This is a genomic window from Flavobacterium sp. CFS9 (assembly GCF_041154745.1).
Taxonomy (GTDB): Bacteria; Bacteroidota; Bacteroidia; order Flavobacteriales; family Flavobacteriaceae; genus Flavobacterium.
Genome location: NZ_AP031573.1, coordinates 4957747 through 5015417, shown reverse-complemented (window position 1 = coordinate 5015417; position 57671 = coordinate 4957747). Strand labels below are relative to the sequence as shown.

Here is a 57671-nt window from a genome sequence, read left to right as displayed (position 1 = left end):
TTACTTCCTAAAAAATCCAAAGAAGTTTTTATTCTCAGCAGAATTAAACATTATACCAATAAAGAAATAGCCGAAGAACTTAATGTTTCGCACGAAACTGTAAAGTACCACATTGCGTATGCATTAAGGTTTATGCGAAACTATCTGGGCGAATTTAATTAATAGCAGATCGCTAATTTAAGGTTACGCATTTTTTCTTAACAAAAGCGTAACCTTCCGGACCTACCCGAAATTATTGTTTCTAAGACATACTATAAAAGAGATAAACACACTATAATGCCTGAAAAATCACATCAAGATGTAAAACTTTTTTTAGAAGGTAAGCCTTCTTTAAATGGGGAAGAATTATGGAATAACTGGTACGACCATCCCGAAGAAATATTCGACACGATAGCATTGATTACATCAGACCGTTCGAAGTTAAAAAAGGAGATTCAGAATATAAAAAAAAGAAATAAGGTTATTTCTCTTCCGTATAGAAATTGGACGGTAGCAGCTTCTTTGTTATTTGTGCTCAGCTTGTCTTGTTTCGTTTATTTATCCTCGCTGAAAACTATTACCAGACAATATGCAACAAAGGCAGGGGAGCACGCTAAAATAGTTTTAAGTGATGGAACTCAAATATGGCTTAATGCCGGAAGTCACGTAAAATATCCTGACACTTTTAAAGGAGATACCAGAGAAATCTATTTAAGGGGAGAAGCCTTTTTTGACGTAGCCAAAGATAAAAAGCATCCCTTCATCATTCATACCGATAAAATGGACACCAAAGTACTGGGAACAAGTTTTAACGTGCAGGCCTATCCGGATCAGACTACTCAGGAGGTTTCGGTGCTGACGGGAAGAGTGAATGTCAAATCAACCGTGACTGAAGAAAATGTATATGTAACTCCCGGACAAAAAGTGGTTTTTAAATCGCACAGTAACAAACTCCAGGCGTTTAAGGATATCCCAATGAATTCAATTTCGCTATGGCGGAAACACATTATTGTTTTTGAAGATGCCCCTTTACCGGAAGTCATCGCAACGATCAATCGAAATTACAACGTAACTGTCCAGATCGGAAACAAGAATTTAAACCATTTAAAAATCAGTGCTTATTTTAAAGAACTTCCTGTAGGACAGGTTGTTACTTTGGTGTGCAATATTATTAATGCAGATTATAAAATAGAATCGGGGACTTATGTCATCCGTTAAATTTAAAAAAATACAGCCGAGAGAAAAATAGTTCGCATAGCGCAATGCGGGTTAGTGGAGTTAAGAGAATTTTTAAAGGCTCTAATTCCCGTTTCAATTTGCTGGAATACAATTCAGTTAAAAGTCAAATTAAAAAATCTACGTAGAAAACCGTTCCACAATCAAAAACAATTAAAAAAAACACAATCATGAATAAAAAGCAAATGCGGTATGTCGTAAAGGCGCAGAGCATTAAAAAATCGGTACTAACGAAGGGACTGCTTTTCGTGGCTCTATTTTTTATCGGATTAACCGTAAAAGCGGCCCCTTTTGATATCGGTAAAAGAGTAACCTTAAAAGTAGAAAACGAAAGCATAAAGAGTGTTTTTCAAAAAATTGAAAAACAAATCGACGTGCATTTTATGTACGAAACCAATCAGGTCAATACCAACCAAAAGATTAGCTTAAAACTTAATAATGTACCCTTAGAACAGGCTTTGGATAAAATATGCAGCAATCTGTTATTGAGATACGAAATTGTCAGCAACAATATTGTGATCAAGAAAAACATAAAAGTTTCGGACATTGGTCAGGGTAAAATAAGCATTTCAGGAACTGTTTTTGGCGGTGATGACGGAATGCCGTTACCGGGTGTCGGAATCAAGGACAAAGATTCGGATGCAGCAGCTACAACAGATTTTGACGGAACTTTTAAAATTGAAATCAATTCGTCTGCAGCAGTACTTGTTTTTTCTTATGTAGGTTATGTTACGCAGGAAATAAAAGTAACACAAGCAGATAAAAACATAAAAGTAAAATTAGCGGCCGATATGAAACAACTGCAGGAAGTGGTTGTAATGGGATACGGAAGTGTTAAAAAGAATGAAGTTTTAGGATCTGTAGGAACCGTTTCGATGAAAGAAACCTCAAGCAGAACTTACAATAGTGCCGCAGAATTATTACAAGGAACAGTGGCGGGTGTTACCGTAATTAATAATGGTGGTGATCCAACTGCCGAACCTACGATTAATATCAGAGGTATAGGATCTTTGAACGCCGAAACACCACTGATCGTTTTAGACGGGATTATTTACAGCGGTTCTTTAAACACCTTAAATCCAAATGATATTGCTTCGATAAGTGTTTTAAAAGATGCTGCTTCGGCAGCCATTTACGGAGCAAGGGCTTCGGGAGGAGTTATTTTAATTACCTCTAAAAAAGGAGTTTCGGAACGTATTAACATCAACGTAAATTACCAGGGAGGCTTTCAAAACGTAGCTAAAAAGTTAGACGTTTTAAATGCGGCTGAATATGCAGATGCGATGAACACCGCCAGAGACAATGCAGGGATGCCGAGAATTCCGGCTTTTGATCCGGCTTTTGAACCAACAGCCAGAACTACAAAGACCAATTGGATGGATGAAATTTTCCGTACCGGCGAAATTCAGGATTTGTCTATTTCCGTAAATGGTAAAACCGAGAAGTCTAATTTCTTTATCTCAGGAAGTTATCGCAAAAACGAAGGAATATTGTTAAATACCTACGGAACCCGTTATACAGCAAGAGCCAATTCTTCTTTTAAACTGGCGCCAAATTTTACAGTGGGTGAAAACCTGTCATACTCCCTAACAGATGGTCAGGCTGCGAATACAACAAGTGGTTATACAGGAGCCATTTTAGCAGCGATTTTTTATCCGCCAAATGCTACGATCTACAGAGAAGACGGTTCAGGAAAGTTCGGAGGTGTTCCTGAAAAATATATAGGTTCTTATGGAGACGTAATCAATCCGGTGGCTTATTTAAAAAGACTGGACAACCGTAATCCGATCTCGACTGTTTTAATTAATCCTTATGCAGAATGGGAAATCGTATCGGGTTTAAAATTCAAATCGAACTGGGGATATACCAGAATTCAGAACAATGCAACCGATTTTGCGGTAAAAATAACAGAGCCGGGTAAAATATTTGATTTTAACCGATTAACAAAATCTTCTTCTACCACAACTGATTTGTTAAGTGAGCAGACGCTTTCTTACGAAAAATCATTAGGAAAACACAATTTTAAAGCATTGGCCGGATATACGTACCAACAAACTAAAAGAGATTTTTATACTGTGCAGGGAACTGGTTTTGATAATGAAGATCCATCACAGCGTTATTTGTTAAATGCTAAGTTAGTACAGCAGGTAGAAGCAGGGATGTCCGAAGAAATCATTTCTTCTTATGTAGGAAGGCTGAATTACGACTTTAATCAAAAATATTTGATTTCAGGAATTATACGCCGTGACGGTACTTCAAAACTAACTTCAGACAACCGTTGGAAAGTATATCCTTCTGTTTCTGCCGGATGGTTGATTTCTGAAGAGGGATTCATGAAAAGCATAGATCCGTTAGTAAGCAACTTAAAATTACGTGCAAGCTGGGGACAAATTGGAAACTTAGGAAATCTTGGACCTTACCAGTTTAGTGTGCCATTAACGCAGACACAAGCTTTAATCGGAAACAGTCCGGTAATCTCTTACGGTTATTCAGAGAGCGAATTGTCGAATCCTAATCTAAGATGGGAAAGTTCGGAACAAAGCAACGTAGGATTGGATTTCAGCATGTTTAACAATGCTTTGTCAGGATCTGTAGATGCTTATATTAAAACCAATAAAGACATGTTGGTTCGTGATCAGCTTCCTGGAGTTTCAGGAACGCCGTTAGGAAGAATCGTAAATTCGGGTAATGTTGAAAATAGAGGAATTGAAGCCAGTTTAACCTATCAAAAAACGCGTGGCGAATTCAAATTTGATGTAACAGCAAACGCCGCTTTTTTAAGCAATAAAATTGTTTCGATTAAAGACGATTTGACTTCCTTAGAGCCTTTAAACCTTAGCCGTGTTCGTAGTTTGCCTTTGGCTAATATCTATCAGGTTGGAAGCCCTGTTGGAGCATTTTACGGGTACTCGACAGACGGATTATTTCAAAGTAATGCCGAAGCAAAAGCTTATGTAAATGATAAAGGAGTAGTGTATCAGCCGAATGCAGTTGCCGGAGACATTAAATTTAAAGATGTAAACGGAGATGGTGTGATCAATAACAGTGACAGAGTAGTGCTTGGAAGTCCTTTTCCGAAAACGACCTTCAGTTTAAACACCAATTTCAGATACAAAGGATTTGATATGAACATCTTCCTTAGCGGAACAACCGGAAACAAAGTTTTTAATGCGGTAAAATATACAGGTCTGAATGCTTCTTTCCCGGGGTACAATTTATTAGCCGATTCTAAAAATGCATGGTCACCAACGAATACCAATACTAATATTCCGGTTCTTTCCTCAACTGACAACAATAATAATTTTGGAAGAATCTCTGATTTTTATATTGAAGATGCTTCTTTCCTGAGATTAAGAAACGTTTCGATCGGATATACAGTGAAAGAACAATGGCTGCATGGAAAAGCTAAACTTAGATTTTTTATCTCCGGGCAAAACCTATTTACCATTACCAATTATTCAGGAATGGATCCGGAAGTGGGACTTAAGAATTTCGGTTTAGACTTAGGAAAATATCCACTATCCCGTATTTATATGACAGGTGTCAACGCAACTTTTTAAAAAAAAATATAACACAAATAAAATGAAAAATTTAGGTCTTTTATTATGGAGTCTGGTGCTTTTAATAGGCATGTCGGCTTGCGAAAATGAACTTGATTTAGTACCTCAGGGAGCCCCTTCAAGTGGTAATTTCTGGAAAACACCTGCCGACGCCAAAGCGGGAGTAAATGCAATTTATGCACTCTATTCGGATGATAATATGTACGGTCGTGGATTTTTTTGGCTGAACAATGCAAGTGATGACATTGGAACGAAGCCAAGACAAAATGCAGAACGAATCAAGAATTTTATTGTAGACGGGGCAGAATCAGACACTAAAGATATTTGGAGACTTCATTATGAAGTGATGAAACGCTGTAATGATGTGATTCGCAATATTCCGAAAATCAGTTTAGACGATAAAACCAAAAACATGATGTTGGGAGAAGCTTACTTTAATCATGCCGTGATGCATTTGGAACTAGCGTATCACTATGGAGATGATCGTGCCGGGATCCCGATTCAGGACAGAGAAAATCCAACAAATGTATATGTGCCGCGTGCTAAGAACGTAGCCGAAAACTATGCTTATATCGCTGCCGATCTAATTAAGGCTGCCGAGTTATTGCCTTATTTCAGTGAACTTAGTTCAGACAATTACGGACGTGCCCACAAAACAGCGGCATGGGGATATCTGGTGCGTACCTATTTGTATGCAAAAGACTGGGACAATGCGATTAAGTATGCCAATATGATTGTCAACAGCGGAAAACACAAATTGCTGGATAATTTCGAAGATGTTTTTAAAATTAAAAACAACTGGTCGTCAGAGTACATTTGGTCAGTAACTTCAAGCGCCGAAAACACCAGCTTAGGATCTATTTTTCCGGGAGTATGTCTGGAAGATAAAGGCTGGGGAGTTTACAATGGATGGGGGAATTTTTATCCTACCAAAGAATTATTTGATGCTTATGACCCTGCGGATAAAAGACGAAGTGCTACAATTCTTCAAAAAGGAGACAAGTTTATGTACTTTGGCGAATTAGCCACTTTCAATGAAGGAAAATATATTGTCAGTTCAAGTAACAGAACCGGTTATCAATTTAAAAAATACATGGAGCCATTCGGTTATCCAAAAACAACTTCGGGCGGAATTGATATTCGTTATGTAAATGCAAACGGAGACAAACCTTCTACCGCTTTAAACTTGCCTCTTTTACGTTATGCCGATGTGATCCTGATGTTGGCTGAGGCAAAATTAATGAAAGGATTGAGTGCCGACACCGAGATAAACATGATTCGCAATCGTGCTGGTTTACCAAGTATTGGAGGAGCCACACTAGCCGATTTAAAAAGAGAAAGACGTTGTGAGCTGGCAGGAGAATGGACAGACCGTCATTTCGATTTAGTACGCTGGGGCGATGCTCAGGCGACTTATGCACAACCTTTACACCATTATAACGGAACAGTGATTTATCCTGCCCGTAATTTCAATCCTGCTATTCATCACGTGTGGCCAATACCGCCGGATGAGATTGCAGTGAGCAAAGGTGCCCTTTTTCAGAATAAGGGCTGGTAATTAGTAGTTTCATTTTGTTTGTTTATTTTTTTTTTTACACTGCAAGCTTAGTTGTGGAGCTTGCAGTTGTAAATAAAAATGCAGGCAATCTGCAGATTATGACTATGCTAAATACATAACAAGAATATACTTTCTGTCACTGATTTTAAAGATCAATTTTTATACACAATTTAGCAAAGAAACCCTTTGGGTTATTATTTAACACATAGAAACATATTGCTAAGACATAGTGGTCTATGTGCATTTAAAATAAGTGAAACGCCTTTTTAAGTTTGCAAAGTCTATGTTTTTATGTGTTTAAAAATAATTGCACTCAACAGCTTAAATAAATCTGTGAAAATCTTTTTAATCTGTGGCTAATCTTCAAATCGTTGAGGACCATTTTAGAATTGAATCAATTTTATTTGTAATGAAAAAAATACTACTACTTTTTTGCCTTCATTTTTTTCTGTCGGCGCAGGCACAGGAATACAGTTCGGCTAATATTCATTCGCACAATGATTATGCAGGCAAACTGCCTTTTTATGAAGCCTATTCCAATGAAGCCGGAGTTATTGAAGCAGATGTTTTTCTAAGGAATAATGAGCTTTTGGTCGCACATACTTCAGAAGAAATCAAAACGTACAATACCTTGCGAAACCTTTATTTGGATCCTTTGTCGAAGAAGATAAAGAACTTAGAAGGTAAAATTTACCCTGATAGTAAGCCTGTAATTTTGATGATCGACATTAAATCTGATGCTGATACCACGCTTAAAATAATTGTACAGCAGCTAAAAACCTATCCGGATTTGATTTCGAACAAAAATCTAAAAATAGTCATCTCAGGAAACAGACCTGCACCATCAAACTGGAATCAATATCCCGAATTTATCTATTTTGACGGAAGAATAAATGAAAATTATTCTTCAGAACAATTGTCACGTGTCGAAATGATTAGCGAAGATTTGAAGGAGTTCACCGTTTGGAACGGAAAAGGAGTAATGACACAGGCTGATTTAGAAAAAGTGCAGTCGTTCATTAAGAAAGTTCATGCTCAGAATAAAAAAATCAGGTTCTGGTCGACACAGGATAATGTCAACACCTGGATGACTTTAATGAATTTAAAAGTCGATTATATAGGTACTGATAATGTGCCGGCATTGGCGCAGTTTATTCAGAAAATAAAAACTACTTTTTACCAGAACACATCATTTTATCAGGCTTATAAACCTAAGAATACAGCTTTATTTTCTAAAAACAGCCGTCCAAAAAATGTAATTCTGCTTATTGGCGACGGAATGGGGCTTACCCAAATCTATGCTGGTTACACAGCCAATAAAGGACAATTGAACCTTTTTAATATTCCCACTCAGGGATTGTCGGTTACTAAATCGTCAGACAGCTATATCACCGATTCGGCTGCAGGAGCTACGGCAATGGCAACAGGTCATAAGACCAATAACCGATTTATCAGTGTAGATGAAAACGGAAAAGGGCTGGAACTAATCACGCAGCAACTGGCAAAGAAAAAATATAAAACCGCTATTATTTCCGCTGGAAATATTACAGATGCTACTCCCGCGGCTTTTTACGCACATCAATCCGAAAGAACTTTAAGCGAACCAATCGCAGCAGATTTTCTTTCTAATCCGTGTGATATTTTGATTGGAGGAGGAGCAAAAGAATTTAAAAACAGAAAAGACGGTAGAGATTTGTCTAAAATACTGACGGAGAAAGGCTATACTTTTTCAGATCAGTTTAAAAGTCTGGACACTATTAAAAATTCACGATTTGTAGTGGTAGATGATGCTTCGGTCGTTTCGATGAAAGAGGGAAGAGGTGATTTTTTAGCGAAATCTTTAGCGAAGACGACAACCGTTTTTTCAAAAACAAAAAATCCTTTTTTTGTAATGGCTGAAGGTGCACAAATTGATTATGGCGGACATAAAAATGACCTGGAATACGTGGTTCGTGAAATGCTTGATTTTGATAAACTGGTAGGACAAGCCATGGAATTTGTCGATCAGAATCAGGAAACACTTTTAATCGTAACAGCAGATCACGAAACCGGGGGACTTTCCTTAATTGATGGCAGCATCGAAAAAGGGTATGTACAGGGAAGTTTTAGTACAAACGATCACACAGCAGTACCTGTTCCGGTTTTTGCATACGGACCCGGAGCAGCAAATTTTATGGGAGTCTATCAAAACACAGAAATCTATTCTAAAATACTCGAAGCACTTCTAATCAAATAACAGCTAGTGAAGGTTGAATTGCATTAAAAGCAGCGGCAAAAAGTTTTGTCGCTGCTTTTTTATTTTTAACAAGTGTGGGCGCCACGTTTGTTAAAAGTATAATTTTGAGAAAGAATAATATGTTTGTCAGGATTATAAAATCCTGATTTTGCAGGGTTTGTCTGCGGTTATATTTTTATTATAAGAAAAATAAGATTAAAATAAAAGATCGTAAATTAGCATTTCTTTAGGATTAATTTCTTTTTCTGTTAAAAACTTTTACAAGAAAATTGCTGTTCTTTGTACCTTAAGATTGCTTAAGAAAAAGATTAAAAAAGTCTTAAGTGATTCGCTTGACACCACAATATTATTTTAGACATCGAGTTTAGACTAATTATCATATTTGCGTTATGGATAACAGGAAGTTTATTTTAAGTTTAAAAAAAGGGAATGAGGCCGCTTTCAGGGAAGCATACCTTAATTACTACGATAAACTGATAAACATTGCCAAACGCTTTAATTTTACAGTACTTACCCCACAGGATTTTGTTCAGGAGACTTTTTTACGGTTATACAATAAAAGAGAATTACTTCACGAAGATGTTTTATTCGACAAACAATTATTTGTGATCTGCAAAAACATCATCCTTAATCATCTCAACAGAGAAAATAAAATAGTACAGCTTGAGCCTTCACATGTTGTGATGGAAAAAGAGGATAACGATCATGAAATTTTTGAGGAAAGACAGGAAATATTAAATAATTTAATAAATGAGCTTCCTGAACAACAACAAAAAATCTACACTTTACATAAACTGGAAAACCTTAGCTATAAGGAGATTGCAGCTTTGACGGATCTTTCTGAAAAGACCATAGCCAATCATATTTACCTCGCCAGTAAATTTATTCGAAAAAAAGTCGAAAATCATTAGGAACTTTTTTGTTCTCGTTTGTTATCTATAAAAATGAGAACATAAAATGAATATTGAAACTTATAAAACGGACGTTACCACAAAGGAAGAAGCAAAATTTGTTGTAGCGCTCCTTCAATTTGTTATTTCTGATTGTATCATGAATTTTGACGTAGAAGACAAAAATCATGTTCTGACAATCGAAACCAACAGGGAGATTAAGGATATGGTGTATGGTGTTTTTAATAAGCAAGGATTTTATTGTCAGAAACTTTAATGCCCCAAAGATATGAATGATAAAAAAGTAGAAGAAGAATTAAATAAGATCTGGGATGATATTCCCATTTCACATTCTGATGCAGAGAAAGAAGCTTCCTGGGAAGTATTTCAATCTAAAGCTTTCCCTCCAAAAAAACAAAGATTTAAAGCATGGCATTATGCTGCTGCTGCAGCCGTTTTACTTTTTGCATTTGTCGGAGTGGGACTTTTCTTTGATAAAGAACAGCATCAGCAGAAGATTGAATTGGCTTCAAATGTAATTGAAAATACCACTTCAATTGTGAAAACGATTTTTTTACCGGACAGTTCTAAGGTGGAGTTAAGCCCTGGTTCCAGAATCGAGTATGCCGATAATTTTAAAACTAATCGTAAAATTGAAATTAAAGGAGAAGCGCACTTTCATGTAACAAAGGATAAGAAACATCCCTTTCAGGTTTTTTGCAATGAGACGACAACTACTGTTTTGGGAACTTCTTTTTTAGTAAAAGGATATACCCGGAAGGAAGTCTCGGTAGCCCTTTTTGAAGGAAGCGTCGAGATGAGCGTAAAAGATCAGACTCAAAAATGGATACTCGTACCCGGTGAAAAATTTACCTATGCCAATAATACGGTTGAGGTATCTGAATTTGAAAGATTTACCGATTTTGAAAATGAAAAGCTAGCCGTTCTTGCGACCTACATTAAAGCAAACTATGGTTACACGGTGAAATTTCCAAAGGAATATTACGATCAGCACATTACATTGAGAATCAATAAAAAAGAAGATTTTGAAATAATTATCCAGTTAATATCCGAAATGTATAACCTAAATTTTGAAATAAATGAAAAATTGAAAGAAGTTACTTTTCAATAGAAAAGAAAAAGGATGCACTAGCCGCGAAACTAAACATCCTTCTCATGGTCAGGATAACAAGAATTATCCAGTTTAATAATGTTCAAAAATACAAAATTTTATGAAACATATCATTTCAGCATGTTTTTGTTATACATTGAAATTCCCAAAGGAATATTATGACCATCGTATTACCATACGAATTAATAAAAAAGAAGATTTTAAAAGAACGATTCAATTAATATCTAAAATGTATAACCTAAACTTTGAAATAAATGAAGAATTAAAAGTAATTACTTTTCAATAGAAAAGAAAAAGGATGCACTAGCCGCGAAACTAAACATCCTCCTCATGATCAGGATAGCAGGAAACTATCTCATTTAATAATTTCAAAAATACAAAATTTCATGAAGCATATAATTTCAGCGTGCTTTTTTTTATTCAGCTGGGGAGTGTTTTCTCAAAACGTTACCATAACTGTTGATAAATCAGTAACACTAAAAGAATTCTTTAAACAAATTGAAAGCCAGAGTGATTTCAAATTTGCCCATACAGATCAAATCAATACCAGTCAAAAGTATTTCACCGAAACAAAGACGTATAAAAACATCAGCATAAAAGAATTGGTTAATGAGCTTAATAAAAGTGCAGCGGTGCAGTTTTCTATCGTTGGCAATAATATTTTTGTAAAGCAAAAGGCAACCAAAGCACCTAAAAAAAAAAATAAACTGAGCGGTCAGGTTTTTGACGAGAATAAGCAGCCGGTTATTGGAGCAAATATTTTCATCAAAGAACTTTCTACCGGTGCTACAACTGACGCAGAAGGGAAATTCTCTATAACACTGGACAAAGGAAATTACACGGTATCGATCAGCTATCTGGGTTTGAAAAACACTGAAAAACAAATTGTAATTTCAGACGATTCAAAAATCAATTTTTATATGGATTCAGACAGTCACGAGCTGGAGCAGGTAGTAGTAACCACCAATAAGGCTGCTGATGTTAAAAATACTCAAATGAGTGTAAACAAACTTTCGATGGCCGAGATCAAACGAATTCCTGTGGCTATGGGAGAAGCAGATCCTTTAAAATCGATATTGACATTACCCGGAGTGACCAACGCCGGAGAACTTTCATCGGGTTTTAATGTCCGCGGTGGTGCAGCCGATCAGAACCTGATTTTGGTAGATGGAGGTCCGGTTTATGCTGATTCTCATATGTTTGGTTTTTTCTCGATTTTCAATCCTGATATTGTAAGTGGATTAGATTTATATAAAGGAGGAATTCCTTCTAAATATGGTGGACGTGTTTCTTCTGTTCTGGATATCACACAACAAACGGGCGATTTTGAAAACTACAAAGTTAACGGAGGTATTGGTTTGATCTCAAGTCGTTTGTTGGTACAAGGACCTATTCAAAAAGAAAAAGGATCTTTTATTGTTGCAGGACGTGCGTCGTATGCCCATTTATTCATGAAACTGGCTGATAGTAAAAATTCTGTTATGTTTTATGATTTGAATGCTAAGTTCAATTATCGTTTAGGAGCCAATAATACACTGTCTTTTTCAGGGTATTTTGGAAACGACCTTTTTGATCTGAATAACCTTTTTAACAGCACTTATGGAAATACAATGGGGATTTTAAGCTGGAAACATAAGTTTTCGGAGAATTTAAATACCAACTTATCCGTTTACTTCAGTGATTATAAGTTTAATCTGGATCTGGATAGAGAAGGTTTTAAATGGAACAATAACATTCAGACTTATGGACTTAAATATGGGTGGAGCCAGACTGTATCAGAAAAATTAAAGTTGAATTACGGAATAGACGGTCAGTATTACGATTTTAATCCCGGAACCGTAAAGCCTACGAACAGTACTTCACAGTTTAATTACAAACAACTGGATAAAAAGTATGCTTTTGAATCTTCTGTTTATCTGGATTTTGAACATCAGATTACCGAAAAACTGAACCTTCGCTACGGGTTTCGTTACAGTATGTTTTACCGTTTAGGAGGGGAAGAAATCAATACCTATGAAGGAGGGAAAGCAGTAGTTTACAATCCGTTGTATAAAATTTATGAAGAAGGAACTCCAACGGGAAGTATAACTTATAAAAGAGGAGAAACCATCAGTAAGTTTGATAATTTCGAACCGCGTGCTGCCGTATCGTATGCTTTTAATGAGACTACTTCAGTAAAAGCGAGTTACAACCGAATGGCGCAGTATATTCACATGTTATCGAATACGCAGTTTCCTTTGCCAACAACGATTTGGACACCAAGCGGCCCTTTTACCAAACCGCAGTTGTTGGATCAGTATGCCGTAGGTTATTTTCAGAATTTTAAAGACAATGAATACTCTTTCGAAGGAGAGTTGTTCTATAAAAAAATCAAAAATCGTATTGATTATATTGATGGAGCCGATATTTTGGCCAATAACAACATAGAGCAGGTGATTTTGAACGGTAAAGCAAGATCATACGGTATGGAATTAATGCTGCGAAAAAATACAGGACCATTTACAGGCTGGGTTTCGTATACTTTATCAAGAGCCGAACAAAAAACACCCGGCAGAACACCCGAAGAGCCAGGAATTGCAAATGGTAAGTGGTATTTATCAGGGTATGATAAACTACACAATTTGAGTATTGTGGGGAACTATGAATACAATAAAAAGTGGTCTTTTAATGCAAATTTCAGTTTGCAGTCAGGTCAGCCGGTAACGTATGCAAATGGGTATTATGAGTTTGGAGGTATTAATGTTCCAAACTTCTCCTTAAGGAATGAAAACAGATTGCCGCTTTTCCATCATTTGGATGTGGCAGCTACTTATACGCCAAAACCGGACAAAAAGAAGGGATGGCAGAGCTATTGGGTATTTAGTCTTTATAATATTTACAACCGAAAAAATGCGGCTGCGATGACTTTTGCAACAAATGAAGATTCGGGAATGAATGAGACTAAAAGACTTTCTATTTTCGGGATAGTACCTGGAGTTTCTTATAATTTTAAATTTTAATGAATATGCAAAGGATTGATATAAAAACGATAAAAAAGAAAACACTAGCTGTTTTGAGTCTTGTTTTGGTACTGTTTTTCTCTTCTTGTGATGACGTGGTAAAACTTGATTTAGAAACCGGTGAAACAAGAATAGTAGTAGACGCTGAAATTATCTGGAAAAAAGGAACATCCGGTAATGAGCAGATAATCAAGGTGAGTAAAACGGCCCCTTATTACGATAACAAAACGCCAAAAGTTTCGGGAGCAAAAGTAAAAGTGACCAATAGTAAAGGAGATGTTTTTACTTTTAATGAAACTGAACCGGGATCTTATGTATGTACTAATTTTGTGCCCGTGATCAATATGGATTATGTACTTTCTGTTGAGGCAGAAGGGCAGACTTTCACGGCTGCCGAAAAGTTGATCTCAGTGACGCCTATTGACAGAATAGAGCAGAAGCGAGTTCCGGATGTTGCCGGAGATGATTTGTATGAGATATCATTTTATTTTAAAGATCCGGCAGATCAGGTGAACTTTTACCTTACAGATTATAAAAGTAGTATTCTTCGTCTTCCATCCTATACGTTGTTCGATGATGAATTATTTAATGGAAATGAAATATATCCGCGATTTTCAGATCCTGATTTGAAACCCGGAATAAGTCTTTCGATTATAAACCGTGGTATTTCCAAGAATTTTTACAACTATATGAGACTTATCTTAGAAATATCCGGAGGAAGCCCTTTTTCTATTCCTCCCGAAAATATCAGGGGTAATATCGTAAACACTACGAATGCCAATAATTTTGCCTTTGGTTATTTCAGGCTTTGCGAAGCAGATACTGCTACTTATGTGGTAAAAGAGAATGATAATATTACCTATTTGGTAAAGTAAAATTTTAATTGAAGGTTGATTTGTGACTACATCTGGCATATAAATAGTTATGTCAGATGTTTTTTTTGCGGTTAGTTTTAGATGAAGATAAAAAAAGGAGCTGTTTCAAAAGTAATTCATCTCTAAATTTTTGTGTAGATTAAAAATCTCTATCTAAAGAAATTCTATAACTGCTCCGGAGGAGCAAAATAGGTATAGCAATATAGTTATAGCAATTGTAATTTTCCGTTATCAAAAAGCTCCGGAGGAGCGATATATTTGTAGCAATTGCAGCGAACAATAGTGTTACGTAGTTTTTTATAGTTTTTTTCGAAGATAAAATGAACAAGTTATGTGTTGTCATAACCGTTTTTCGACAAAAGTTAGTTTAGAAATGGAAGGTTTTAAGAAACAAGAATATTTTGAAAAAACATTCGGAATCATAGTCGTATTTTAAAAAGTAAAACCTAAAACAGATCTATTAAATTTGTCTGACCGTTTAAAATCTTCTCGGATCTCCTTTTAAATAAGTTTTGCTAAATTTAAAATATTCGGTTGAAGTTCTTTCTCCCGCTTTTCCGTCAATTCTAAGAACACTTCCGGCACTATTAAGGAGTTTTTGGAGCTCGGTAGCTTCGTTTGTAACCTTTCCGGAATAGTACATCGTTTTATTTCCCTGCGCGATGATTTGTTCTACAATATGAGTGTTAGGCAGTGTAATTAAATGCTGTTCCATCATACGGCGCAGTAAAACAGCGGCACCGCATTGTTTTGAAACCGCATTTGGATCGTATTTACCGTCCTGAACATATTTACCTTTAGTGTACTGATTCGAATAACTCCATAAGTAAGGAGAGTTAATTCCCTGTTTGTAATACCCTAATCCGTTAAACAGTTCAAGTCTGTAAAGAATTCCGGCAATGCTCCAGTCCGTCCATGAATTTAGCTTGTCGTAAATTAAGGCATCTTTGGCGCTTGCTTCCCATGTAAATGGAGGTTTTCCGGTTATCGGACGACCCGCAGGAACGTGAGTTGTATAATTATTTAGTGTGTCGCCATTGTGCAAATGAGTAGTAAAGTTCAGACTTCCTTCCATACAATGTATAATAGAAATCATGTACCACGGAATATTTAAAGGATCGCCAACAGATTGATATCTGCTTTTGCTTGAAACTATTTTGGCTACCAATGTATCAATTTCAGGATATTTAGCTTCTTTTATGATACAGGATGCAAACAACTTTTCATAATTGCTTTTTTTGTCAGGAGGTACTACTGTTGTTGCCATAATTATAGTTTGTTAGTGTTGAGTTCTATTCAACTGATTAGTTAGATTTAGCTATTATAAAGTTAGTTAAAAAATGCTATTTTTGTTTTAATGTGTTTAAAAACAGGTGTTTATACTTGTGTACGAAAAAATGGCGAGAATTATTTTTGATAAAAAACTAAGAGAAGTATTTGCAATTGGAAAAAAGAACCGGTTTAGAGTTAAAGTCCATCAGAAGCTAAAAACAGGTCTGCTTCATTTTTTAGAAAACAGAAAAGTTTCAAGTTAATGCAATCGTAACCCTTTCAAATGGATTTACTTAGAGTATTCGCAACAATTTTTGATAAAAACTGAGAAGTAAAAAACAATTTTACGTTGATTTTTATAGATTTGTAGAATCAATATATGCCCAAAAATGAATTGGGATTAATTATAAAATACTAAGACAATGAAAGCTGTTACTTCACTATTTTTATTTTTAATATTTGCCTGTTCAAATTCTTATTCACAGTTAAGCTCAGATAAAATATTCGAAAGTTTTAAACAGGGAGAACGGACCAATTGTTCGTCGATTGCCTTTATTAAGGCTTCTTTAAATGTCTATGGATTAGACAATCTTTTTGAAAACGAAAAGACAGGTGATAACATTCATAAAATCACTTTAAAAAATAATGCATCATTCAATCTGCAAGAGGACGAAATCAGTAAAGCTAAAATATCTGCCGGTTTCATCTATATCAAAGACAATCCCGAAAGTGAGCAAATTACCGATTACGCCATACTAACCTATGCCGTAATGGCTAAGTATAAGCAAATTATTGATAAGGTCGATACTTTTGAGAAAGCATTAGAAGACTTAGAAGATGGTTCAGTATATACTCCTACCATTTATAAATATTTAGGATTCAAAGAAGGCAAACAAGTACTGAAGTTAAAACGACAATCCGGAAGTGAATACTGCGGAGTTGTGGCGTGGTCTACTGCACATGCCGTTTTTGTTTGTGAAGATTTTATGGACTACTACGGTAATAAAAAAAGCATCTGGATCAAGTATCCGGGACGTTTCAGAGTTATCAAATCGTAAGCCGAAGTAAGGATTTACTTTGAAATAGCAGGATTTCTGTAAAAAACGAACCATCACTTAATTCCTGAAATGTGCTCTCCAGTACCTCAGAATTGTCTTATAGATTGACATAAAATAAAATGTTAATTTTTTTTAAAAAAAAGGAATCATTAAAGTTGCGGCTTAAGTTAATTTGTATACTTTTGTGTTCCTCAAACAACCAATTACATTAGTAAAATGAAAAGTAAAATAATTCTAGTAAGTTTCTTTTTCTTTTTTGCAACTGGAGCTATTTCGGCACAGGCAAAAAATGCTCCAAGAAGTATAATCAGTACAACAGCTATTATCCGCAAATACCATGATCAAAAAGAATTGAGCGGTATGCAAAAAGGAGAGCTTTTGGAATTGTACATCGAGCGTATTAAAGTTTTAGTAAAAACACTTCCTTATATCGCTTTGGTTACAAAACCTGGTGTTACTATGGCAGATTTAGGTATTCCGGACGATAGTGAGCACAAAAAAGTGTTAGACGGTCAGGCAGAAGGAACAACAGTATTTTTAGATACTACTGTAGAGTTTCAAAGAAAAATGATGCCTTACTCTGATAAAGGAAATTTAATTGCTGCAATCTTATTCTACGAAAGCACATTGAAATCATTACACGAGTTCAATGATATCATGAACTAAAATTATCAGGATTTATTCCTAAAAAATAGAAACCTCCAAAGTCATTTGATTTTGGAGGTTTTTTTTGGTTTTTACACTATAAAACGGGTATTAATACTGGTACGTAATCACCATAAATTGGGTTACTTTGGATACACAAGTTATTAACGCTAAAAAATAGTTTACCATGTTAAAACGTAAAAACCTTGAAGAAGGTGGAGATTTAAATCAGCTGACCACTGGTTTTGCTCAACAGGCAAATGAAGCCTTATTTGAAGCAGTCCAGGAAGAGAAAGGAGTGTTGCATCAATTGATGTTCGGGTATCAAAAAGTTCAGATTGAAGATCCAATCAGACCTTTTTATGAAGAAGACCTTCAGAAAATTGTAAAAAATGTAGATTATGGCATTTTACAGGTATTAGAAGGTACCTGGGTTAGTTACAACAACAATGACAGTGACGATCAGAGCCAGAGAAAAATGATTGGCAGTGGTATACACACTACCATCATGCCTTCACCGGGTACCAACGCAGGCACTATTCCAGGAAAATACAGTTTCGAGTGCGAGGAGTATATCGAAAAACTTACTTTTAATCTGGTACCGGGAGGTGTTCGAAACCGTGGCGGTGCAAATGAGCAATTTTGCGGAGCGGTGAAGTACGAACAAAGCATTAAAAGTGTAAACCGTGTAGCAGGTCAGGATGCTTTGCAATATACTCCAATTCATGAGGAGAATGGAATGTACTTGTGGCTGAGTGATATCTTTAACTATGCGGCAACTGAAAAAACAATTAAAGATGACCGTGGTATTCATGCCGTATCACCCAGCAATCCAAATAAAGATTTATACAAAAGCGGTTATCAGGATGAAACTCTGTTTTTGATCAAGAACGATCAGGGAGAGAAAGAATATGTAACACAGGAAAACTTAAACGGAAGAAAATACTACGAGATTATTGCTGCAAAAGAACTAAAAGTTGGAGCAGGGCAAACCGGAGCTTATTTTATACCCGATTATTCTATTTCGAGAAGCGGGGTAATTCCGCATGGAAGTACCATTACATTACTGGGAGATTTAAAGCGTGGTAAATCAGGTTATTTGATTAAAGGTGCACCACAGTATCCGGAAGGATTCGCAGACTGGGACTATAAACATCTTTCCATTTCGCAAACAATGGGAGGAGCAGATTCGAGTAATGAGCCCATAAATCTGGATGCACCTCCACCGCCTTGGGTATTTGAGACACTGGATGATAAAAACGATGAAGGTGAGAATAAAATCTACACCCAGAGAATATTAGCTCATCCTTTATATCCGTATTCAGTACGACCAGATTTACGTCTTCGTGATACGCTGAAAAGCGATGTGTTAAAAAACCATGTACTGATTGAAATGTCATCTAAGAATAAAACCGGAGCACAGGGAGGAATATTAAATGTTCCGTTTGTCAATCGTTTTGTGCCTACAGTCGAAATGAACATGAGAATGTGGATTGAAACCGTTGTCGAAAACGAAAAGGAAATCCTTCAGCTGCAATACGAACAAGTCATATTTTTCGAGTTTGATTTTGGAGATGACGGAGGCACAACAAGCTGGCCGCACATACAAGTTAATACACTCCGTAAAATGGAAGACGTATCAGCCGATCAGAAACGATTAATAGAAGAACAATTCCCGGGAACGTATAAAAATGGATCTTCCGGAGACGCTTCGGGCTGTCCGCATCATAAAGAATAAATTGAATCTAATTTCGACATGAAGGAAATGCATTAAGCATATACAGTCGATTTACAAGATAGCGTAGTGCCGCAGAGCGTTAAGGTTTATAAAGTGCAGTGATTTTTTAATCATTGCACTTTTTTTGTAGAATAAAATGATCTTAAAGGACTATAAAATTTTCCTGTTGTTTTGAACTTCGAATTTAACTCGTAAAATTTTTCTTGTTAGATTACCGGGTATTACCTGGTTGTGCATATTTATTGCATTATGCTGTCAGATATCGGTTTTGTTGAGAATAGTTAGGTTTATTGGGATAAATTTTGCACAAAAATCAGTGCAATGTGGAAAGCCGTAAAGATTGTAATCAATAGAGTATTAGTTTTGGCCCAGTAATACAATGTTTGAAAAGACTAAACCAGAATAGAATATTTATGAAAAAACGTTACCTGTTACTTTTTTTGATCTTCCCCTTCTTTATGTATTCTCAGGACATCCTCTGGGAAAAATCATATGGGGGGCAGCACGCTGATTATTTGTTTGATGCACAGCCTACGGCCGATTACGGTTTTATTCTCGCGGGCAGCTCTCTGTCAAATAAAACCGGAAATAAAGACGATGATAATCATGGGGATCTGGATTACTGGATCTGGAAAATGAGTGAAAAAGGAGATCTGGTCTGGCAGAAAAGCATAGGCGGAAGCGGATTTGATTTACTGCAGAGCATTAAAAACACCAGAGACGGAGGTTTTATTCTGGCAGGAACTTCAGATTCGGGAAGAGGTTTTCAAAAGAATGAAAAATGCAAAGGACTTACTGACTTTTGGGTCATCAAATTAGATGCTTCGGGCAGTGAACAATGGCAAAGAACCATTGGCGGTAAAGGAAAAGACGAACTCTTATGCGCTTTTCAAACCAAAGACGGAGGTTATATGTTAGGAGGATCTTCGAGTTCCGATTATTCAGGGAATGTACTTACCGGGACAAACGGAACCCCTCAGGCAACCAAAAAAGCAGATCAGTTTAACAAATCAGAGAAATGCCGAGGTAATATGGACTACTGGATTGTTAAACTGGACAAACAGGGCGATGTCGAATGGCAAAAGACTTACGGAGGAGCCTATACCGATGTGTTGAGGAGTATGGAGCAAACCACAGATAATGGATACATACTGGCAGGTTATTCCAACTCGCCTGTTTCAGGGGATAAAACCGAGAACAATAAAGGAATTGGAGATTTTTGGGTTCTTAAAATAAATGATACAGGAGAAATCCAATGGCAAAGTACTTATGGAGCCGAAGGAGACGATCAGCCTTATGTCATTCACCAGACAGCTGATGGCGGTTATATTGCCGGAGGAAATTCCAACAGTAAAAATGCGTTAACCACTATGGGCGGTATAGTCGGAAACGGAACCGATTACTGGATACTGAAACTCGATAAAGACGGAGGGGTGGTATGGAGCAAAACCTATGACTTTGGAAAAACAGACATCCTGACCTCTCTGGTAGAAAATAAAGATCAAAGCTATCTCATAGGCGGTTATGCACAAAGCGAAAGCAGGCGCCCGCGTGAAGGGATCGTTGCCAAAGCACTTAACTCCGTCAGTAAAGAAAAAGAAGGCATCAACGATTATATTGCGATGAAAATTGACGATAAAGGAGAAGAAATCTGGAACAAAACCGTAGGCAGTGCCGGAGAAGATATCCTTAGGAAGTTAATCGAGACCAGAGACGGAGGCTATCTGATGGCAGGAACCTCCAATTCGGCCGCATCGAGAGATAAAAACGGCAGTATGGGAGGCAATGATTTTTGGGTAGTAAAGCTCAAAGACAAAACAAAAGTAGATAAAGTAAAGTCTAGTATCGAAGCCATTCCGAATCCTGCATCCACTTACACCAATGTGATTATAGGGTACGATTTTAAAGAAGGTACTGCTACTGTGATCGATATCACCGGACGTACTTTACAGGAATTTGACATCAACAGCAGAACCGTACCGGTCAATTTGAGCGGATACTCAGAAGGAATCTACATTATTAAAATCAGAACCGATGTGAAAACGGAATCTGTAAAAGTGATTAAATCTGTTAATTAAAAAACACAAGGAAATAATTTGTTTAACTGCCAGTGTCAGTTTAATAGTTTAAAATTATGAAGAAAGTAATAACCCGATTTTTGTTAATTTTTGTTTTTTGGAATGCGGCTTATAGCCAGCAAAGTACCTTAAATCCCGATTTGTTAACGTTTCCGGTTTCTCCTGAAGCGGCACGATTGGGAACCTTTGGAGAAATACCTGTAAATCTATTTTATGGTAGATTGCAAAAAAATATTGAACTTTTTACCGGAAATGTAGGAGAACTTAGTCTGCCTATTCAATTGAGTTACAATTATAGCGGAAACCGATTAGAAGAAACACCATCGATAATGGGATTGGGGTGGCAATTAAGTGTGGGAGGTGTCGTGAGCAGAGAAGTAAGAGGTTTACCGGACGAACATCCAAGAGGATTTAATAATGCAGCGACGAAACAAATCATAAACAATTACATTAATAATGATGTGATTATGGATCACGAAGCCAATAAAATGGCTTCAAACTTTTATGACGGAGAGGCCGATAAATACAATGTAAGTGTAAATGGGATTCGTTTTTCGTTTAAAATCGGCATAGACGGAACCCCGGCTTTTTTATCAAAACATGACAATAAAATTCAAATACTAAGAAATGCAAACAATGATCAAATTATTGAAGGCTTCATTTTAACAGATGCCAGTGCAAATCAGTATTTTTTTGAACAGAAGGAGGTCAATACGCCTTTTAGGGGATACAATGCTTTTCTTGAGGAAGGTCTTCCGACTTATACCTCAAGTTGGCAATTATCAAAGATTATTGTAAATAATGGCGAGCAAATCAACTTTGTTTACGATGACAATGACTTTATGACTTACAATTTTTATGCAAGTCTTCAAATTAAAAAACGTACTCCTCCTGTGGCTGATGTAAACAACCAAGGGTGTACTAACGACATTATAAAAAGAAAGATTTTAAAATCGATTGATACTAAAAATTTTAAGATTAGTTTCAATTATATAAAATTGAACAATTATGAAGTTTACAATAAAATCATTGTAAAAGATATGAATGATAAAACGGTAAGTTCTTACAGTTTTAGTTATTCAGGCAGGAGAAATGTACTGGACAATATTATTAAAAATAACATATTCTTTCACGGTTTTGACTATTATAATGCAGACCTACCGGATTTTGCTAATACTATTTACGATTATCCTAACAATTTGGATTATTGGGGATTTTCCAACGGAGCAAATAACAATACTCCTTTTTTAGTGGAGGGAACAAACTATAATGCGAATAAAAAGCCCAATTTTTTCGAAACCCAAAAGGGCGCTTTGAAAACGATTTATTATCCAACAGGAGGAAGAACTGAGGTACAGTATGAGCAAAATTTAGCGATTAAAAACGAGAGTTCGAATAACGAACCCAATGTTGGGATTAAATTACAGTTTAAATCCGATTTTTCAGAAAATGCCAATCCTGTTAAAGAAAGTGTTTTTACTAAAACTTTTGATAGTAATGTCGTAGCAACCTTAAGTCATTATATTGGGAACGTAAATTTTATAGATATGAGTATTCGCAGGACTTCTGCAGAGCTACCAGTTGGTTTTGATCCGACTACGCCTTATTATACATTAGTTCCCAGAACCCGTACACAAGAGGGGAAAGACATCCCGATTGTATCTTTGCAATTAAACGAATTGTCACAAATTGATAGCAATTGTTTGAGTTTTAATAATTGTGCAGTAACTAAGGACAGCAGTGGTAAGTTTATTATTCCGGCTGGGACCTATGAATTTAAAATTCGAACGGACTACAATAGAACACAAAATCTGGAGGCAGAAATAAACTTAAATTTTTATGATGCTGTTGTTGCACAACACACCAGCGATGGAGGTACTGTTCCTGTAGGGGGGATAAGAGTGAGTTCAACAACAGACTATCCCGCCATAGGGGAACCCGTGACAAAATACTATGATTATACAGATACTGCCGGATTAGGAAGTGGAATTCAGTTTAACGGCAATGTTGATTTATTTACCACTTATGCATCAAAAGAGACGGCGCCAACTAGGACAGATATCCAGTTCCCTTATGCAGAAATTCCCCTAAATGAAAATGTTTTAAATGCAAGTTCAAGACCTTATAATCTTGGCATGAATAACAGTTCTCCGGTGGGATATCTTTCTGTAAAAGAGTGTGTAGTAAAAATTAAAAGTTTAATACCCGAAAAGTTTTTATGCAGCAATTGCGGCGGAAATTTTGGATCGGCTGCAAATAATACTGTTTCCTATACTTATTTACCCGGAGCTGGAAGTTATGGGGTTAAGAAAATGATTTACCCTCAAGGGTACAAAATGACGCAGTTTAATACGCCGTCAATAATATCGACCACTTTTCCCTCTCAGCCGGCAGGACAGGATTTGTCTGTAGGTTCTGAAAAAAGTAAATTAATCTATTCCAATAATACGATTACCACAACCGGTAAAAAACTTTCTGAAGAAACCAATCTCTATTTTGATACTGGCATAAACTTAGATCGTGCGCCATTGACGATCCTAAATAATCCTAATTATCCTAAAAGTTTAAAAATTGATTCTAAGGTGGCTAAGAGTGCCAATCAAGAGATTGGACCAGGACATACAGTTAAAGATTTTTACTATTTTAATGTATACAAAGAGTTTGATAGTGATAAATTTATTTACAACAAAAAAACAACGGAATATTATAAAGATGAGCCTGTAGACCGAGCGGTTGAAATAGAATATAATGATCATTATAAGCAAAAAAAGGTCACAACTACATATGATACTAAGACTAAAGTAGTAAATGAAATCTTCTATCCTTATGATTTTGCGGATGCTGTTTCTCAGGCTATGGTCAATAAAAATTTTGTTTCACCGGTAGTGCAAATCGTAAACAAGAAAAACGGAGAAGTAAGCGACTCTTATAAATATGAATTTAAGTCTGTTTTAAGTAATTTATTTAAGCCCGTATCTTTTTCAAAAGGAATAAATGTCAATCCTGTAGAAAAGAGAAAATTTTATGGTTATGACTTAAGTGGAAATGTGAATTTTATAGGGTCCGTAACTACAGACAATACAACTCCCGCTTTGATGACGACAGATGCTAATATAACGGTAGTGTGGGGGTATAACAGAAGTCAGGTGGTGGCAAAAATAGAGAGCATCAAACCTGTTGTTATTCCTGCCAATTTAATTACAGCCATAGAAAATGCATCCTCCAGGACAGGAAATGAAGCTTCTTTAATAACAGCACTAAGTGCATTGCGTAATGATTCGGCACTGGACAAAAGTATGGTAACGACCTACACTTATATGCCTTTAATAGGAATAAGCAGCATGACCGATCCAAAGGGATTGGTAAGTTATTATGAGTATGATGAACTTAACAGATTAAAATCGGTCAGGGATAAGGATAAAAACATTTTACAAGTATATCGTTACAATTATAAAGGGCAGATTATCTATGAAAACACGAGACAGAGCCAAGTATTTACAAAAAATGACTGTCCTGTTGGAGGTAGTAGTTCACCAATAGAATATGTAGTAGCTGCCGGGGTATATACTTCAACGATTTCACAGGAAGATGCCAATAGAAAAGCATTGGCAGATATAAATGCAAACGGACAGGCCAATGCTAATAGCAAAGGAGAGTGCACGTACAGAAGTATTGCCCGAAGCGGTTTGTTCAGAAAAACTAATTGTCCGGCTGGTGGTGTCGGATCAGATGTGTTTTTTAGTCAGGCTGAAGGCGCGGAAACCTCAACAATTTCTCAGGCCCATGCCGATTCAAAAGGACTAGGCTTATTCAATACAAACGGTCAGATCAACGCCAATGCTAAAGGATATTGTACATTTAAAAGTATTGCTCTAAGCGGATCCTTTACCAAAGATAATTGTGATGCGGGTGGAGTAGGATCAACTGTACCTTTTAGTCAGGTGGCAGGAGCGGAGACTTCAGATATTTCTCAGGCTCATGCCGATTCAAAAGGACTGGCCTTATTCAATACAAACGGTCAGATCAATGCCAATAGTAAAGGAGAGTGTACGTACAGAAGTATTGCTTTAAGCGGTTCATTTACCAGAATTAATTGTGATACCGGTGGAGTAGGATCAAGTGTACCTTATAGCCAGGTTGAAGGTGCTAAAACTTCAACACTTTCACAAGCTGATGCAGATGCAAAAGGATTGGCTTTATTCAACGCAAAAGGTGAGGTTTATGCTAATACGAATGGGTATTGTACATTCAGCAGTATCGCCTTTAGCGGTTCCTTTACTAAGGATAATTGTGCTCCCGGTGGAGTAGGGTCAAGCGTGTTTTTTAGTCAGATCGCAGGTGCCGAAACTTCAACAGATTCACAAGCTCATGCTGATTCAAAAGGATTGACTTTATTTAATGCAAATGGTAGGACCAATGCCAATACTAATGGGTATTGTACTTTCGCCAATACTGAAAAAAGTGGTTCATTCACCAAAAATAATTGTCCGTCGGGTGGAGAGGGTTCAACAGAGGTCTACATCGTTCCTGCTGGAAGACACTTCTCGAGAGAGTCACAGGCAGCTGCAGATGATTTGGCACAACAGGATGTGAACAATAATGGACTGGCCAATGCTAATGCTAAAGGGTATTGCACCTTTTACAGTGCAGCCATTACTAAATCATATGCTAAAGACAATTGCCCTGCAGGCAGTGTAGGGTCTTCTTCAGATTATTCACTTCCGGCGGGACGAATTACATCGAGAGAGTCGCAGTTTGATGCAGATTACAGGGCTAATCAAAGATGTGATGTATTTGGTCAGGCCCATGCCAATAATAATGGGACTTGTCGTTTTTACAATACAGCCACCAGTGGCATTTTTACAAAAAATAATTGTCCCGCAGGTCAATGGGGTTCGGCTGTTACCTATACCGTGGCTGCTGGTACTCATTGGTCAGAATCATCACAGGCAGATGCCAATATGAAAGCCCAGAATGATGTGGCTCAAAACGGACAGAATTATGCCAATGCCAATGGGGTCTGTGGTTTTTATAATGAACAAAGAAGTGAGGATTTTATCCGAAACAATTGTGGAACAGGATCTATAGGATCAACAGTAACCTATACAGTTCCTTTTGGTACATACTTCTCTACTGCGAGCCAGAGGAATGCTAATTTTATGGCGTCTAGTGATATAAATACTAACGGTCAGAATTACGCCAATACCCATGGAACCTGTACGTATGACAATCACTAATGTAAAGTGAATATTTAGATTTATTTTTTAATGAGAAATTACAACCTAATGAAAAAATATATACCGCTGTTAATTTTAGTATTCCTTATCGGTTTTGGCGCAAAAGCCCAGACTTTTAGTGATGATAACTATATTTATACAGTAACGCCAAAGAAACCGGTTCAGACTGCAGGTCTAAATGCGCTGACCAAAGACGAGAAAAATCAAAGCATAACCTATTTTGACGGACTCGGACGTCCGGTACAAACCATTGCTATTGGTCAGGGAGAAGGTGGAAAAGATATCATTACTCCTGTGGAGTATGATGTTTTTGGAAGACAAGTCAAAGAATATTTGCCTTATGCTTCCCAGAACGGAGGGGATAATTATACCCGAATAGATCCTGCTGTTGCTATCAATGCGTTAACAGGTTTTTACGGTACCCAGACGTATGATAATACAGCTAATCCATTTTCTCAGAAAAAACTGGAAGCCTCTCCTCTGAACAGAGTATTAAGACAAGCAGCTCCAGGGGATGCTTGGGCTATGGATAGCGGACACGAAATCAAAATGGATTATCAGACCAACACTGCTGATGAAGTAAGATTATTTACAGCCACTGCAACCTGGGATGCGGGATTGGGACTGTTTAGCACTGCTTTTTCAGATGAGGGCAATTATGCAGCCAATCAATTGTATAAAACCATAACCTATGATGAAAATACAACAGCAAATCCAAGTGAATCATCAGGCTCCACAGTAGAATTTAAAAACAAAGAAGGGCAGGTCATCCTTAAAAGAACTTACAATTCAGGTGATAAACATGACACTTACTATGTTTATGACAGGTATGGCAATCTGAGCTATGTACTGCCGCCAAAAGTAACAGGTGTTGTTAGCAATGATGTTTTAAACGGCTTGTGTTATCAGTACAAATACGATCATCGCAATCGTCTGGTGGAAAAAAAACTACCCGGAAAACAATGGGAGTATATTGTCTATGACAAACTCGATCGTCCCGTCGCGACGGGGCCGGCTTTTTCGCCTTTTAAAGATGAAACCGCTGAAGGCTGGCTCATTACCAAATACGATGGTTTTGGCAGACCTGTTTATACAGGTTGGAGCGGTGTACCTCCGGGATCCGCCAATAGAAAATCGTTGCAGGATGAACAGAATACGGCTACTGTTCTGTATGAAAGCAGAGGCTATATAGGAACTATAGGCGACAATATAACGATATACTATAGCAATAATAATGCTCCGGTAAATTTTAAACTTTTAACGGTTACTTATTACGATGACTATGATTATCCTAATGCTCCGGTTAGACCTGCTTCTGTCGAAGATCAGGCTGTTTTAGATAATACCAAAGGTTTAGTGACCGGAAGCTGGACAAGAGCCCTGACTACCTCCTCAGAAACATTAGGAGAAACCACTACCACCTTTTACGATACCAAAGCCCGAGCTATAAGCACCCGAATTCAGAATCATCTGAGCGGTTACACTACTACCGATAGTAAACTTGATTTTACCGGAAAGGTGCTTTACAGTATTACCAAACACAAACGTAAGTCTGGAGATACGGAACTGACAGTAAAAGAAGAATTTACCTATTCGCCTCAGGATCGTTTGCTAACCCATACCCATCAGATCAATGGCGGAACCGTTGAAGTTTTAGCAAACAATAGTTATGATGATCTGGGGCAATTGATCGTTAAGAATGTAGGGAACAACGTAACAAGCCCTTTACAGAAAGTACATTACAGTTACAATATTAGAGGCTGGCTTACCGGAATCAACAATGTCGAAGAGCTACAGCAGGACACAGATCCTAAAGATCTGTTCGCTTTTAAAATAAATTATGACAAACAGCCGGGCAACTCACAGGTTCAAGCCTTGTATAACGGAAATATTTCAGAAACTACCTGGAAGACCAATACCGATGTGACCAAGCGCTCCTATGGGTATCAGTACGACAATCTGAACCGTTTGACCAGTGCCATTTATAGCAAACCCAATGATGCGATTCCGGCATCGGGCGCCTATAATGAAAGTTTGAGTTACGACAAAAACGGAAACATTACCTCCCTGCAGCGTTATGGGGCTAGTGATGCACCTTCGATAGTTTTCCAAATTGATGATTTGACTTATGGTTATTTGGATCAAAACTCGAATCAGTTAACGAAAGTAACCGACAGTCCAGCCGGAAATGACAACGAAGGTTTTAAGGACGGAAACAAAACCGGTGATGATTTTACTTATGATGCCAATGGCAATATGATTACCGATAAAAACAAAAGCATCACTGAGATTCAATACAATCAGCTCAATTTACCTAAGAAAATTACATTTGGAACAAGTGGGTCAATTGAGTATATTTACAACGCAGCGGGTCAAAAACTGGAGAAAATTGTTAGTGCGAACGAAACTGTCACGAAAACAGATTATCTGGATGGTTTTCAGTACAACTATGTCGACTATGGTGGTCCGGCACCTGAAGATCCGGGAGACACTGATCCTCCTATTGATGGTACCGACCCGGTAATCGATCCTCCAGTAGAGAATAATCGTTCCAGCTTAGCAGGTGAACAAAATGTTGTATCACGACCAACGTTGCAATTTTTTCCTACAGAGGGAGGGTATTATGATAATGTATATCAAAAATATGTTTATCATTATAGAGATCATTTGGGTAACGTAAGATTGAGTTATGATAGAAATCCTGTAAATAATGTTCTTAGAATTGTTGAAGAAAGTAACTATTATCCTTTTGGGCTGAAGCACAAAGGGTATAATATGGATAATCTGCAGCCTGATTATAAATATAAGTTCCAAGGTCAAGAGCGTCAAGATGAGCTATCATTGAACTGGGACAGCTTTAAGTATAGAAATTATGATATGACTATTGGTAGGTTTATGTCAATTGACCCACTAGCGGAAAACTACAGTTATCAATCTCCTTATAATTTTGCAGAAAATAAAGTAATTAGTCATCGTGAGCTTGAAGGACTAGAAGGAGCATGGTTTCAGGCAGTCTGGAATGCTCATGCTTATGCAAAACCAAATGGAGTTCCTGCTCATGTCAATGGAGTTGCAAGTGGACTGTATAATAGTGCTAAAGGATTGGTCAATGCAGTAACTCACCCTGTTAGTACTGTAAAAGGAATTGCAAATATGGCTGTTGCGGGAGCTGTGGGCAATAATCCATTATCTATGCTGAGAGTTGATAATGCAATTGGAACTAATTCTTTTGGGACATCACAGGCAGTTAGCAAATCTATTGATAAAGGAGTAAATAACCTTATTAATGGAAATGGACAGCAAAGGGGGGAAGTTATTGGCGAAATTGCTGGAGCTGTTATTGGAGCAAAAGGTATAAATGCTACGATTAACTCAATACAAAAAGCTTCAACTATGAGTACGCTAACTAATTCTGTTAATGCCACAGCAGCGGAGTTAGCAGCGTCTCGACAAACTCCTGCTACTGTCGTAGGTGCTGAATTAAATGGTCAAACAATGATTACTATTAGTGGAGCACCTCCATCAGTAATTGCACCTCAATTAGAGGGCATTGTTGAAAAATTAGGCGGTATAGGAACAAAAACAGCAACTGGAAATACTGTTGGATGTTGTTCAGAATTTCATGCAGGAAATAGTTTGTTAATAGATAATCCAAGTGCATTACCAAATCAAATTAATTTTACAAATGCAATTCGTCCACGAACAGGGCAAATTATAGATATGTGTGATAATTGTAAAGCGACTTTTGAAAAAAAATAAAATTAGATAATATGATTAGTGAAATTGAACAACAATCTTTAGACATAGATTGGTTTTTTAGCGATGCGAATAACATAGCATTTGTTGCTTCTGGTGGTGGGAAATTGCCGAAATCTATTGAAAAATCTAAAAATTATGAAATATTAGTTTTATATTTTAGAAATTTACCTGATATATCTGAAATTAAATTAAATGAGGATTTAGATAAAATTTTAAAATCAAAACCTGACGAGAGGTATTTAAATGATTTTATAACAATGGCGCGAAAAGGTTTATATGCTTTTGACAAAACAGTCTTAAATAATTTTAAAGATACCAATTATCATTTAGTTGCTTTTCCTGTTAAGCCATTGAGTTTTTCAGATTTATCACAAGAAATTAAAAGTAAATTGAAAGAGACAATTATTAATCAAAAATTATATGAGATAGTTAATATTAACTCTTTAGAAATATCTTGAATAATAGGTAATCTTCTATATTAGATGTTTCTCTAAAATAACGATTTAATTATCTGATAAATAGGTAATGTATCAGATATGTTGGTGGTCAATTATTGCATCTAACATTTACATATTATCAATGAATTATATTAATATCGCATAAAAATTAAGACAGCCTTCGGGCTGTTTTTTTATTTTATAATGTCTTAAATCGAAAAAAATGAGTTCAAATCAGACTAGATGTTTCAGATGTGTTGGCGACATTCCAAACATGATAAAGTATGGAAAGACAAAGTCTGGCAGTCAAAGATATATTTGTAAAGTATGTGGGAAAACCAGAGTTGAAAATTATACTTATCAAGCTTATAAGGTAGCTATAAATACAAGTATCATTCAATTAACCAAAGAAGGTTTAGGAATAAGAAGCACCGCAAGAATATTGAAAATATCCACCACAACATTATTAAAAAGGATTGTTTCAATTGCCAGAAGTATTAGCAAACCAATTATCAGTAAAGGTAAAACTTATGAAGTAGACGAACTTTGTACTTATATCAGGTACAAGAAAAATTACATTTGGCTGGTGTATGCTTTGGAAAAGAATTCTGGAACAGTGGTAAGTTTTAATCTTGGAAAGAGAACGAATAAAACATTTAATCGAGTTTTGGATACTTTAAAATTATCAGAAGCAAAGAAAATATTTACGGACAGACTCAAAAATTACAGGTATCTGATTGATCAGAAATTGCATTCGGTAAAACGTTTTGGGACAAATCATATTGAGAGGAAAAATTTGACACTTAGAACTCATCTGAAAAGACTCAACCGCAGGACAATTTGCTTTAGTAAAAGTATAGCAGTTTTCACAGCTGTCTTGAAGATTTATTTTTGGGTTTGATGGATTTTCTATAAATAGGGGACTCTTTAATACTTAAAATAATAAACCAAATGACAATCGTATTCATTTGGTTTATTATTTTCCTACTCTCCGAAGAGTTGAATTGAAAGGCTGAGTAAATGTTTCTGACTTTGCGTATTTTTTGTTTTCAGAAATTATAAGCGCCATAAACGTCTCTGTATTAAATGTTTTTTTCAAACGCAGATATGGCAGATTATACCAATTTTTCAATCTTTTTAATCAATACCTTCATAAACATAGGAGAAATATAGATTATGGGTTTTCTAAAATACCTTATGTTTTCATGTGGTGAAGAGTATTTTAGCACGTATCACTCAGTAGATTTAGGTAATTAGTTTCGTAAAAACATTGATTACAGGAGTTCCTTCAAGTTCTTTGCTTTTAAATAAAGCGGCGAATGTACCGGATGCTGCCAGAACAGTACCTGTTGATACTACCGGAGCAGAGACAGCAATCATTATTGGCAATAGCGATAGCGCGGCACCTCCAATTCCGGTCATTATTCCTGCTTTTTCTATTATTTTTTTATAAACATTTTTGTTCCGTTCTTCGATTAAATTTAAAACCTCATTTTTTAATTCTTCAATATTATTTTCTGCCTTTAGCGCTCCTCCAAATGTTATTCTTTTCAGGTATTCGGTATAAAAATTCTGTTGTAGCGCTATAACTTCTGCATATTCGGTTAAGGGGATGTCTAATAGCGTTTGGAATTCGGCTTCATTGATTAATTTTTCAGTTAATAAACCTCCCAGAATCCCTTGATATGCATACTCTTCAGTTGTTTTGTCCATCGCATCGGTATGACTTATCTGGTTTGATATGATGCTTTCGTAATTTTCAACAGACTCCGCTATGGTATAAGGATGGAGTTTACAAATTTTGGTGATGGATAACATATTCAGCAAGCTCATTAGCTCAACAGACATCATTGTTTTTCCGGCAGTCTCGGCGATAATTTTTTTTGAATCTTCATTCCAGCTAAAAGGATTTGGAATGATAACAAAGCGTCCTTTCTTAGCCAGTTCAAGGGCCAAAACCAGATTAGAGCTTATGCTGCCCAGATAAGGGATATTAATTTCGTTTAAGGGTTTCTTATTGATAATTCTTTCAAAAATGTAGTCTATAACTACAACACGATCACCTAATAAGTAACCGGTTTTTAACGCTAAATCAAAATCAGTAACCGATCCAAAAAGTCCAAGTTGGATTTTTGCATCTTCTTTGTTTTTTAATATGGTAATGGAAGACTCTGAGTGTTCCCAGATTTCCTGTAATTCCGTTTTTAAATTTTCTAAATCTTCAGTTCGAATGAAATCGGGGAAGAATAAAGCGTCATCATCGACGATTTCAATTTGCAGATTTTTTTGCAGTGCTGTAATATAGCTTATGGTAAAATGGTTATAGTTCATTAGAAAAAATAGTAATTGAATTCTTTTTTAATTAATTCTTCGACCTGATTTATGATGTCGCTTTCGTCTTTTAGGTTTAGGCATTTAATGTAAGAGAGTATTTCTTCTAATCGGTCAAACTTTTCTGCCTGAGCTTTTAAGATACAGCCAATTGCCTCTGTATCCTGATAGATGTTTCTTTCATCATCAATCAAAAAAAGAATAACCGCCATCAATATATCTTCCGGAATTCTGGTGGTGCACAATCTTTTTAAATGTGACATATTATCGCTCCACAATAGCCCCACTTCAGTATCTAATGAAATACTGATATGTCTCCAGTAGGCATCTTCGCTAATATCCCATAAGTATTCTAAGTAATCTGCTATATAATCTTCCTGGCAGTGTCTTAGATTGACTTTTATATAGATGTCATGATGGTCCATCGAATCGACTATTTTTCGGGCTACATCAGGATGAAAGTCTTGTAAAGAGCGGTGTAAATCTTCGGTCCAGTGCTCCGACATTAGTTCCTCTTTCTTTTTTATAATTTCGTTATCTGTCATTATGAAATAAAGTGTTTGTTAGTCTGGCTGTATAGCTTTAGTAAAAAGAATAGCCAGGTTCAGTTTCTATTAATTGTTCGATTTGATTGATGATTTCAGTTTCTTCCGGTAGGTTTAGAGAGCGAACATAATTTTTTATTTCATCCAAGCGGTTAAATCTTTTTGCCTGAGCTCTTAGAACGCACCCTATTGCTTCAGTATCCTGCGCGAATTTACTTTTATCGTGAATCAAAAAAAGTATAACTGCTTCCAATACATCTTCGGGAATTCTGTTTCTGCACATTTTTTCAAAGTGTGGCATAGAACTACCCCATAAGATGCCAATTTCAGGATCCAGTGAGATGATGATATGTTTCCAGAAGGCTTCTTTACTAATGTCCCATAAAAAAGCTAAGTAATTGGCAATATAATCTTCCTGAAACCTTCTGTGATTTACTTTTACATAGATCTCATTATCATCCATTGAATCGACTATTTTTTGGGCTACATCAGGATGAAAATCTTGTAAGGACTGGTGGAGGTTTTCTGTCCAGTGTTCTTCCATAAGTTCGTTTTTCTTTTCTATAATTTCGTCATCAGTCATTATGAATGTGGTTTTAGTTTATTAATTTGTTGAGTATAATTCGTTTTAGCCCACAGAAACATAGGCTTTGCATTTGCAAAAACATGCTATGTTTCTATAGAGTAATTAGTTTTTAGATTATTTCAGATTCATTTTTTTGTAAATATCATCATACTTTTCATAGTTGCGGAGAACAGTTGTGGGAGGAAGATTGAGTTTGTTGGAGATTTGCGATACGTTGCCAACACTATTGATAGCCTCTATAAATTTGGTATCACTCTCTGATGTGTCAGTAGGAGTGTTTCCTAATAAACTGTTGAGGTGCTCTTCCTTTAATAATTCTGGTGCTATTGAATTGGTAATGATTTGTGCCGCTTTTCTTTTGAGGTTTTTACCATAAAGTTTTGATTTGTCGAGCAAATCGTTATATAATTTTTCCATAAGCGAGAGGTCTTCTACAGCTGAAAAATTGTTCCAGAAGATATCAAAACTTAAAGTGTCCAGCACACGATCCATTATAGATCCGGGTCTGAATTCCATTTTTTTTCCGGCAGTTACCATACACTTGGCCATTATCGCTGAAACGATCGGTAATTCGTCTGAATTGATTTGTTGCTTGCTGTCTTTTAAGGCTGTGAGTATTGCAATATCGGGTAGAAATAGTATTTGGGAACCAGTAAATTCTTTACTATCCTGTTGGTTTTCAGTGGCTATATGAAGAATGATGAGCAAGGCAACCAAATAAGGGTGCTTTTTTATAGCAGAGCGGTCCGAAGGGGTTAGCAGTTTATAGTTGCTGTAGTCCTTGTAAGCATATTGTATCTTGTCCAGCAACAGGTATTGGTGGTCCGTTCGGTTAAATCCAAACTTATTGTCATAGTAGAAAAAACTGTTGGAAAAATCGGGTGTTTGTTTGTAACGCAGTAAAAACTGGGTTTGGAACCGGTCATAGATATAAAAGGGGAAAATCCTGCGTTCCTTTTCTTTTTCATATTGAAGGAAATACATTCCATTGTTGAGTTGGGCAGAAAAAACCATTACAGCTGCATCCGGATCGATAAACGAATTTTTATCCCTGAAACGAATATACAGTTTACCGTTAGGATCATAGAGAGAAAAGTTTGTTAAAAGGTTTGTGACGGTTTGTTCTTTATTTGGAAAATCCCTGTCATAAGCCGCAGCAAAGAAAAAGAAATTTGGGATTTGATTTTTGTCGTTATAGGTACATTTTCGGCTCCACATTTCAGCTGGGTTCGAAAAATATTCATGAGTTGTTGCAAATTCCATACTGGGAGAAGTCATTGGATAATGATAATCCAGAACAAAATGCTCGTCCTGACTCACGTTGAGAAAGTATTCTTCGAAGTAGTCTATAAAAGAAGCTTTTAATTGGTAAATTCCTTTTACCAGTGAAAGTTCAAGTTGTTGCGTCTCTTCCTCTACAATTTTGTTCAGTGTTCCATCAACAAGTACAAGCTGTAAGCCTTCCAGAGGCTGTTTGAAAGAAATACGAATGGAGTATTTAGGATCAAAATCGTTCATAACTGATGGTTTTTGGAGAGTAATTGATAAAAGTTTTGGGTGGTGCTGCAGTATCGGTATTGTCTTTGAGCTGATAAAAACCTTTAGCTAGTCCTTTTAGCTGTAAAACCTGTCCTATGATAACATCACCGTGCCAGACTTTTTCGAGGTTCGGACCGTAGAGTGTGACATTAGAGTTACGCTCAAAAGTAATTTCGCAATTGTACTTTGGCAGTTTTACAGGAACGTTACAAATTAGAATCTGATCCCCGCCATTTAGAGAATCGGCTGAGGCATCCTGTATTTTTTTGAACTTTTCGGCATGGCTCTTGAAATTGTTCCGGATATGATTCATAAGATTCATTGCCGTAATTTGCCCGGTTGCATCACTGTCGGCATCACCATTGAGACTGTCAATAAGAAAAGTGGTAAAAGCTCCTCTTTTTTTGTCAGACTCTGATTCTTTTGGTTGTTCGTCGGTTGTAACATCGTCTGATGGATTGTCTGTTACCGGATCAATAACTATCTCATAGCTCAGTTTGCCATAGGCGGTAGAATTACAAATAAGGACTTGTGGATTTCTATTACCCACCGGGAGATTCCAGGGGCCAGTAGGGGAATTTCCTTTAATCAGCGTATCGTGTTCACGACAGCAATCAAAGAAAATAAGGATCTCATCAAACGCACCTGCATTAGTAAACCAGGTACGGTAATCCATACCTGAAATGCAATGGTTGATTAGTGCCGGCCAGAGACGGAGGCACAATGCCGTATTCTCAAAAGTGACGCCTATACCATGTCCGGAGAAATAAAAATACAATCTGTTTTTTTCATTGTTTTTTCTGGCAACGGTATTCATTTTATTGATGGCTATGTCAATTTCGGGACCGCTAACGAGCAGGTCTTCGCTGTCTGATACAAACAGTTTGAGGTTATCTTTTAGTACCCCACCTTTTGTTTCCAGCCAGTTGGCGAAAGCTTTAGCATCCGCTACAGCACCTGACAGCGGTTTTTTCTCATAGTGGTCGATTCCTATTACAATAGCATAATTCATAATTAAACGATATTGATAGTGGAAAGAATTGATTTTAGAGTGGCAGGGTTGTTGTCAAAATCACCGTGGCGGAAAGAATCAGTCCACATGCTGTTATCCGTATTGATGAGATCATCTGATAGTGCGAGTTTGTTGCTAAAAATAAAGCTATTGATTGTTTTCAATTCGGCGAAATTTTCATAGCGTTTATCAGCCTTAAACTGTTCATGAAGTCCCATTATCTTTGCATCCGTTTCGTTTTCGAATAAGCCCGATACAAGGTAGAGCAGGGAGTAGGTGTACAGGTATTTAACACAATAATCTTTTTTCTCATTTTCTTCCCGCATGGTAAACATCTTGAATTTTTTATAAATTCCTTTTTGTTTAGCAGGAATTCCTTTTGCAATGAAGAGGTCGGTTCTGCAGGCGGGCGCCAGAAAAATAACATTGTTGTATTTTAAGTCCTTAAAATTTTCGGATGTTGTGGCCAGCATGTTGCAAATTGCGATAGAACCCGCACTATGTCCTACGAGTTCAATAGCGAATTTTTTACCTGCAGTTTGTCTGTTTTGGTAATGTTTTTCTAATAAGGAAAGAAAATAGGTCCCGGCATGTAAATCGTCACCTGAACGTCCCTGATTATCAGCAAACATTTTTTGGGCTTTTTCTTTCATTTCAGACCAGCCCCATTTGCCTACTCGGTCGATCGAAATCTTTCTAAAGGTCTCTTCTACAATGGTTGGGTAAAAATCGTGATGGGTTTCTTGCGCGTAACGTTTTAGTACTGCAAACGCAATTTGAGCTACCAGTTTACCTATCGTCAGCAACAATCCTTTTGAATCTTCAGCATTGGAATCCGGGTCTGCAACTTCAATTTCTTCTGTCGCCATCTCATCTTCTGCGCGGATCAAGGTATTACTTTCCTGCTCAAGTTTGGCCAAAAAGGTTTCTTCATCTTCGGCATCAAACAAAAGGTTTCCGCTACGGCTATTTCCAGAGGGATTGTTTAGTTGAGCAAACGGATACTCTTTTCGTTTTTCTGCTTCAATAGTCAGGTTATCCATTGTTTCACCGCCACCACGCGAACCAACGCCCAGTTTTTTGCCTACAATTTTAATGACATAGTTGAGTACTTTCTGGAATTGATTGTCTGAGCTTTTGGCACTAAGATTTTCGACTATGATTTCCCAAAGTCCTGTTTCCCATACAAAGGTAATCGCATGTGTTTTGGAAGGAGCATCAACGAAATTGGCACGCATAACTTCGGCCGATTCCATTCCACTGGCTTCATTCACCAGTCCGCCATGGAAATATACAAGCAGTCTTTCGATGTCGTGATCTTCAAGATGTTTGAATAGGTTGTCGACATCGGCAGGTGTCGTATAATAGTTTCCGGATTTTTGAAAGGTTCCGCCCGGTCCGGCGTTTACATAATAGATTTTTTCAAGATTTGTCATGGATTTTGGTTTATTTTTTGGTTTATGTTACTCTGGGCGAGCTAGCCTTTTTGTACTGGCAAAAGGCTTGTGCTGGGGATCTGAATTTGCTAAAAAAGAAAGTAAATTCTAAAGTTCTTTTGGGTTATCAATAATTATTTTGGAGTGTGATTTTTATCTTTAAATCAATCTCTTCAGAGTATAAAGGATACTTTGCTTTACCCATACTTAAGGTAAGGGCAACAGGTTTCAGCTGGTATTAAAAGATAATTTTTATTGATAATGGTCAGGTCAATGGTTAAAGCTACAGTTTAAGTGCGTAATGGTAAAATGATAACATAAAATTAAAAATAAAAACACGAGTGCTTACAAGTAAAAACACCTGTTTATTTTAGTAAAACAGAAAAAGAAGCCCTTGTTTTTTGGCTGTAGTTTCTTTACTAAAAAAAGAAATTAATTACTTTTTGTTTCCTCTGAATAATCTGCTGATGGGGGATTAATTGAAATTTAGTGGTAAATTTGTGACTACATCTTGAATCAATAAATCAGATCAAATAGGGATATGAGTACATTATTCGTTAAAAATATGGTTTGCAACCGCTGTATCATGGTGGTTCAGAACGAACTTGAAAAATTGGACCTTGAATTTACCAATATCAAGCTTGGCGAAGTTACACTGGCAAAAGAATTGAGTGCTGCAGAAAGAACTTTACTGGAGCAGGAATTGGTTCCTCTTGGATTTGAAGTGATCGACGATAAAAAAAGCAGAATCATCGAAAAGATAAAAAACATCATTATTGATTTGGTCCATCATCAGGATAACGATACCAAGAACAATCTGTCCGATATCCTTAGCGAAAAGATCAACCACGACTATAATTACCTTTCCAATTTATTTTCTGAAGTGGAAGGGACTACGATAGAAAAGTATTTTATCGCGCAAAAAATTGAAAAAATAAAAGAACTTTTGGTGTACGATGAGTTGTCACTTAGCGAGATCGCTTTACGCCTGAACTATTCCAGTGTTGCTTATCTGAGCAATCAGTTTAAAAAAGTAACCGGCTTGACTCCAAGTTATTTCAAGCAAATTCGGGCTGAAAAAAGAAAGCCTTTGGATGAGGTGAAGTAAATATTACAAATCAAATCCATAATTCCACAATAAAATTCATTGGTATTCTTGCCAACTTTGCAAGTATAAAAGAACAACTGAATTATGGGAACAATTGATAATAATAAGGAAACAATCTACATTCCGTTAGAAGATGTAAATAGCGAGCACTGTGCCTTAATCGTAGAGAAAGGATTAGCAGAGGTTAAAGGAATTGAAACCCACAAGGTAGAAGTTAACAACCGCAGGGCTGCTATAACGGTTAAAGGTAACGAAACTGTTGGTAATGCGGTGAAAGCCATTAAAGACCTGGGATATGGTGTGCCAACCGTAAAAAATACGTTCCCGGTTCTGGGAATGACCTGTGCCTCTTGTGCCAGCAGTGCAGAAAGTATTGTAACCTATGAACTGGGAGTAGTGGATGCTTCGGTGAACTTTGCCACAGGAAACCTTACTGTTGAATATCTTCCGAACCTTACAGATGCTTCTAAATTGCAAAAAGCGGTTCAGGGTGTTGGTTACGACTTGCTTATTTTGGATGAAGCGAAACAACAAGAGTCTTTAGAGACTATTCATGCAGAAAATTTCAGAAAATTAAAAAATAAAACCATCTGGGCTGTGCTGTTGTCATTGCCTGTGGTGGTGATAGGGATGTTCTTCATGAATATTCCTTATGCCAATGAGATCATGTGGCTTTTCTCAACGCCGGTAATTCTTTGGTTGGGGAAAGACTTCTTTGTAAATGCATGGAAACAGGCCAAACATCGTTCGGCCAATATGGATACGCTGGTAGCTTTAAGTACCGGAATTGCTTACTTGTTTAGCGTTTTTAATATGTTATTTATGGATTTCTGGCACGAGCGCGGATTGCATGCACACGTGTACTTTGAAGCGGCGGCTGTAGTGATTGCGTTTATTCTGCTGGGTAAATTATTAGAAGAAAAAGCAAAAGGAAATACGTCATCGGCGATTAAAAAACTAATGGGACTTCAGCCTAAAACGGTGGTAGTTATTCAACCTGACGGGACAGAAAAGCAGGTGGCTATTGAAGAGGTAAATGTAGACGCTGTTATTTTGGTAAAGCCGGGTGAGAAGATTGCCGTTGACGGTATGGTTATCTCGGGGCATTCTTATGTAGACGAAAGTATGTTAAGCGGCGAACCGGTTCCTGTACTGAAAAAAGAAAACGAAAAGGTATTTGCCGGAACCATCAATCAAAAAGGAAGTTTTCAGTTTAAAGCGGTTAAAGTAGGTAAAGAAACCATGCTGGCCCAAATTATTAAGATGGTACAGGATGCTCAGGGAAGTAAAGCCCCGGTGCAGAAATTGGTCGATAAAATTGCAGGAATATTTGTTCCGATTGTGATCGGTATTGCACTTCTCACATTCGTTGCCTGGATGATTTTGGGCAGAGATAATGCAGTTGTACAAGGATTGATGGCTGCGGTTACCGTATTGGTTATTGCCTGTCCATGTGCTTTGGGTCTTGCTACGCCAACTGCCATTATGGTAGGTGTAGGTAAAGGTGCCGAGAACGGAATCTTAATCAAAGATGCTGAAAGTTTAGAACTGGCCAGAAAAGTAACGGCTATTGTACTCGATAAAACGGGAACCATTACCGAAGGAAGGCCACAAGTGACCGGTATAAAATGGTTAAAAGACGTAGATACTACCAAAGATATCCTGTTAAGTATCGAAAAACAATCAGAACATCCATTAGCAGAAGCGGTAGTGAAAAGTCTGGAAGGTGTATCAAGTGTAGTTTTATCCAATTTTGACAGTATTACCGGTAAAGGTGCAAAAGCGGTTTATGAGAATGAAACCTATTATGTGGGAAACAAAAAGCTACTGGCAGAAAATAGCATTGTCATTGCAGAATCACTATTGATTCAGGCAGAAGAATGGGGTAAGGAATCCAAAACAGTGATTTGGTTTACCAATAGCAAACAGGCACTTTCAGTTATTGCCATATCCGACAAAATCAAAGAGACATCGGTTCAGGCGATCAAAGAATTGCAGGAGATGAATATTGAACTGTATATGCTGACGGGAGATAACGAAGCGACTGCAAAAGCGATTGCGGCACAAACGGGAATCAAACATTATAAAGCAGAAGTTCTGCCACAGCACAAAGCCGATTTTATAAAAGAACTACAGCAGCAAGGTAAAACAGTAGCGATGGTGGGTGATGGTATCAATGACAGTACAGCTCTGGCCACTGCCGATGTCAGTATCGCAATGGGTAAAGGAAGTGATATCGCAATGGACGTAGCAAAAATGACCATTATCTCATCTGATCTGACCAAAATACCACAGGCGATTCGTCTGTCTAAACAAACAGTTACAACAATCAAACAGAACTTGTTTTGGGCATTTATTTACAATCTAATCGGTATTCCGCTTGCTGCAGGTGTACTTTATCCGATAAATGGATTTTTGTTAAACCCTATGATTGCAGGTGCTGCTATGGCTTTGAGCAGTGTGAGTGTCGTGAGCAACAGCTTACGTCTGAAATGGAAAAAGTAAAACTCTTGATGCGTTTGTCCAACGGCAGTTCCAAAAATTTTGGGCTGCCGTTTTTTTTGTTTATAAAGTATTATGAGGAGTTTTGTTCTGAAAGAGCCAAAGCATCAGCATAGTGCGAAGCACTATGTATGAGTTAAATTAAAGTAAATATTGCCCTGAAGGGACAATAGCAATTTTCACGCCCGTAAATAAAAAAATCCGTTTTGATCAGCGTTTTCGCCTGGTGAATCAGTTTAATCCGTGTACCGTTTTTAACAAATTTACTACACCTGCCCTTTGTTTTTTTAATACCTGCCAACTAACAGCTTAAATTAAAATAAGATACTGTAATCAGTAAATTTCATAAATCTAATACAGAATAGTGTATGATGATTGCGGTTAAATTGACGGAAATTTGTAGTATAAAATAACAATTAAAACATCAATATAATGGAAAAGAAAGATTTTCAATTTAAAACCAACCTTAACTGCGGTGGATGTGTTTCTAAAGTACAAGCAGATCTGGACAATGCAGCAGGGATATGTGAATGGAATGTAGACACCACCAATGCAGATAAAATACTTACCGTTCAATCGGATGGTGCTACTGCCGAAGAAATAATAGCTATTGTTAAAGCAAAAGGTTTTAAAGCAGAACCTTTAGATATTTAATTTTTATAAACTTCAGGTTTTAGAACCGAAAAGTTAATGCTTATCGTTACAGAATTTGAAATAAGCCCGATGTTTTATCGGGCTTATTTCTTTTGTAGCAGGCATTATTTATTTTGAAAGTAACACTTTAGGTAAAAGAATTTAAAGGCTATTATGTGGAGGCTTTATTTGTATTAAATTAATAGTTAAGATGATAATTAGTAATAATTTGTTTTCTATTATTTTATTGGTTTAAAAACTACTAATAAAAAATGAATTGTAAGATTTAATTCTGAAAGGAGTTATATTAATTTTTAAAAGAAATAGTTAAGCAATTTTTAGTTAAAAAAAACAAGGGCTGTCCGAAGATAATTCGGACAGCCCTCTGGATATGTTCACTCGAAAAGTGAATTCGTTTTTCAGGTATTATTTTTTCAATTCTTTGTTCGCCTGAATGAAATTCTGATAATTCTCTTCCGATTCAAAATACGCTACATTGCCCTGTTGGTTCAGCGAAATGATGTAAGCCGAAGCTTTATCAACTTTTACTCCGGTATGCGGATCAGTTGCCTGGCGAACGTTTTTATCGTTTGGAATGCGTTCTACACACATGTTGCAGCAGCCGTAGTACATTTTTCCGTCGAACGGAACTTCAATTTGTTTTTTCCCCATGTGCAGATCATTTACCATGCAGACTTCATCATTGGGTACAGGAGTTCCTTTTGAAATTGCAGTAGTATCTTTCACGGTTAATTCCTGTTGGACCGGAACTTCATTTTGCGGTTTGTTTTTCTGATCTTTACAGGAGATCATCACTACTGCCATTGCAGCAATTAGGAAATAGCGGGCAAGTGTTCTCATGATTCTATTTTTTAATTTTTGTTCCTTCTGTTATTTCTTCGGTGGCTTTCATTAAAATGTTGTCACCTTCCTTTAGTGCACCAAAAACTTCAATCTGATCCATCAGTGCGCGTCCCTTAGCAACAGGAATGTTTTTGGTTTTCCCTTCGATTACCTGAATGACATACATCCCCATATTACTTTCTACCAAAGCTGTTTTGGGAATAAAAAAGGTAGCTTCATTAGCTTGCAGCGAAAGCATCGCTTCCACCACCATCAGGGGTTTTAGTTCGGGATGTATTTTCATAATATCGGCTTCGATGCGTTCAGAGCGTAATTTGAAATCTAACACTCCCGATTTACGCGAAATTTTAGCCATATATTTCTTCTGCGGAAGCGAAGTAACCTTAAAATGTATCGAATCACCTAAGTTTAAATAAGGAGTATTCGCTTCCGGAATAGAAAGTGAAACACGCAGTTTTTTATTGTCCTGAAGTACCAGTAAAGGCTTGTCGGAACCTTTACCCATTGGCCCGACATAAGAGCCCGGATCTACATTTCTTTCAGCAACAATACCGTTAAAAGGCGCTCGTATGATCAGATAATCATTCATGGCTTGTATTTCCTGATACGCCGATTTTGCAGCTTCCAATTGTGACTGATCGGATAGTTTTCTGGCTGTGATCTGGTCTAACGCGTCTTTCGCAATAGCACCTTTAGTTTCATTGGCTTTAAACATGCGGTCATAATTCGATTTTGTAGCAATGTAGATCGCTTCCTGTGCTTTCCATTTGGATTTTGCTGCCGCCAGCTGTGCCTGAATTTCGGGAGCCTCCAGAACCATAATGACTTGCCCCGTTGTTACCGGAGAACCAATGTCGACATACAGCTTTTTTACGTAGCTGTTTACTTTGGCATAAATCGCCGTTTCTTTGTCGGAAACCAATTCTCCGGCAAGTTTCAGAGGAACCAACGGATTACTCTTTTTCAGCGAAACTGTTTCAAAATTCTGCATCATCATCATGGGCATCGCTGCCGGTTTTTCTTCTTTTTTGTTTTCTGAATTACAAGATGCAAATGCAATTCCGATAAGGATATAATAGACTAATTTCATGGTTTATTTTTCTAACGTTATATAATGAATGCTGTTTTCGTCTTCAGGATCTAAGGACGGTGATTGGGTAGTAGTTTTGTTTTGAATCCACACAAATACCAGTGGTAAGAGGATCAATACACTAAACGAAGACGCGATTAATCCGCCAATTACAGCTCTTCCTAATGGTGCCACCTGATCACCGCCTTCTCCGTGTCCGATAGCCATTGGAAGCATACCTGCAATCATAGCCAGTGTGGTCATTATGATCGGGCGTATACGCAAACTTGCAGCCTGAATAGCCGAACTAAGGGCATCACCACTTTCTAAACGCAGAGACTCAGCATTACTAATCAGCAAAACGGCATTCGCAATAGAAACTCCGACAGACATAATAATTCCCATATAAGACTGTAAATTCAGGGTAGAACCGGTAAGCTTCATTAAAATCAAAGAGCCCAGAATTACAAAAGGAACAGTAGTCAGAATCACTAAGGACACTTTAAACGATTGGAAGTTTGCCGTCAGCATTAAGAAAATAACAATTACTGCAATTAGTAACCCTGTGGCCAGACTATTCATAGTTTCTTCCAATACCGGAACCATTCCGGATACCTGTATGTTGACTCCTTTTGGTAGTTCACCAAGAGAATTGATAGCAGCCTGTACGTCTTTTTGTGCGCGTCCTAAATCACTATTATGAATGTTTGCTGTGACGGGTGTGTAACCCATCGTTCCCAAATTGTAACTTTCACCCACTACCTTTGTAGGCGTAATGGTTGCCACATCGCCCAGCACAGGTCGATCGGAGTTTTTTCCTAATGGGACATTCATCAGCTCGTCTCTGCTGTTTAGAATGTTTTGCGGTGTTTGTACCTGTACATCGTAAGCAATTCCCATCATTCCGCCAACCCACATGTTCTTGCTGGTGTAACGGGAAGAGGCTGTTACAGGAACCAAAGAACGCGCGATGTCCTGTGCGTCGATGCCCAGCTGAGCCGCTCTTACTCGGTCAATATTGATTTCGTAAGCCGGATAGTTTAAAGATTGCGGAATTTGCTGATCTCTTAAATAATCGATTTCTTTTAGCTTAGCCAAAAGCTTGTTGGCATACATGACGTTCATCTTTTTCATCATTCCCGAAAAGCGAATTTCAATCGGAGTATTCGTTCCCTGACTCAGGATCTTCTCTGTAAGTTCGATAGGCTCGAAAGAGAAGTGCAATTCAGGCATCTTTTCCTTCATGTGTTTGCGGATGATCTCTTTCAGCTCATTGGTGTTTCCGTCAAAATCTTTCAGTGCAATCTGCATCAAAGCTTCGTGCGGACCTGCATTGTACAAATAAATGGGACTCACGGCAAAAGAGGAGGGGTGCTGACCAATAAATACCGATGATATGGCAATATGATCTTTACCAATAAGAGTTTCCAGTTCACCCAGAACCTGTTTTATTTTAAGCTCTGTTTTTTCGATACGGGTACCTTCAGGCGCTTTAATGCGCACTTGAAACTGACTTGAATTTACAGTAGGCAATACGTCTTTACCGGTACTGCTGTACATTAAAAATGCACCAACTGCTACGAGAACAAAGCTGATAATTAAAATAGGCTTGCGTTTGCCCATGATCGATTGTAAAAACTGTACAAAACGATTTTTGAATCCGTCGAATTTGTCTTCCGTATGATCGTGGTTTTCTTTGTTTTTCATTAACCAGTTGGCCATTACCGGAACAAACGTTTGTGACAGTATAAAAGACAGTAACATAGAAAAACCAATTGCCAGAGCCAAAGGCATGAACAATGATCCGGGAATTCCGGTCATCATGAAGGCAGGTGCAAAAACCGCAAGAATACACAGCAGAATCAATAGTTTTGGAAATGCAATTTCTTTACAAGCATCTAAAATGGCTTTGGCTTTCGTTTTGCCCATCGCTAAATGCTGGTGAATATTCTCGATCGTAACGGTACTCTCATCCACCAAAATTCCGATAGCCAATGCCAGTCCGGATAAGGACATGATGTTGATACTTTGTCCAAATAATTTAAGGAATAATACTCCTGAAATAATAGAAATCGGAATGGTTAGCACTACGATTAAAGCGGCTCTTCGGTCACCTAAAAATAAAAGTACCATCAATCCCGTTAACATTGCTCCTAAAACACCTTCTGTAATTAAACTTTTTACAGCATTGATTACATAGACAGACTGATCGAATTCGTATGAAATGGTTACGTCGTCCGGTAAATTCTTCTGAATAGTAGGAATCGCTTTTTTAAGATTCTTTACCACATCCCAGGTAGAAGCATTACCGGATTTTGCAATGTTAATGTATACCGATCTCGTACCGTTAATAAGCGCATAACCGGTAGTAATATCGGCACCGTCTTTTACAGTAGCCACATCTCGGATGTAGACATTATCGACTCCGTTTTTAAAAATAGGAATGTTTCCAAAATCAGACACCTCTTTGATGGTATTGTTGGTAGGTGTCAGATAATTGATATCATTCACATAAATATTACCCGAAGGCGATGTAATGTTATTTCGGCTAATCGATTCTACAATCTGTTCAGGAGTCAACTGATGTGTTCGCAGTTTATTCGGATCGATATTTATTTCGATGGTTCTCGGACTTCCTCCAAATGGCGGAGCAGTTGTTAAACCGGGTATTTTAATAAGGAACGGACGCGCCGTAAAGTTGGCGATATCCTGTAGCTCGTTGTTGGTTTTGGTTTTACTTTTAAAGACCAGCTGACCAACAGGCTGGGAGGAAGCATCAAAACGAATGATAAACGGAGGTGGAGCTCCCGGTGGTAAAAATACCTGTGAACGATTCGAAAGGGCATTGATTTCGGCGATAGCCTGCCCCATGTCTGTACCTTCATAAAAATTAATTTTCATTAAGGTAAGTCCTTGAGTGTTTTTGGTTTCAATGCTTTCGATACCGCTTGTAAACAGCATCATATTCACATACATTTTTGTAAAGTAACCTTCCATTTGCTGAGGGGTATAGCCATTAAAGGAATGGGCAATGTATACCACAGGAAGATTCATATCAGGTAAGATGTCGACCTTTATTTCTTTTGAAGCTTTAATCCCGAAGAATAAAAGCCCCAGCACCATCACCATAATAGAGATGGGCTTGCGCAAGGCAAAACGTATTAAATTCATAATTTCGGGTTTAGTGTATCGCGTTGAGTAAAATGTTCAGATTGCCTGTAGCAGCAGCTTTAATCCATAAGGCCTGCCAAATGTTGTTTTGGGCAATTTCATAATCGATTTCTGCACGGTTAAGGGTGTAGAAAGATTGCGTTAAATCGACAATTGTAGTAAGACCATTATCATACAAAGCAGTGTGCTGACGATAAGCATCGGTAGCAGCGATTACCTGCGTTTTGGTTTCTTCAAAATTCTCGAAGGCATTTTTCAGTTTGTCATTGGCCAGTTTTTGTTGAGCAATCAATTCCTGATTCATGTATTCATATTCGTTTTGAAGCGATTGGGTAACGAATTTTTGCTCGCGCTTTTTAGATGATTGACGGTAGATGTTGGTAAGATTCCAACTTAAATTGATTCCAACCATATAATTGCTGCGATCGATTCCAACACCATCGGCATAGGATCTCGAAAAGGCAGTATTGTCCTGTACATAATTCCAGTCAAAACCCGAACCGCGTCCTTGTATTACACCAAAGGCAGAAAGGTTAGGTAAAGCCATTGTAGCTTGTAGTTTTTCCTGCTGCTCACTTTTCAAAATATCACTTTTTCGCCATTCCAGTATAGGATGCAGACTGGTTTCCGAGATCGATTCCGAAAGAATAACGGGTGTTTTAGTGGTAAACACACTATCGAGCTGATACACCTGATATTCTTCCCCCAGCATCACGGCAAGTGATTTAGAGTGATCCAGTTCCATATCATAGGCCTTTATCACAGCCGATTTGGCATTGGCCACTTCAGCTTTTGCCAAAGAATAATCGACCTCGGGAATCAGACCGCTCTCTGCACGGCTTTTGGTTGTAGTTTCGACTACTTGGGCACGTTCTAGATTTTTATCCTGTACAAATTTAATGCGCTGAGCGGCCAGGAGGTTTAAGTAAGCAGCACCCACTTTTACCTGGTGCTGAAATTTTACCTGTTCCAGATCTTTTTGTGCGACATTCTCATCGGCTTTGGCAATGGCAACCTGCGTTTTAATTTTACCAAAAGTGAAAAGATTCCAATTAACATTAGCCAGATACAGCGATCCAAAAGCGGCATTCCAGTTTTGATCTTGCAACGGCATTGAGGTAGCGGCACTGCCCAGTCCGCCATAACTGTACAATGTACCGTTTTGAGCGTTGATCGTACCGTAACTTTGCTGCGCCATTAAAGTGAAGTCAGGTAAGTACTGACTTTTTTGATAGGTAGTGTTTTCTTTCGAAGCATTAACGATGGCTTCTTTGGCTTTTATTTTTTCAAAATTTTGAATAGAGCGTTCCAGAGCATTGGATAGTGTTACCGTTTGTGCCCGGAGATTTCCGGACAGCATACAGAACATAGCCAACGCAAAATATTGCATTTTCATAGTATGTATTTAAAATTAAACAATAGAAATCGCGTAGCATCTTTAAATGCTACAGTTCGATCAATTGTTTAAAATCAAATACGGTAAACGCAGTAGAAAATATAAAGGGGATTATTCCGAATAGGAATAAAGGAGAAGAAAGAGCATTCCGCTTTCTTTCCCTTAGAAGGATAAGAGCTGAAAACCGTTTCGTAAAAATGAAAAGGTACTGCAATTCCTAAGAATTTAGGAACTAAATCACCGGGAGCAGTTTGCTGTATTTTTTCGGTCGCTTTATGAAACTGTGCTTTATGTTTACAGCAGTCTTTACTTTTTTGCTGTTTTTTTGCTACGCATTTTGGACAGACTTTACCAACAGGAATATCCCCAAACAGATTGGTTTCCTGTGGCACGCCTTTGCAAAAATGAGTTACTGTGGTAAAGCCTGACGACAGTACCAGATAAAAAACAGAAAGAAGTAGTAGAAGTGCTTTTCTCATAATCAATTGCAAAGGTGGTCTTATTTTGGCAGATAGCTGTTGCAAAATTTTGGATGAAATTTGTAAAATTTATAAATCTTCCCTTGATTTTTTTTAGGCTAATTGCTTAAGAGTTTTCACCACTCAAGGTGTTTTTCATTCTTTAAACTCCAAGATATCCCCAGGCTGGCAATCTAGTACTTTACAAATGGCTTCTAAGGTGCTGAATCTTATGGCTTTTGCTTTTCCGGTTTTCAATATCGAAAGATTGGATAAGGTTAGGTCTACTTTTTCGGAAAGTTCATTCAATGACATTTTTCGTTTTGCCATCATCACATCGAGGTTTACAATGATTGCCATAATTTATATTGTTAATTCGTTTTCGTCCTGTAATTCAATTCCCTTTTTGAAGATATAAGCAACAACAAGCAATATTACTCCCATAAATAGCCAAACGTCGGCACCTGCAATTTGCAATTGTTGAATGTCTTGCAGCTTAAGACCGCTATCGGATAAAGAATTTACCAATTCGATTCCCCAGGACGAAAAGAAACCAATGCCAAAGGACAAATAAGCCAGTGTAAGAATAAAATTTCTGAACAGGTTATTGAAGGGGGCTGCAATGTTGAGGTTCTTGTTCAGGAAAATTTTTATAATGCAGTAAAACAATATTGCTTTTAATAGAGCAACAATAATGATAACACTGCTAAGGGTGATGTATCGGCTCTGATTAAACTGATACACTTCGGTTAGATCAACCGATCTCCAAAATTTAGCGGCATCAGCAGGATCGAGCGTTAATGTGGCAATTGTTTTGGTAAGTATTCCTCCGGCTTCGATACATAATCCAACAAAAATAATCCACGAAAGCACGTGTAATACTTTCAGAATGGTTTGGGTACTAATTTTAATTTCCATACTATTTGGTTTAAAAATTCAATGTAAAAATAATAAATATTTATTGATAAACAATAAATTAATATTGAAAAATAATTAAAACAAGCGAAGGTATTCTTTTAAGACCAGTAAAAGCAATGCTTTTAGAATAAAAAAAATCCCAACAATTTTACCGTTGAGGATAATCTATATTCGTTTCAAAACCGAAAACTGAGACTGAAAACTGAGACTGAAAAACCAATTTATATTCTATGCACCATTTTATTTCTAATGTTATCGCAAAACTCAACAAAATCATCAGGCTGCTTAACACTGAACTGCTGTAGATAAACTTTATTTGTTGTATAGGGTTTCTTAATTGTTGGAATTTTTATACGTTTTTTTAATTTAAGGTCAACGCGAATCCATTCGCCAATATATTGATGTGTCAATAAATTTACACTGGATTCCCCACTGCCATCTTGCGCCGCATTACCATCATTATATCTACTCATTCCAATTAGTTCAATTTTATTTTGTGTGGTGTTATATCTGAATTGACAATAATACCCGGATCGCATGGAATGATTATAGAATTGAAAACCATTTTTTGTTAGTTCAATTCCTGATGCATCATTTAAATCATCTAATTTTTTGCTTTTAATGGGTAATGAATTCTGTGAGGATAGTTTACAGATTATTTGACTATTTTTTCTATCAAAGAGTATCTCATCTTTTATAGTATCATTGTCCAGATCTTTTAATAATAAATCTTGGGTATAACATTTCTTTGATATTGTCAGGAAGCAAAAAATAAATAAAAGCCTCAGGGTATTCATAAATATTTGTTCTTTAAAATTAAGTCGTTGGGTACAATTAACAAAAAAAAACAATTTGCACATAGAAACATAGATTATAGGTGTAAAAAAAGAACTTTTTTTTTAATTTCACATAGTTTGTATTTTTGCCCTTATGAATGACAATTTTACAAACGAATACTTTGGTATAGGAATACAAAATGGTAAAACTCCTGAAAATTTGGGTGTTTTATGGCGATCGGCTCAGAATTTGGGCGCTACTTTTATATTCACCATAGGCAATCGATATGCCAAACAAGCTTGCGATACCCACGATGCGGTAAAAGCAATTCCGTATTTTCATTATGATACTTTTGAAGCTTTTTTTGAAAACTTGCCAAAAGGAGCGCGGTTAGTAGGTGTTGAATTAGCTGATAAAGCGGCTGATTTAGAAACCTTCGAACATCCAAGACGCTGTGTTTATCTTTTGGGAGCTGAAGATCACGGGTTATCCAAAAAATCGATGGAAAAATGCCATCATTTAGTGAAGTTTAAATCAGTAAAGAGTTTAAATGTAGCTGTAGCCGGAACAATTGTGATGTACGACAGGAACTTACCGAAACCACGTTCTTAAAAACAATATAGGTTAGTGGGGGCATGTAGTATAGAAACAGCCTATTTTACTAAGATTTTTTCTTGAAATTTAGCCATTTTTAAAAAAATAAGGAATGAGAATACTAAAACCAGTTGTTGTCGCATTTTTTTTGATCATTTTCAGTAGTGCTTACAGCCAGAAAGCAAATAGAGAAAAAGAGATTCAAATCATTCCGAAACCAAAGCAATTGGTTATTAGACAAGGTAATTTTCAGTTTTCTGCCGCAACCCAATTTGTGGTAAAGGATGAGGTTCAGAAAGAAATGGTGATGGTTCTAATTAACAAATTTAAAACCGCAGCAGGATTTCGTCCTGAAATTTCAAATACCATTCCTAAAAGTAATTATATTCAATTTAAAGAGGATGCAACTTTAAATACAGAAGCTTACGTTTTAGAAGTCAATCAAAAAAGCATCACCATTAGAGCTAAGGGAAATGCAGGTTTTATTTATGGTTTAGAAAGCATCCGACAATTGCTTCCCGAAGGGATTGAAAGTAAAAGCAGAATTAAAGCAGTGAAATGGGAGATCCCAAATCTTACGATTACTGATGAACCCCGTTTTCAATGGAGAGGGTTAATGCTGGACTTATCACGTCATTTTTTTGATAAAAACTACATATTAGAGACCATCGATCGGCTGGCAATGCTAAAAATGAATGTGCTGCATTTGCATTTGGTGGACGATCAGGGGTGGAGAATTGAAATCAAGAAATACCCAAAACTTACTGAGATTGGTGCCTGGAGAGTCGATCAGGAAAATGCACCCTGGAATGCAAGACAGCTAACCAATCCGGACGAAAAAGGAACGTATGGCGGCTTTCTGACTCAGGAAGAATTAAAGGAAATTGTAAAATATGCCGCAGCAAAAAATATAGAAATCATTCCCGAAATCGAAATGCCGGCACACGTGAGCTCTGCGATTGCGGCTTATCCTGAACTGGCTTGTTTCAATCAGAGAATAGGAGTTCCGTCGGGTGGATTATGGCCGATTACAGATATTTATTGTGCCGGGAAAGAAATTACTTTTGAGTTTTTGCAAAATGTAATAGAGGAGGTTATTGCCATTTTTCCATCAAAATACATTCATATTGGAGGTGATGAGGCCACTAAAACCAATTGGGACAAATGCCCGAATTGTCAAAAAAGGATGAAAGACAATGGATTGAAAGACGCTCACGAACTGCAAAGTTATTTTGTGAAGAGAATGGAGCAATACATCAATTCTAAAGGTAAAAAGATAATTGGCTGGGATGAAATACTCGAAGGCGGTTTAGCTCCCGAAGCTACAGTAATGAGCTGGAGAGGAACAGTAGGAGGGACTGAAGCCGCAAAGCAAGGTCATGACGTAATTATGTCGCCCGAATCGCCTTGTTATTTTAATTTTTATCAGGGCCCACAAAACGAAGAACCTTTGGCTTTTGATGCTTTTAATCCGTTAAACAAAGTGTACGGGTTTGACCCCGTTGTCGATAGCATGACTCCACAGGAAGCCAGCCGTGTTTTAGGCGGGCAGGCCAATTTATGGGCAGAATTTATCACCAATCCAAAAGCTTCCGAGTATATGATCTTCCCGAGATTGGCGGCTCTCTCTGAAGTGTTGTGGAGCACCAAAGAAAATCGCAATTGGAATAATTTTACCTCCAGATTGCCTTCGTTGTTGAAACGTTACGATTATATAGGGATCAATTACGCCAAAAGCGCTTATTTGGTTACTTCTTCGGCTTCGGCTGATTTAAATAATAAAGTAATTAATGTTGCTCTTAAAAATGAATTTCCAAATTCCGACATTCGTTATGTTTTAGGAAACAAAAATATAGGTGATAAGGCCATAAAATATGCAAATCCTATCCCGGTTAACCAAACTACCATTCTAAAAGCGTCTTTGTTTCAGGATAATAAACCGGTTGGAAGAGTATTTACCGATACGATTGTATTCCATAAAGCAGTGGGGCATAAGGTCAATTATGTAACCCCTTATAATGACAGTTACAAAGGAGACGGACCTCTCGGAATGGTCAATACCATCAGAGGGTCTAAAAACTTTCATGATGGTCAATGGCAGGCATGGCTAGTTAAGGACATGGAAATTGTGATTGATCTCGAAAAAGAACAAAGTATCGAAAAAGTAACTGTTGGGACTTTAGAAAGTCAGGGAGCCGGAATTTATTTTCCAATACAAGTAACCGTTTTAGTCTCTAAGGACGGTACTAATTATAACGAAGTTGGAAAAATAAATCGCCCGTTTGCTGTAAATGTGAATTCAGAGCTGAAAGACTTTAAAATCAATTTTGAAAAACAAGAGGTTAGGTTTGTAAAAGTAATCGCTACGAATTTAAAAAAGAGCCCAACAGGTTCGAGTTCTTGGCTGTTTGTAGATGAAATTGTGGTGGATTAATAAAAAGCTAACGGCGCGTTATTTCCACACTTTAAAGCCGGGCGAAGATCAAACACAAAGCAATACGGCTCAACTGAAGTTTGTCAATTATTATGAGCTGGGTTGCGTGATTACCAATATGCTTAAGTTGTGCATAGTGGCGCTGGATGAACATGCACCTAAGTTTCAGGAGACAGAAAAAAATGAAACGATTAATGTGGGGCTTATTCTCGAAACCGTTTTGCAGCTGTTTCCTATGGATGAACTTGAATTTTTAAGTGAGCTGAGTCAGTTGCTGGCTGCGGAGTTGTAGGACAGTATTTAAAAAAATGTGGAGTCTAATTTTTTTAAACACATAGCAACATAGTTTGGTTTGCGTTTAAAGGACGTTTCACTTTATTTAAAAGCGCATAGTATACTATGTGAAAGAAACGTGTTTCCTTTTTGTATTTTTTTGTGACAAAACAAAAAATAAAAATGATTTTGTCACAGAAGTTGTGACAAAACAAAAAATAAAATTAAATTTGTCACAACTTTTGTGACAAATTTGGAATAAAAAAATATTTTGTCACAAGAGTAAAGTGCGCTAACTTAGTTAAAGAAAGAGGGATGAAAAAAGAGAAGCAAATTGTAGAACTTTTGGGGATCAAACAAGAAGATATGGCCATGTTATTGCAAGTTACACGCAGCAACTGGGCAATGTATCTATCAGGAAAACGTGATCTGCCTGTGGCGGCTAAACTAAAACTGAGTGAAATGCTTGCCTTTTCCAGACAATTTGACGGGCGGGATCAGCATAATTTTGAGCATATCGAAACTCAGAAAGTAAAAACAAAAAAGTTTTTAGAAAAACAACTGTCGACCAATAAACATAAACAACTGGTTACATCCAAAAGACTCGAGAGTCATCAAAAAAAATACGAGGCTGCTCTGATCACTTTGCAGCTTGCAGAATTTTTAGCAGCAAAAGAGGAGCAGACAGTTTTGCAGGTTATTAGAAACAATGCCAAAAACGATATTACCAAAAATGGCTTGGATGTGCAGGAGCCCTACGTACTTAAACTCTGGGTACTGCAACAGGAGGAACTAAAACTGAATGTGCGATTGTTGAGTTATGAGTTATGAGTTACAAGTTGTTTAGTGTAACCGCATGTCCGGCTGAGCGGAGTCGAAGCTGGAGCATTTTATTTTGAGTAACGATTTTTGATTGCAGAGGGGTGGAGTTTCCGAGTAATAATTGATGATTAATAGTGGATAATCTACTTTTTATGGGCAAAAAAGTTAATCTTTTTATAAAATATTTCTTACATATAAAAGATGTCTTGATTTTTAATACTATTGTAGTATAAATCTTAAAATATTAAAGACATAGCTTATTCTATCAAAAGAATTACAGCAGCAGCAGACTGCGATGCTTTATTGACGTGGGCAGAGAAAGAGAAGGCAGAATTAACTTTTAAAAAGCTTTCTGAAGATTATCAGACCACTCGGTTTGAAACTTCGTCTTTAGAAATAGAAGCAATATTAAAGGGAGTGCTCGCCGAACTTAAGGCAGCAGATGTTGTACTTGACGCACTACCGGATGGACCAACTAAGGAAGACGAGCTTAAAAAGAAGGTAAAGCTGGAGTATAAAAAATTCTTACTCGAAAATCGAAAAGTAAGTTATGGAGTAGTAGCCTTGCTGCAAAAAGAACTGGACTTGCAACGCGTAAACAATGAATTGGAGGAAGTAGAAGAGTTTATAAGTGCTGTTACCACTCGTAAAGCTACCTTGTAACAGTTTGTAAGTATTAAAAAGAGGGTTGTCTGATAAAGACAACCCTTTTTTTATGTTATTTTTAGAGAAGAGGGAGTGTTTTCATACTAGAGTTTATAGGATTTACATTGGCTTTTGCCCTTTCAGGGCGGTATTTGTCATGAATTTAGATTATAGTGCGTTGCACTATGTTAATGCTAAAGCTCTTTCAGAGCAATTAGCTGAGTAAATCGCAATTTAATACTAATGTGTATTTACTTCAAAGTAATACCGGATTACAACTAAAACTCTAAGACCAGGCAGGCTGAAAACGTAAAAGCAATAGTATAGTGCAACGCACTATCAATAGTTATTCGTATTTTTTACACCCTGAAAGGGCAAAAGCCCAACCACAAAGAATTGAATTACGAATGAGTTACCTGAAAAGTAAAATGAGAACACAAATTAATTCAGCGACGAATACGTTCCTTAAATCACGTATAAACACTTGTTTGTAAAATATTGATTATCAGTATATTTGATAGAGTTTAATGTTTTGAATGATGTTGCTTATAAAACGATAAGCAACGAACGCTACTACTCATTTTTAATCCTAAACAATGACTTCGGCCTATTGATTTTATGCGTAAAGAGGTTTGTATTTGTGATTTTATCATCCATAAATGCAAATTGAAGGTATTGTTTAAAAACTTTCCTATTTCAAATTCTAAAAAACAAATCCTTATGAAAATTGACAAAAACTGGCTTGTTCAGGAAAGCCAAACCGAAAAAATAGTAAAAGACCCGACTACGAATTTTCAATATCAAATTTCGCCAAAATATTTAATCATACATTATACAGCAGGCGATAAAGCATCGGGGGCCATAACCTGGTTCAAACAGACTCCGGCACAAGGAAATACAGACCGGATTTGTGCTCACATTGTAATTGATCTTGACGGAACGATTACGCAGTTGGCTCCGTTTAACACCAGATGCAACCATGCCGGTTACAGCAGTTGGGACGGACGAACCGGAATGAATGAATATGCTATTGGTATTGAGATTGTAAATCCCGGTTTCTGTGAAAAATTGACAGATGGCAGTTTCAGAAGAAGAGTAGGAGAGAACAAAGACGGAACACCCAGTTATAAACTATATCCTGCGTCAGAAAAAGACAGAATTGTAAAATTGAAACACAAACATAAATTCTGGGACAGTAAAGAAAACCAATATTGGTTTAAATATACAGACGCCCAAATAGCGGCAGTTTCCAAATTGAGCAAACTCCTGATTGATACCTACCAATTATCCTTTGTAGTGGGACATGACGATATCTCGCCGGCAAGAAAACCGGATCCGGGACCTGCTTTTCCCTGGGATGAGTTTAAAACAAATGTTTTTGGAAAAACGGACAATATCGGAAAGATTTTTTTGGTGAACTCGGTCTCTGATGGCGTTGCGGAGTTTAGAACGAAACCCGACAAAACTTCAAGCTCAATCCGAACTTTAAAAAATGGCTATGAAGTGGGATTAATCGAAACTTTCGGACAATGGTCTAAAGTGTACTTAGTGAATGATGTTAAAGACATCAAAGATTGGAAGCATAGTATTAAAATAGAGGGATGGATACATTCAAGTCTTTTAAAACCTAAAAATTAGATTAACTATTTTTTACGAAATATGCATTGTTTAAATTATCGAAAACCAATACCATAATTGTATAGACTATTCAAAATTTAACCATGAGTTCACATCTGACAAAATATCTAAATAGTATTCCTATCAAAGAAGATAATTATAAAGTAGATTTTATAATTTTAGAAAGATATCAAAGTTTTTCCTCAGAAATACTGAGACTTTCATTACTTGGGTTAAGCATCTACGGTTTTC

At 37.0% G+C, this 57671-nt stretch carries 43 protein-coding genes (2 of these 43 only partly in view); 28 read left to right on the top strand and 15 right to left on the bottom strand.

What is annotated here, in order from left to right; all coding sequences use genetic code 11:
- The 10 genes from ACAM30_RS20665 to ACAM30_RS20620 form a co-directional block, all read left to right on the top strand.
- A protein-coding gene (locus ACAM30_RS20665; RefSeq protein WP_369616400.1) for an RNA polymerase sigma-70 factor crosses the window boundary here: on the top strand, positions 1-162 show its 3' end. The gene continues 396 nt to the left of window position 1, outside the view; the window shows 162 of its 558 coding nt (coding positions 397-558); the start codon falls outside the window, past its left edge; the stop codon is at positions 160-162.
- A 114-nt stretch (positions 163-276) separates the two neighbouring features.
- Positions 277-1197, top strand: coding sequence for a FecR family protein (locus ACAM30_RS20660; RefSeq protein ID WP_369616399.1), 921 nt, complete (start codon positions 277-279; stop codon positions 1195-1197).
- A gap of 188 nt (positions 1198-1385) precedes the next feature.
- Entirely contained in the window at positions 1386-4775 is a 3390-nt protein-coding gene (locus ACAM30_RS20655) for a SusC/RagA family TonB-linked outer membrane protein (RefSeq protein WP_369616398.1), read from the top strand.
- A gap of 22 nt (positions 4776-4797) precedes the next feature.
- Positions 4798-6333 (top strand): RagB/SusD family nutrient uptake outer membrane protein, encoded by a 1536-nt coding sequence (locus ACAM30_RS20650; protein WP_369616397.1) that lies wholly within the window; start codon positions 4798-4800, stop codon positions 6331-6333.
- A 409-nt stretch (positions 6334-6742) separates the two neighbouring features.
- Positions 6743-8569 carry an alkaline phosphatase gene (locus ACAM30_RS20645; RefSeq protein ID WP_369616396.1) on the top strand — a complete coding sequence of 609 codons (1827 nt, stop codon included), beginning with the start codon at positions 6743-6745 and terminating at the stop codon, positions 8567-8569.
- A gap of 389 nt (positions 8570-8958) precedes the next feature.
- Complete coding sequence (locus ACAM30_RS20640; RefSeq protein WP_369616395.1) at positions 8959-9480, top strand: RNA polymerase sigma factor; 522 nt, start codon at positions 8959-8961, stop codon at positions 9478-9480.
- 46 nt (positions 9481-9526) lie between these two features.
- Positions 9527-9736 carry a hypothetical protein gene (locus tag ACAM30_RS20635; RefSeq protein ID WP_017495723.1) on the top strand — a complete coding sequence of 70 codons (210 nt, stop codon included), beginning with the start codon at positions 9527-9529 and terminating at the stop codon, positions 9734-9736.
- Positions 9737-9748: 12 nt separating this feature from the next.
- A complete protein-coding gene (locus ACAM30_RS20630) occupies positions 9749-10591 on the top strand; it encodes a FecR family protein (protein WP_369616394.1) in 843 nt (280 codons plus the stop codon).
- Positions 10592-10977: 386 nt separating this feature from the next.
- Entirely contained in the window at positions 10978-13590 is a 2613-nt protein-coding gene (locus ACAM30_RS20625; RefSeq protein ID WP_369616393.1) for a carboxypeptidase-like regulatory domain-containing protein, read from the top strand.
- Positions 13591-13595: 5 nt separating this feature from the next.
- Entirely contained in the window at positions 13596-14465 is an 870-nt protein-coding gene (locus tag ACAM30_RS20620) for a DUF4249 domain-containing protein (RefSeq protein WP_369616392.1), read from the top strand.
- A 478-nt stretch (positions 14466-14943) separates the two neighbouring features.
- Here ACAM30_RS20620 and ACAM30_RS20615 read toward each other — a convergent pair whose 3' ends face one another.
- Entirely contained in the window at positions 14944-15732 is a 789-nt protein-coding gene (locus ACAM30_RS20615) for a hypothetical protein (protein ID WP_369616391.1), read from the bottom strand.
- A gap of 427 nt (positions 15733-16159) precedes the next feature.
- Between ACAM30_RS20615 and ACAM30_RS20610 the strand changes: the two genes are divergently transcribed.
- The 8 genes from ACAM30_RS20610 to ACAM30_RS20575 all read left to right on the top strand — a co-directional run bounded on the left by ACAM30_RS20610 (position 16160) and on the right by ACAM30_RS20575 (position 31590).
- Complete coding sequence (locus tag ACAM30_RS20610; protein WP_369616390.1) at positions 16160-16795, top strand: hypothetical protein; 636 nt, start codon at positions 16160-16162, stop codon at positions 16793-16795.
- Positions 16796-17011: 216 nt separating this feature from the next.
- A complete protein-coding gene (locus tag ACAM30_RS20605) occupies positions 17012-17461 on the top strand; it encodes a hypothetical protein (protein ID WP_017495730.1) in 450 nt (149 codons plus the stop codon).
- Positions 17462-17627: 166 nt separating this feature from the next.
- Positions 17628-19178 carry a peroxidase, FMP-type gene (locus tag ACAM30_RS20600; protein ID WP_369616389.1) on the top strand — a complete coding sequence of 517 codons (1551 nt, stop codon included), beginning with the start codon at positions 17628-17630 and terminating at the stop codon, positions 19176-19178.
- Between the two features lie 413 nt (positions 19179-19591).
- Positions 19592-21256: a T9SS type A sorting domain-containing protein gene (locus ACAM30_RS20595; protein WP_369616388.1), complete on the top strand. Its 1665-nt coding sequence runs from the start codon at positions 19592-19594 to the stop codon at positions 21254-21256.
- Between the two features lie 56 nt (positions 21257-21312).
- Positions 21313-26493 carry a DUF5977 domain-containing protein gene (locus ACAM30_RS20590; RefSeq protein ID WP_369616387.1) on the top strand — a complete coding sequence of 1727 codons (5181 nt, stop codon included), beginning with the start codon at positions 21313-21315 and terminating at the stop codon, positions 26491-26493.
- A 48-nt stretch (positions 26494-26541) separates the two neighbouring features.
- Positions 26542-30252 (top strand): DUF6443 domain-containing protein, encoded by a 3711-nt coding sequence (locus ACAM30_RS20585; protein WP_369616386.1) that lies wholly within the window; start codon positions 26542-26544, stop codon positions 30250-30252.
- A gap of 11 nt (positions 30253-30263) precedes the next feature.
- Positions 30264-30710, top strand: a complete 447-nt coding sequence (locus tag ACAM30_RS20580) for a hypothetical protein (RefSeq protein ID WP_369616385.1) — start codon at positions 30264-30266, stop codon at positions 30708-30710.
- A 202-nt stretch (positions 30711-30912) separates the two neighbouring features.
- Positions 30913-31590, top strand: a complete 678-nt coding sequence (locus ACAM30_RS20575) for an IS1 family transposase (protein WP_369616384.1) — start codon at positions 30913-30915, stop codon at positions 31588-31590.
- A 344-nt stretch (positions 31591-31934) separates the two neighbouring features.
- Here the strand turns inward: ACAM30_RS20575 and ACAM30_RS20570 are convergent, their stop codons facing one another.
- The 6 genes from ACAM30_RS20570 to ACAM30_RS20545 all read right to left on the bottom strand — a co-directional run bounded on the left by ACAM30_RS20570 (position 31935) and on the right by ACAM30_RS20545 (position 38138).
- Positions 31935-33020, bottom strand: coding sequence for a hypothetical protein (locus tag ACAM30_RS20570; RefSeq protein ID WP_369616383.1), 1086 nt, complete (start codon positions 33018-33020; stop codon positions 31935-31937).
- Positions 33020-33565, bottom strand: coding sequence for a hypothetical protein (locus ACAM30_RS20565; protein ID WP_369616382.1), 546 nt, complete (start codon positions 33563-33565; stop codon positions 33020-33022). Before ACAM30_RS20565 ends, ACAM30_RS20570 begins: the two co-directional genes overlap by 1 nt.
- 37 nt (positions 33566-33602) lie before the next feature.
- The gene (locus ACAM30_RS20560; RefSeq protein WP_369616381.1) at positions 33603-34148 is read right to left on the bottom strand and encodes a hypothetical protein; all 546 of its coding nucleotides are present in this window, start codon (positions 34146-34148) and stop codon (positions 33603-33605) included.
- A 117-nt stretch (positions 34149-34265) separates the two neighbouring features.
- Positions 34266-35669, bottom strand: coding sequence for a hypothetical protein (locus ACAM30_RS20555; RefSeq protein WP_369616380.1), 1404 nt, complete (start codon positions 35667-35669; stop codon positions 34266-34268).
- A complete protein-coding gene (locus tag ACAM30_RS20550) occupies positions 35656-36702 on the bottom strand; it encodes a caspase family protein (protein ID WP_369616379.1) in 1047 nt (348 codons plus the stop codon). Before ACAM30_RS20550 ends, ACAM30_RS20555 begins: the two co-directional genes overlap by 14 nt.
- A 2-nt stretch (positions 36703-36704) precedes the next feature.
- Entirely contained in the window at positions 36705-38138 is a 1434-nt protein-coding gene (locus ACAM30_RS20545; protein ID WP_369616378.1) for a hypothetical protein, read from the bottom strand.
- Positions 38139-38679: 541 nt separating this feature from the next.
- Between ACAM30_RS20545 and ACAM30_RS20540 the strand changes: the two genes are divergently transcribed.
- From ACAM30_RS20540 to ACAM30_RS20530, 3 genes are all read left to right on the top strand, one after another.
- Complete coding sequence (locus ACAM30_RS20540) at positions 38680-39246, top strand: helix-turn-helix domain-containing protein (protein ID WP_369616377.1); 567 nt, start codon at positions 38680-38682, stop codon at positions 39244-39246.
- Between the two features lie 84 nt (positions 39247-39330).
- Entirely contained in the window at positions 39331-41751 is a 2421-nt protein-coding gene (locus ACAM30_RS20535; protein ID WP_369616376.1) for a heavy metal translocating P-type ATPase, read from the top strand.
- Between the two features lie 429 nt (positions 41752-42180).
- On the top strand, positions 42181-42402 hold the full coding sequence (locus tag ACAM30_RS20530; RefSeq protein WP_369616375.1) for a heavy-metal-associated domain-containing protein: 222 nt from the start codon (positions 42181-42183) through the stop codon (positions 42400-42402).
- A 405-nt stretch (positions 42403-42807) separates the two neighbouring features.
- Here ACAM30_RS20530 and ACAM30_RS20525 read toward each other — a convergent pair whose 3' ends face one another.
- From ACAM30_RS20525 to ACAM30_RS20490, 8 genes are all read right to left on the bottom strand, one after another.
- Positions 42808-43242 (bottom strand): hypothetical protein, encoded by a 435-nt coding sequence (locus ACAM30_RS20525; RefSeq protein WP_369616374.1) that lies wholly within the window; start codon positions 43240-43242, stop codon positions 42808-42810.
- Between the two features lie 4 nt (positions 43243-43246).
- A complete protein-coding gene (locus ACAM30_RS20520) occupies positions 43247-44335 on the bottom strand; it encodes an efflux RND transporter periplasmic adaptor subunit (protein WP_369616373.1) in 1089 nt (362 codons plus the stop codon).
- Between the two features lie 3 nt (positions 44336-44338).
- Positions 44339-47485, bottom strand: a complete 3147-nt coding sequence (locus tag ACAM30_RS20515) for an efflux RND transporter permease subunit (RefSeq protein ID WP_369616372.1) — start codon at positions 47483-47485, stop codon at positions 44339-44341.
- Positions 47486-47495: 10 nt separating this feature from the next.
- The gene (locus ACAM30_RS20510; protein ID WP_369616371.1) at positions 47496-48881 is read right to left on the bottom strand and encodes a TolC family protein; all 1386 of its coding nucleotides are present in this window, start codon (positions 48879-48881) and stop codon (positions 47496-47498) included.
- A gap of 74 nt (positions 48882-48955) precedes the next feature.
- Positions 48956-49405: a hypothetical protein gene (locus ACAM30_RS20505; RefSeq protein WP_369616370.1), complete on the bottom strand. Its 450-nt coding sequence runs from the start codon at positions 49403-49405 to the stop codon at positions 48956-48958.
- A gap of 90 nt (positions 49406-49495) precedes the next feature.
- Complete coding sequence (locus ACAM30_RS20500; RefSeq protein WP_017496797.1) at positions 49496-49699, bottom strand: helix-turn-helix transcriptional regulator; 204 nt, start codon at positions 49697-49699, stop codon at positions 49496-49498.
- Positions 49700-49702: 3 nt separating this feature from the next.
- The gene (locus ACAM30_RS20495) at positions 49703-50257 is read right to left on the bottom strand and encodes a hypothetical protein (RefSeq protein WP_369616369.1); all 555 of its coding nucleotides are present in this window, start codon (positions 50255-50257) and stop codon (positions 49703-49705) included.
- A 221-nt stretch (positions 50258-50478) separates the two neighbouring features.
- Positions 50479-51054, bottom strand: coding sequence for a hypothetical protein (locus ACAM30_RS20490; protein ID WP_369616368.1), 576 nt, complete (start codon positions 51052-51054; stop codon positions 50479-50481).
- 133 nt (positions 51055-51187) lie between these two features.
- Here ACAM30_RS20490 and ACAM30_RS20485 point away from each other — a divergent pair, with 133 nt between their 5' ends.
- From ACAM30_RS20485 to ACAM30_RS20455, 7 genes are all read left to right on the top strand, one after another.
- A complete protein-coding gene (locus ACAM30_RS20485; RefSeq protein ID WP_369616367.1) occupies positions 51188-51646 on the top strand; it encodes an RNA methyltransferase in 459 nt (152 codons plus the stop codon).
- A 94-nt stretch (positions 51647-51740) separates the two neighbouring features.
- Complete coding sequence (locus tag ACAM30_RS20480; protein ID WP_369616366.1) at positions 51741-54062, top strand: family 20 glycosylhydrolase; 2322 nt, start codon at positions 51741-51743, stop codon at positions 54060-54062.
- Positions 54043-54354, top strand: a complete 312-nt coding sequence (locus tag ACAM30_RS20475) for a hypothetical protein (protein WP_369616365.1) — start codon at positions 54043-54045, stop codon at positions 54352-54354. The genes ACAM30_RS20480 and ACAM30_RS20475 overlap by 20 nt, the downstream gene beginning before the upstream one ends.
- Before the next feature lie 296 nt (positions 54355-54650).
- Entirely contained in the window at positions 54651-55166 is a 516-nt protein-coding gene (locus tag ACAM30_RS20470; RefSeq protein WP_369616364.1) for a helix-turn-helix domain-containing protein, read from the top strand.
- A 294-nt stretch (positions 55167-55460) separates the two neighbouring features.
- Entirely contained in the window at positions 55461-55820 is a 360-nt protein-coding gene (locus ACAM30_RS20465; RefSeq protein WP_369616363.1) for a hypothetical protein, read from the top strand.
- Between the two features lie 702 nt (positions 55821-56522).
- Positions 56523-57440: an N-acetylmuramoyl-L-alanine amidase gene (locus ACAM30_RS20460; protein WP_369616362.1), complete on the top strand. Its 918-nt coding sequence runs from the start codon at positions 56523-56525 to the stop codon at positions 57438-57440.
- An 83-nt stretch (positions 57441-57523) separates the two neighbouring features.
- Positions 57524-57671, top strand: partial view of a hypothetical protein gene (locus ACAM30_RS20455; protein WP_369616361.1) — the beginning only. 404 nt of this gene lie beyond the right edge of the window; 148 of the gene's 552 nt are visible here — the first part of the coding sequence; the start codon lies at positions 57524-57526; the stop codon falls past the right edge of the window.

Coding starts and splice junctions, on each gene's coding strand:
- ACAM30_RS20660 (WP_369616399.1), top strand. CDS start 277: ATGCCTGAAAAATCACATCAAGATGTAAAACTTTTTTTAGAAGGTAAG.
- ACAM30_RS20655 (WP_369616398.1), top strand. CDS start 1,386: ATGAATAAAAAGCAAATGCGGTATGTCGTAAAGGCGCAGAGCATTAAA.
- ACAM30_RS20650 (WP_369616397.1), top strand. CDS start 4,798: ATGAAAAATTTAGGTCTTTTATTATGGAGTCTGGTGCTTTTAATAGGC.
- ACAM30_RS20645 (WP_369616396.1), top strand. CDS start 6,743: ATGAAAAAAATACTACTACTTTTTTGCCTTCATTTTTTTCTGTCGGCG.
- ACAM30_RS20640 (WP_369616395.1), top strand. CDS start 8,959: ATGGATAACAGGAAGTTTATTTTAAGTTTAAAAAAAGGGAATGAGGCC.
- ACAM30_RS20635 (WP_017495723.1), top strand. CDS start 9,527: ATGAATATTGAAACTTATAAAACGGACGTTACCACAAAGGAAGAAGCA.
- ACAM30_RS20630 (WP_369616394.1), top strand. CDS start 9,749: ATGAATGATAAAAAAGTAGAAGAAGAATTAAATAAGATCTGGGATGAT.
- ACAM30_RS20625 (WP_369616393.1), top strand. CDS start 10,978: ATGAAGCATATAATTTCAGCGTGCTTTTTTTTATTCAGCTGGGGAGTG.
- ACAM30_RS20620 (WP_369616392.1), top strand. CDS start 13,596: ATGCAAAGGATTGATATAAAAACGATAAAAAAGAAAACACTAGCTGTT.
- ACAM30_RS20615 (WP_369616391.1), bottom strand. CDS start 15,732: ATGGCAACAACAGTAGTACCTCCTGACAAAAAAAGCAATTATGAAAAG.
- ACAM30_RS20610 (WP_369616390.1), top strand. CDS start 16,160: ATGAAAGCTGTTACTTCACTATTTTTATTTTTAATATTTGCCTGTTCA.
- ACAM30_RS20605 (WP_017495730.1), top strand. CDS start 17,012: ATGAAAAGTAAAATAATTCTAGTAAGTTTCTTTTTCTTTTTTGCAACT.
- ACAM30_RS20600 (WP_369616389.1), top strand. CDS start 17,628: ATGTTAAAACGTAAAAACCTTGAAGAAGGTGGAGATTTAAATCAGCTG.
- ACAM30_RS20595 (WP_369616388.1), top strand. CDS start 19,592: ATGAAAAAACGTTACCTGTTACTTTTTTTGATCTTCCCCTTCTTTATG.
- ACAM30_RS20590 (WP_369616387.1), top strand. CDS start 21,313: ATGAAGAAAGTAATAACCCGATTTTTGTTAATTTTTGTTTTTTGGAAT.
- ACAM30_RS20585 (WP_369616386.1), top strand. CDS start 26,542: ATGAAAAAATATATACCGCTGTTAATTTTAGTATTCCTTATCGGTTTT.
- ACAM30_RS20580 (WP_369616385.1), top strand. CDS start 30,264: ATGATTAGTGAAATTGAACAACAATCTTTAGACATAGATTGGTTTTTT.
- ACAM30_RS20575 (WP_369616384.1), top strand. CDS start 30,913: ATGAGTTCAAATCAGACTAGATGTTTCAGATGTGTTGGCGACATTCCA.
- ACAM30_RS20570 (WP_369616383.1), bottom strand. CDS start 33,020: ATGAACTATAACCATTTTACCATAAGCTATATTACAGCACTGCAAAAA.
- ACAM30_RS20565 (WP_369616382.1), bottom strand. CDS start 33,565: ATGACAGATAACGAAATTATAAAAAAGAAAGAGGAACTAATGTCGGAG.
- ACAM30_RS20560 (WP_369616381.1), bottom strand. CDS start 34,148: ATGACTGATGACGAAATTATAGAAAAGAAAAACGAACTTATGGAAGAA.
- ACAM30_RS20555 (WP_369616380.1), bottom strand. CDS start 35,669: ATGAACGATTTTGATCCTAAATACTCCATTCGTATTTCTTTCAAACAG.
- ACAM30_RS20550 (WP_369616379.1), bottom strand. CDS start 36,702: ATGAATTATGCTATTGTAATAGGAATCGACCACTATGAGAAAAAACCG.
- ACAM30_RS20545 (WP_369616378.1), bottom strand. CDS start 38,138: ATGACAAATCTTGAAAAAATCTATTATGTAAACGCCGGACCGGGCGGA.
- ACAM30_RS20540 (WP_369616377.1), top strand. CDS start 38,680: ATGAGTACATTATTCGTTAAAAATATGGTTTGCAACCGCTGTATCATG.
- ACAM30_RS20535 (WP_369616376.1), top strand. CDS start 39,331: ATGGGAACAATTGATAATAATAAGGAAACAATCTACATTCCGTTAGAA.
- ACAM30_RS20530 (WP_369616375.1), top strand. CDS start 42,181: ATGGAAAAGAAAGATTTTCAATTTAAAACCAACCTTAACTGCGGTGGA.
- ACAM30_RS20525 (WP_369616374.1), bottom strand. CDS start 43,242: ATGAGAACACTTGCCCGCTATTTCCTAATTGCTGCAATGGCAGTAGTG.
- ACAM30_RS20520 (WP_369616373.1), bottom strand. CDS start 44,335: ATGAAATTAGTCTATTATATCCTTATCGGAATTGCATTTGCATCTTGT.
- ACAM30_RS20515 (WP_369616372.1), bottom strand. CDS start 47,485: ATGAATTTAATACGTTTTGCCTTGCGCAAGCCCATCTCTATTATGGTG.
- ACAM30_RS20510 (WP_369616371.1), bottom strand. CDS start 48,881: ATGAAAATGCAATATTTTGCGTTGGCTATGTTCTGTATGCTGTCCGGA.
- ACAM30_RS20500 (WP_017496797.1), bottom strand. CDS start 49,699: ATGGCAATCATTGTAAACCTCGATGTGATGATGGCAAAACGAAAAATG.
- ACAM30_RS20495 (WP_369616369.1), bottom strand. CDS start 50,257: ATGGAAATTAAAATTAGTACCCAAACCATTCTGAAAGTATTACACGTG.
- ACAM30_RS20490 (WP_369616368.1), bottom strand. CDS start 51,054: ATGAATACCCTGAGGCTTTTATTTATTTTTTGCTTCCTGACAATATCA.
- ACAM30_RS20485 (WP_369616367.1), top strand. CDS start 51,188: ATGAATGACAATTTTACAAACGAATACTTTGGTATAGGAATACAAAAT.
- ACAM30_RS20480 (WP_369616366.1), top strand. CDS start 51,741: ATGAGAATACTAAAACCAGTTGTTGTCGCATTTTTTTTGATCATTTTC.
- ACAM30_RS20475 (WP_369616365.1), top strand. CDS start 54,043: ATGAAATTGTGGTGGATTAATAAAAAGCTAACGGCGCGTTATTTCCAC.
- ACAM30_RS20470 (WP_369616364.1), top strand. CDS start 54,651: ATGAAAAAAGAGAAGCAAATTGTAGAACTTTTGGGGATCAAACAAGAA.
- ACAM30_RS20460 (WP_369616362.1), top strand. CDS start 56,523: ATGAAAATTGACAAAAACTGGCTTGTTCAGGAAAGCCAAACCGAAAAA.